Consider the following 41,290-nt stretch of genomic DNA (forward strand, 5'->3'; position numbering starts at 1 on the left):
GTTACTGTCTGGCATTACCACGGGCAGCACTTGCTTCGACACCAAGTTTGCGCCCAAAAGGCTTACGTCATCGTTGTACAAATCGATAAACGGCAATTGCTTAAACTGCTGGGCATCGGTTAGTTGATACAAGCGCACCACCACGGGATTGGTACTGTTGTTGACACTTGGGTTGATCGTCTTCTCGGCGCTCACCGCCAATTGATATTGCGTGACAACCGGTGTTGGGTCAGATGAACATCCCACCAAAGCGAAAGCGAGTAAACTAAGCCAAATCTTCATCAGCTTTCCTCGCTTTGCTTTTGCATGTTTTCCATAAACATCGCTTTAAATTGACGACGAAAATCACCGTTATCTTGTCGATGTTGGAAGTGCTTGCGGTAGATTTTCCAATACTTCTTGTCTTTGCTGCTGAACAGTCCGCCAGACACAAACTCGCTAAATTGATTCTCTAGTTGGTTCGGCGCGAATTCGTTGAGGAACTGATCGAGTGTTTTGTCCAACGCATCAAACAAAGCATCATGTGCAAGCGGTGGGTTGCGAAGGTATTGTTGATTCTTCTCGGTAATCGTAATCAGCTTTTCGATGGAGGCTTCCAGCTCTGATGTTGGATGATGATCGCCCGGAAGATACTCAATCTCCGTGGAACGCTCCATTGCTTGTTGCTGTTTCGACACTTCATCCACTTCAAAGTGATCCGCCAGTTCGTTATCGTCGATGTCTTCAAACGGGTCGGAAGAGAAGGGGTCATCGCTCATTACATTTTGGTGAGAGTAATGAACTTCCGATTTCACGGGTTCGACGATATCTCCTTCATCGAGAAAATCGACATTGTCTTCCAGTTGCAGGTCGAACTTAGTCGCAAAGAGGTCATCGGATTGCTCTTCGACAGGCGCTTTGCTCGACGTGAGTGTTGATACCAGCATCGAATAGCTTTCGATCTTTAAAATGTCGCCATCGTTGAGTGGGTAATCTTTATCTCTCACCATGGCTTTATCGTTGAGGCGAGCCAGGTTCTTGCCGGTACTCTTCACCAAATAACCTGTTTCAGTGAGACGAATTTGTCCGTGAATACGCGAGATGCGTTTTGATTGATCGGGCAATGCCACTTCACAAGAAGCAGAACGCCCAAACTGCCCGCCAGACTCGGGCAGATAGATGACTCTTGAAGTCACCACCTCTTCAGAGGGTACAGAAATCAAATGTATGCTGATCGCCACTTGTTATCCCTCGCATTTAGCCAACGCTGTGTTGAAAGCGGTTAAGAAACCAGAATATTTGTCCAAAAAGCGATTAGAGAAATACACGCCCATTGGTTTGGTTTCGAATACTTGAGAATAGAAGTAATCGCTTGGAAGAGAGGCTTGGCTGATTTCCGTGTGGAACACTCGTTCATCTTCCAGTGCGACGTCAATTTCTCTTTGTTTTAAAAGCCTTAGTAAAACCTTAGCATCTCGTGGCTGCTTAACGACGTTGTATCCATTACGTTTCAGCCAAAACCATGTGCTTGAGCCAAATTCTGCCGAGAACTTAAGGTTCAACTTTGACAAATCATCAAGCTTAGGCTCTACACCGGGACCAAAATACCAACGCAGTTTTTGCTCGGTAATGGGAGCAGACAACGTTGCGTAGCTGTCGTGTTCTCTGGTTTTCGGCGAGACGAAAAAGCCATGTTGTTGACCACTGTGCACGTGAAGCTGTGCGTCAGACCATTCCGTCATGGTCAGTTGGTAAGGTTGTCCCATTTCGCCAAGCGCGCATTTGACGCGATTAAGCGCAAACCCATCCATGTTTTGATTCTGGTGAGTTTGGTACGGTGCCCATTTGTGAGTCGCAAGCAGCAATCGGTCGGGACCAATCCAAACTTGCGCCCATACTTCGAACGAAAATAGGGCACCAAGCAAAATAAACAGCGATGAAACCAGCTTGGTTATTTTGCGGAAAAAGCTCACCCCACAGCTGACCGCCGCCTCTTGAACAAGAATCGAGGTGGTGACGAGATGGGGTGAATGTACGCTTCTAAACATCATGATTCGTTACTACTGAATATCCAGTTCAAAGCCCTGTGGCGTCGACGCTGCGGTCACCGTCACTTGGCTAATCGGTTGTTGTGCGCTCAGACGCGCGATGCATTCTTCTGCCAACTTCGGCATCAAAGAGCGGTTAATGATTTGCTCAACCGCGCGACCACCTGTCGTAGGGTCGGTGTTTTTGCTGACAACCAAATCCACAAAACCTGCATCCCACGTAAAGCTCGCTTGATACTGTTCTGCCAGTTTTTTACGAATGCGGTTTAGCGCGATTTCGGTGATCTTCGCCAACTCATCATCGTTGAGTGGGTAATAAGGCACGATGGTAGTACGTCCAAGGAATGCAGGTTTGAAGTAGCGTTGTAGATCGGGACGAATTGCTTCAAGCAGTTCATCGTTGCTGATGCGTTCGGCGTTTTCATCACACACATCGCAAATCGCTTGGTCAGCGGCGTTAGAAGTCATGATGATTAAGGTGTTTTTGAAATCGACCGTGCGACCTTCGCTGTCTTTGATGTGTCCTTTATCGAAGATTTGATAGAAGAGGTCATGAACGCCCGGATGCGCTTTTTCCATCTCATCCAAAAGCAAGACAGAGTAGGGATTGCGGCGAATAGCCTCGGTTAACACGCCACCTTCACCAAAGCCAACATAGCCAGCAGGCGAGCCAAGTAACATGGAGATTTTGTGTTCTTCTTTAAACTCGGTCATGTTGATAACCGTGAGATCGTTGCTGCCTCCGTAAAGTTGCTCAGCCAGCGCCATGGCGGTTTCCGTTTTACCGACACCACTTGGACCACACATTAAGAACACACCGATTGGCTTACGATTATCGGTTAAGCCTGCGCGCGAGATTCGAATCGCTTTTGCCAGTTCTTGCTTCGCCACGTTTTGTCCGATAACGCGCTTATCCAGCTCTGATTCTAGTGACAATAGGCGAGCGATTTCGTCACTCATCATGTTGCCAACGGGAATGCCTGTCCAACCGGAAATGACTTGAGCAATGGTCGCATCATCCACCATCGCATTAACTAACGGTTCTTCACCTTGAAGCGCGTGCAATTGATCGAGAAGGGCATTCAACTGGCTTTGCTGAGTTTCGTCCGGCGTTTCGCTTTCTGTGATGCTTTGTTGTAGCGCTTTAATCTCATCAACCAATGTAATCTCTTGCTCCCAACGCGTTTGGTAGTCAGCTAATAGAGATTGATTGGTGGTGATTTCTTGCTTCAATTCGGCGATCTCTTCTGCGCCTGTGCCAAACAAATCAAACTCTTTCTCTAAAGCAGACTGCTCGTTTTGTTGATAACGAATGGTTTGCTCCAACGCTTCAATCACTTCTGGTTTTGCACCTTGAGTTAATGCAATACGCGCACTAGCCGTGTCGAGCAAGCTGATCGCTTTATCTGGCAATTGGCGAGAAGGTAAGTAGCGAATAGATAGGTTAACCGCGGCATCAATGGCAGATTCTGTGATAAACGCGCCGTGGTGCTTTTGCAATGAAGCCGCAATGCCTCGTAGCATCTGTTTGGCATCTTCTGCATTTGGCTCTTCTACAGTCACGACTTGGAAACGGCGAGTCAAGGCAGGATCTTTCTCAAAGTACTTTTTGTATTCTGCCCATGTTGTTGCGGCAATGGTTTTGAACTCACCACGCGCAAGAGCGGGTTTCAATAGGTTGGCAGCATCGTTTTGTCCTGCTGCACCACCAGCCCCGATAAGCGTATGTGCTTCGTCAATAAATACAATGATTGGTACATCGCTGTTTTTCACTTCATTGATGACGTCTTTAAGGCGGTTTTCAAATTCGCCTTTTACGCTTGCTCCTGCTTGTAATAAACCTAAGTCAAGCGAATGGAGTTGAACGCCTTGCAACGCACTTGGCACTTCATCTGCTGCGATTCTCAGCGCTAAGCCTTCAACGACAGCGGTTTTACCCACGCCCGGCTCACCAACAAAAATAGGGTTGTTCTGGCGTTTACGACAAAGAATGTCGATGGCTTTTCTCACTTCAGAATTACGCCCAGAAATCGGGTCGATATTGCCTTCAATCGCTTGTTGAGTCAGGTTGATGGTGTACTTGCTTAATGCGTCGTTCTCGCTTGCTGTATTTGCGGCTGAACTTGCTCCACCTGTGCTTTGTTGTGTTGCTCGCTTAACCGGCGTTTTGTTGATTAAACCTTGCAGGGACTCGGTCGACACGTTCTGTAGTGATTCGAGATTGTTGCTCGATACGCCCATGACGTTCTGCTGCAACAGCGCTTGAACGAGATGCAGACTGATGATTTCACCATGTCCATAGTTAACGGAGGCAATCATCCAAGCATCTTTAAGCAGTTCTGTCAGTGCATGGCTAAGCGTTGGTTGGCTGTCTTGCACTTTTGGTAGGCGTTCGATGCGATTTGCTAGTTCACTGGCAAGTTGATCTTGGTTGATCTTCTGACTTTCAATCAGCGTTTTTAAGTGCGTGTCTTGCTGATTCAATAGCGTGAGCAGCCAATGTTCCGGCTCAATGGCAGCAACGCCTTGGTTCATAGCTGCACCCGCAGAAGCTTCCAATGCACGTTTTAATTCTGGCGATAACTTGGCGACTAAATTTGTCAGCGTTACTTGTGTCATAACCTTATCCTTGTCTTTTGCGCGATAACCTTCTTTGTCGTCGCGGTGTCTACCCAGCTATTTCAGAAGAATCCGAATCCGCTCTGTAGGTTTACGTTCTGGGGCGAGGCAATCCACTTCACCCAATTTCGCGGCTTGATCTGGTTGAGCAGACAGCCTTGGTTTTTCGAGATACGCACGCTTAACGTTGAGATAAATAGAAATCGGCGTGGCGTCTCGTAAATAATGTTGAATGAGCTGGCGCATGTGGCTCGCCAACTGAGTATCTCGATGAATTTGATGCAGTTCTTTGCGGTTGGCAGGCTGGATACTCACCACCAAATGTTGGTAGTAAGTCATGCACGTTTTGCCAATGAGGAAACCCTGTCCGATTCCGCTGTTATAGTCGTCTTTCTGTCCTAAACGGGTAAGAGAACTAGCGGGTAACTGGCGACGTTCATGGCTCTTAGTCGACACATCGATTTGGTAAGGGAAGTAGTCGTTAAGGATCTGCTCTAACGTTTCTAAGTTACGATGCCCTTGAGCGAACAACAGCGAATACTGGAACAGCGCGCCGTGTTCGTGTTTCAGGTTCGCCAGTTGTTTGAGTAGGTCGGTTTTTTCTTTTGCCAACTCTTTCTGCACCAAGAGGTGAGGAGCGAGTTCTAACTGCGCGGCAAGTTCAAAATGGCGTTGATTGAATACGTCTAAAAAGTCCTTGAGTGCGTGATCGTCGTTATGCAGTGCAAACAACAATTCCTCATAGATGTAGTTTGGGATAACCCCTTGTGCGCCAGATAGTGCTTGCTGTGCAATACGAACTTTGGCGCTATGGTCACTGAACGAAAAGTACTGAATATCGTCGGCATCACCATGAGGCATGGCTTCTGCTTTGAGCTCTAACTTCAGCTTGTGCCCAGAGCGTTTTGCCATTTGCATCAGCAATCGCATTGCTTGAGCAAAGTCGTACTCATGTGGGTTCGCTTTCAAATCGTTAATCAGTGACATCGACATCATCTATCTTCCACGCTACATCGAGCGCTGGCTCCCGTGGATTTTTGGATAACGCCTCGCAATGCCATCTTTGCCATAAAGACGAATTGTGAGCTGAATGTAGCGATCAAAACTACAGAACTGTTGGAAGAAGCGATTCAACACATCGGTGAAAGTCAGATAGTTGCCAGACGTATCGAGAGTGATTTCAATCTCTGTGCCCGGAGAGAAGACATTCTTGCCAAGAATACGCATTGATGAAACCTGCGAGCGCACTTTTACTGACTGAATCATCTGAATTTCATCGCTAACCAACTGGTTGCGGCTACACAATTGCAGCATTTGCTTAAGCTGCTGAGTAGGATCTTCGGAGTGCAAAAGTGACGAGAAGTTACTGTTCAGTAGTCCGATAAATTGCCAGTGCATATTGGCATCAGATTCGCGTTCTATCGGAGCCGACGGCGGGTAGAGAGAATGAAAATCGCCGGGTAAATCGATCGGCTCTAAACAAGTCATCTCACCGTTGATGGTGCATGCTTGTTTGCCATTGGTACAAAGAAGGCGAGTGCCATAGAGTTTATTGAATTCGAGCTCTTGGTTGGCGTTTAGGCTGATCGCCAATCGCAGTTCACCTGTGGAATCTTTTCGGCTTTGCCAGTAATCGCAATGTGGGTCGCTCTGGTAACTGTCTTTAAACAGTGGTGTCAGCAGTTTTTGACCGCTCGACGTAATCTCAAACACATCCAAAATGTCGACCACTTGAATCTCGTTATCGGTATGCGCATCGGCATTAACGGAGATTGTCAAGCTGCGTTGGTCATAACTGGTTGGTTCGCCCGTCTGCTCGAAGAGGTTAACCGCAGGCACGACATTGAGCTTAAACACTTGATTGTCGAAAAGACGGACAAACTCCATCGGCAAAGAGTGCATAAATAGGTTTAATACCACAGTGGCGCAATCATGTTGCTGACAGGCTTCACCAAAGCCTTTAAGACGGAAGAACTGACGTTTCTCTTTGAAGAAGAAAAATTCGTTCATCAAATGGTAGCCAGAAAATTGATTGCCTTTTTGTGGCAGAAATTGAAACTGCTTATCGCTGATTCGGCTCTTTAGCTGATTGGCAGCCAAGACGGCATGATTCTCACCATTGATGTCGGAAATCGATATTGCACGCGCTTCACTGAGCAGCAGTTCAACCAAGGAATCGGCATTGTTCTCGAAACCTTGAACGAAGAAGTCGAGATCTTCTAACGCTAATTGACTAAAGTGCACATCATCATCGCCAGTAGACAAAGTGAGCTGAATAACGGCGGTCGTTTGTTCACTTCCTTGAGGGCGATTGAAGTCAAAAGGCGCGCTGCTTGCCTTGGTGTCAATCAGTGAAAATGGTGTCGTTTTGAGTTCATCCGTTGTGGTGAACAAACATGTTTTTCCTTGCGATTCGGAAGAAAAGCGTGTGCCTTTGGGAAGCGTCGTGCTGTCTGTGGAAGGCGCGTCGCTGCTCATTTCTAGATACGCCACACTTGGTACCGTTTGAATGTAACTTGGGTAGAGTACGCCAAGTAATCCTTCGACAACTTCAGGGATTTGCTCAGATAAACGTTTTTCAACGTTGGCATTCAGTAGTGCCACGCCATCCAATAAGCGAGCCAAACTTGGATCTTCGATTTGTCCCTGATGAATATTGAGGCGTTGTGCGTGTTCTGGATGTTCAGAACCAAATTGACCGAGGGCTCGGCGAACAAAAGTCAGCTCTTGTTCGTAATAACGCAGTAGAGGATCACTCATACAAATCCTCCTTCATATCGGTGGTCATGTCGCTTAATGAAATCTTGGAATCAAAAATCAGCTCTTTTTCGCCCTGTGCTGTCTTGGCTTTGGCGACGATATTGAACGCGATGGTGTTTTCTCCCGCTTTGCGCTCAACCAGTTCAACCATGACTTGGCTTAGGCGTGGCTCGAAATGTCGAATGTAGTTTTCTAGTTTGAGGGCTAATTGCTGGTGGTCGAGACTCGCGCTCAATAGGTGCACATCCTCGATGCCAAAACGGTAGTTAGAGCGCTGCACTTCGGTTAATCGATCATCAATACTCATCAGTGACGCCTCCGAATCGAACAGACGAGTCAGGTGATATTTGATGTCCTCGATATCATCTCGACGAGTGGTAGGGGCTGTTTGCACAAAGGTACGCCAAAAACTCATTACGCCACCTCATCCAATTCTGTTGTCAGCACCACTTCGCCACTGAAATGGTCGTATTGATACTGCGGGACGATACGCAAAGTACAGACGAAATTACCCGGATGATGGTCAGAGTCGCACACGCTGATCTTTGCAAAACTCAATGGGTATTTTGATAGGGTTTCTTCGTTGGCGTACGCAACGTTACTAGAGAATTTTTCAACCCATTGGGAGAGGAACAACTCACACTCAGCAGCTGTTTTGAAGCTGCCAATCATCTCTCGCACTTGTACTTTGAGATAATGTGCAATACGGCAAGACATCAACGAGGTTTGGATTTGAGTAAGAACTTTCTCATTATCAGACTCGCTGTTGTGCCAAATCGAATTGTTACCATTGAAGTAAAACTTATCGCTCAAAGGACTCTTAGTTAGAGGGATAAAACCGCTGCGACTGTAGAAGGTCGACAGTTGCCCAAACAAAGTCACTTTGGTTTGAGGTTGAATCAGAAAATGGCTATCGCTTTGGCTTTGATTGACCACGGCACCTTGGTTGTTGTCGTTCCAGCGAGATTTCAAGAAGCCAAACCAACTCACGCGTTGATGCTCTCGCATAATGGTGGATACAAACGCAAAGCCCGCATTGCCCCAAAGTCCGTTTTGTTTCTCGTTGTAGATGAATCCTACTTTGGCATTTTGATAACGTGTACGCATACACATTTCTGGCATCACTAAACCGACAAAACGCGCAGAGGACTTACTGCGTAAAGACTGCCACGATTGGTAATCAGGGCTGGCAAGGATCTTCTCGATTCGGTTGATGTCAGAAAGCCAGTCTGCGCCGGATTCGACAAAGAAATCGCGATTAGGAGCAAATAGCATAGGACATAACGTCGCTTCACCCAATCGGCTCAATAGTTCTACGGTGAACAAATCATCGTAGTCAGATTCGAAATCCATATCTGCTGCTACAGGTTGTGTGAACAGCAAGCAACCGAATGGATGTCCGCCCAAGGTGTTTAACTCTTGGTTGCCGATCTTGTTGTACAGCTCAGACGTTTTGGTGCTGTAGGCTTGATTGACGTCGGAAGACACTTCTTCCCAACTCATATTGAGTAGCTTGAGTTGAGTACGTTGGTAATTAACGGGCAGGGTGGCTAAGCCTTGAAGCCCAAGCCAATTGGTTTGCAGTGCCTCAAATTCTGGATGATGCAATAGCTTATCCATTTGTTTCGAGAGTTTATTGTCAATCTCTGCAATCAAGCGCGAAACATGTGTGATAAGCGCATCTGAACTGTCTAGCGCGGAGCGAGACACTTGAGACAGTAAAGAGAGCGCCTCTTGTAAAAAGTCGCTGTCTTTATCGTCTAGCTGTGTAAATTGGGTCTGCCAACCTGAGTGATAAATCTTACTCATACTATCCTTGTGACCTAAATCGAATTGGCTTGGTCGAAGCATCCTACTTCGACCAAGCTTTATCGTGCTTAACCTGGGATCTTCGCTACCATGCGAACCGACGTAGTCAGCTCTTCAAGTTGTAGCCAAGGTCTTAGGTGAGCAACGGCTGAATACGCGCCCGGTTTACCCGGTTGTTCAACCACTTCAATGCGAGACTCCGCCAATGGCGTTTTTGCTCGTTGATCATTACCAATTGCACCTGCGTTGGTGTATTGATCTATCCATAGTTGAAGTTCACGTTGAATGTCTGGCGCTTCTAGGTTTGAACCTAACTTGTCGCGACCCATGACTTTCAAGTAGTGAGCGATGCGACCACTTGCCATGATGTAAGGAAGACGCGCTGAAATCGCTGCGTTTGCTGTTGCATCTGGATCTGTGTACGTCTTCGGTTGCTGTGTTGTTTGACCGCCAATGAACACGCCGTAGTTTGAGTTCTTGTAGTGAACCAGTGGCAAGAAGCCTAGGTCACTTAACTCTTTCTCGCGTTCGTCGGTTAGGTTCACTTCTGTCGGACATTGCTGAACCAAGTCGCCAGCTTCGGTCTTGTACGTTAGGTTTGGTAGGTTTTCTACTTTACCGCCGTTATCCAGACCGCGAATCGCTGTACACCAACCGTACGCAGTGAACGCTTGCGTCATTTTCAGACCTAACTCGTAAGCCGCATTTGACCAAACCAACTCATCATTGCTTGAAGGATTCGGGTTGCCATCTTGGTCAGTGTTTAATTCTTCGTAGCTAAACAGCTTGGTGCCAAGACCTTTCTCACCGTAAGGAAGGCGAGCCAGTGTGCGAGGTAGTGTTAGAGTTACGTAGCGCGCGTCGTCACTTTCACGGAACGAGTTCCAAGCAGCGTAAGCCGGAGAATCAAAACCAGCCGCGACAGGTTTGCCTTCTTCGAATGTAGTGAAGTCATTGAACTCAAACATTTCTGCGTTTGCTGCGGCAACGAACGGAGCGTGACACGCAGCGGCTACTTCACCCATGTAACGAAGCAGGGCGACGTCTTCATCTTTTGCGCTGAACTCGTAGTCACCGATGAAGGTACCGTATGGTTCACCGCCTGCTGTGCCGTATTCGCCTTGGTATACCGCGTTAAACAATGGGCTACGGTCGATGGCTGGTGCATCTTCAAATTGATCAAGCAGTTCGTCTTTGGTGTAGTCGACCATTTTGATTTTCAGTGAGCGTCCTAGATCGCTCTCTTTAACCAGTTTTTGCAGACCACGCCATGAACCTTCTAGCTTTTGGAAGTCATTTTCTTGCATGACTTTCGATAGCTGTTTAGAAAGCTTTTTGTCGATCTCTACGATGGCGTTTTCAATCGTTTTGGTGACGTTCTTGTCCCATGTAACTGTGCCGCTTAGCGCTTGCTCTGCCAACACTGAGAAAAGTTCTTTTGTTGTGTCCGCTGGCGTTTGTGTGGTCGCTTCGATCGCACGATCCAGAAAGCTCAACGAAGCTTCAGCCGCTTCTGCTTGTGGTTGGTTTTCAACTTCCGTCGTCATTATTCTGCTCCTTCTTTCTGGATGCCTAGCTCATCGGAAAGGGCGTTGATAGTGTCTGCGCTTTGCAGCACTTCCTTGAGTAGTTTCTCTAGATCACGAGAACGGTCCGCTTTTGAAAGCAGTACTTTGAGTTGGTTACGAGTTTCAACAAGCTTCTTGAGCGGTTCAACTTGCTCAACGATGGCTTCAGGCTCGAAATCTTTCATTGATGAGAATTTCAGACTCGCTTCGATTTGGCTATCGTCATCAACCAAAACGTTGTCCACTTTGAGTGATAACTCAGGGCCAACACGCTTCATGACAGTATCGAAGTTGTCTTTGTCGACGTTATAGAAGGTGCGATCTTCCACGTCTTCTTTGTCTTGCTTGTGACCCGAATAATCACCGACGACTCCCACCACAAAAGGGAGTTCTTTGGTTTCTACTGCGCCATTCGTCTCGACATCGTAAGTAATACTTACACGGTTTTTGCTAACTCGCTTGTGTTGGGAGTTCAGTGCCATAATGGTATCTCCTTATTCCATTAAGAAGCTGTCGAAGTAACTTTCGCTGTCGTCGCGTCAAAGCCCACTTCAGGACCTTTCTCGATTTTGCCGCCTTCGCCTTCGATGTAGTACGCTTTCGAAATCTCGGTGTATGTCAGGCTGAACGATTCATTTGGTAGGTGACCATCCGACGCGCCCATGTTGTAGCTCGACATACGTGCTGCGTTTAGTGTCAGGATTAGGTATGGATCCGCACCAGAACCTTCACGGTTTGGCTTAGTCATCACGATCTCGATGGTTTTACCTTCACCACCTGGCGCGTAAAGGAAAGTCGTTAAGTATGGCGTTGCACCATCACAGCCACGAGTGATGTTCACTTCACCTAGCGCGACCATGCCTTGGTCTGCGTTGTTCGCGTTACCGACGTCGATGCCAACGCCACGAACGGCACTCCAGTTCACTGTATCAATAGCAAAAAATCCATCCTTGCCACCGATCTTATCTACCGTTGCAGCACCTTTTGGTGTAGTGCCATCAATTCTCATGTAAATAGAAGCCATTTGGTTCTCCTTTGCTTATTAGCATTTTTTGCTTCACCACTCGAAATCGGTAATACCGCTCGACGATTGAGTAGTTTTTACTTCTGGTTGGTTGGTTGTATTAGGAGTGTCGCTTTGCTCTGACGTTGTAGGTTCAATTGACGTTGCACTTTGAGACTCCTCATTAGAGGTGTTTTGAACCTCAGGCGCAGAAACGGCTTGAATCGGCTCTGGCACTAATTGTGGTTCAGGAATTGTCTTCAGAATGGTTTGTTCTAAGTTGTCCATTCCGGTGAGTTGATTGATATGACTCAGAACTTGGCTGTTGCCGCCTGTCATTTCTTGGAGTAGTTCTGGCAAGCTTAGATAACCCCATCGAATCGCGCGCTCTAACAAGAACGGAACAGGGCTGTGTGGCTCGGTTTGTTTGAAGTAATCGGCGAGCTTTCTAAGTTCATGAAAAGCGTGGTCGCGATTTTGGATCTGACCTGCGATATTCATCGCAGTGGGTGCTGCTGGCTGGTGTGTTTCATTTGAAGGAGTCGGCTCTAGCAACGGCGTCGTCGTAATTTGTTCTGCTTCTGGCTCTGATGAGGTTGGTGCAACTTCTGCATTTTCAGTTGCCTGATAGGTTGTTTCAGGAGAGTTTGATACGACGGGGGGAGCCTGAGCTTCTTCGGCAATCAATCTAAATTGATCATCCAGCGGCCATTTAGAAAACTTGTCTTCAGTGAGATAACGGATCGCGTTAATCAGTTCCGCGATGTTTTCTTTTATGAATTTAAAACTTACAGGAGTTGCATTAACGGGCTGGCACTGTTGAGCGATGGCTTGTTCTATAGCATCAAGACTTTGATAGGTTTGCGCCAAATCCATTAAGTTGTCTTGCGTGTCAGCGTTGAATAGGTTTTGCGCTTTAGTTTTGATTTCGCCAAGCGAACCGTTGCGCTCTGCGCGTAGGTAATCGCCAAAGGTGACATCGTCAATCAAGCGGATTAACTGCAAAGGCATATACAGGGCAGTGGTATCGTGAGTTTCGCCGACAAGTTGTAGCAGAGGTTTCATCCGGAACTCGGCCCGTTCTCTAGCGATGCCAGACTCTTCTGCGCTTTTTAATTTGTCTTCAGGAAGGAACGGATTGAGCGAATCCCAAAACTGCTCCACGGTGCTTAGAAGCACTTGCGTTGCGTCGGCAAGATTTCGATAGGGAGCGTCGGTGAACAACTGACTGGTGATATACCAACCGAGCAGCTCCAAGTCTTTGCTCGACTGGGTGAGGGCGTGGTATGTCGCGGTACGCAACTGTGCCCAGTTGTCATCATTGCTTTCAAGCAGTGCTTGATCACTGGATGCATCAGGAGTTTCAACCAATTGGCGAAACGATGATTGCGCGGCATTGTAACTGTTTCTAAGTGCTCGATAGGCACTTCTATCAAGCTTCAGATAGACACCACTTGGCGAGCCATCTGTGATCGGAGCCAAAAGACTATCAATATTAACCATATTCAATCCATGAATTGTTATTTTATTAAGCCAGAAGTAAATCCGTTACTCTGGTTTCATAGTTTGTAAACTTCAGTCTAGTGAGAGTTTTCTGAAATAGCCGATAAAAATTAACTATTTAATAAAAACTAAGAGGTTGATCCAAAAAATTGGTCGGAGGAATGTATCTATCAATATAATGCCCTGATTTATAAAGAGGTTTTATCCCCCTATAAGGACTGTGGGCATGCCGGCGACAATACTGCCACCATGTGAAGTCGTGTCTCCCATTCGGGCTGCAGGCTTATTGCTTAATAGCACGGTCGTGCTTCCCATCGCGATAGAATCCGGGGTTCCAACGCAAACACAAACATCACTCACTGTGGCAGCAGGTAAGCTACCGATCAGTACGGTTGGAGCTCCAGGACCGGTGACCGGACCACCCACATGAGGAATTGGTGGAGTTGCTGGTGTCTGCATCGGGCATACATGCATGTCAGTGATACGAGCAGCAGGTAATGTCATCGTACTTCTCCTTGTACTGCAGTTTATGATTGGCTATCTGAAGTGCCTTGACCGCCCGCAGCAATATTCAGAGCCATCGCGATTGCGGCTTGATAGTAAGGTTTAGTTTTGTCCCATTCGGGAAGGGCGGCTGCGTGATTGATCGCTCCCGCAGTCGCTTTCGCGTACAAAAATGGATCAGGCATAACGGGTGGAATATCTGGTGCAACGATGCTGCCAGAACCATTCCAAAATACCGCTTGAGCAAGCCAAGATGGCCCACAATTCAGTTCCAATCGATGAGAGAGGTGTTCGGCTTTGCGGCGCAATTCTTCGGAGGGTGACCGCACCCAAGCCATGCAAGTTTCGACACTTTGTTTTTGAAGGGGTGACCATTCCTCATTGCGTTGATTTAAACACAACGCTCCCCACCAGATTGCCTCCCGGACGGGTAGAGCGTGCGTCAAAAACTGAACGAGATCGTTGTAGAGCTCTTTGTCTGTAAGTGATTGAATTGCATCGTTGATGCTGGTTTCTTCGTTGAGTAGCGCTTTAGCCTCGTCACTGGCTTTGAATCTCGGTAGTATTTGCTCTGCCGTTTGGTATGGAATCTTCTTATATTTCATTAGTTAACCTTTACAATTGCGCCTTTCACTTCACCCATTACGCCGCCATCGAATGTCGCTTTGAGGCCTGATTTAAACTCCGCACTCAAAGAGCCTTCAGCAGAGAGCGTTGTGTCCGCTTTGATGGAAATACTCAGGCCAGAAATGCTATTTGAACTGGTTGCTTCAAGCGCCGTTGTGGTGCCTGAAACCTTGTTGGCTGAAGTGGCTTTGCTGGTGACGTTGGTCCCTTCCAAATTCAGCGCGCTGCTGGCTTTGACGTCGATATTGGTTGCTTCAATGGCAATGGATGATGAGGACAGGGTTATTTTGCTTGAGCCAACTTTGAGCTCGATAGAATCGTCAGCTTCAATCGAAATCGACTTGGCTTTTTCGCTTAATGCTTTGGTTACGCTCAGCGAGTAGTTGTCTTCTGTCGACACTGATACCGCTTTGGTGACTGTTTGGCTCAATTCACCCTTGATGGTTTCGGTTTGGTTGTTTTCAACTTCTTGTGTCAGGTCTTTGGCTGCGTGAAGGTAAAGTAATTCATTGTCTTTTTTGTCATCGAAGTAGAGCTCATTGCTTTCACCGGAAAGCTGGGTTTTGATGCCAGACTTTGTTGTATTGGCTTCTGCGTATGGCGGTGCATTTTTGCTGTTGTAAACGCTGCCTGTGATGATTGGTCTATCTGGATCGCCGTCGATGAAAGAGACCAGAACTTCTTGCCCGGCACGCGGCACAAACTGAGCACCGTAACCACTTCCCGCAAGCATTTGAGCGACACGAACATAGCAACTGGTTTTGTCACCACTTGCGTCTGTATCCCATTGGAACTGAATACGCACACGACCTTGTTCGTCCTGATTAATATCACCCGCGGTTGAGCCAGCAACGACTGCACTCTGTAAACCCTGAACCACTTGTTTTGAGCGAGGTTGCGGGTAGTGAGGAGTATCTTTTGGAATCACTTTCAGTCTGGTGCTGCTCTGTGCATTTTCAGTGTATTCCACTTCCATACTGATGACAGAAAAGTCACCAAGTTGATCTTTGTCTAGATGGCTTGAGAGCGAGAAGTAAGTACCGAGCTCAAAGAGATCATGTTTTGCGCTGGCAATGACACTTTGGTAATCCTGCTCGACATACTCGATTCGACGTTTGGCAAGATTGCTTGAGAGATCCGTCATGTCACCACTGATACCCAAAGTCGGGTAACGCGTGTTGGCGAGTTTAGTGTTATTGGCAATGGTGTTACTGGAGGTTTTACTGCCGCTGGTGATGAGTTTCGTCTGCGAATAATCGTAGCTTGATAGCTCAACACTCGCGCCATGAAAGGCAACGGTAGGGCACCAATCTTCAAGCAAAGGAAGTGAGCCTGTCGGCGTTTCCTTCATATCAAATTTTGCAGTGCTGGCTTTATCAAATGGAGTTTGAGCATCTTGCAAAATCATAGTGTGTGAACCACTCGCATGCTCAAAATAATAATGAACGCCTTCCTCAGCGAGCAGACGAGAAACGAAGTCAAAATCCGATTCGTTATATTGCAAACAATATTCACGCTTGGTCGAAGGCATGCTGGATATTTTATAGTTTCCTTTGAAACCAGCGTTATCGAAAATATCACTGACAATTTCTTGTGTGGATTGATTTTGATAAACCCGGAAAGAATGTGTGTGTTTTAATAACCAAAACCAAGGTTTAAGCGTTATTTCGTATTGGTGGTTCTGCAAATTAGAATCCATTCCTAAATGTTGGATCAATGTCACAACTCCATTGTAGGAACGATTGAGTGTATTGCTGCCAGATTCGTTGAAATAACGGTTTATAGTAAGGAACTGACCTAGTTGATCTTGCATGTCAAAGCCACTGGATACCAGCATTGCTTTGATTTCAAAAGGCTCTGATAAGGCTTGCTTTATTGTTGCATTACTTATGATATGTTCTTGATTACTTGAGTCTTTTGCAGACATCAAACTAGCCGAACTGCTGTATTTATCAGCCATTGCATATCCTTATGCTTGAACTTTTCAATAATAAAAATTTGAAATATAAATACTATTATTAATCAAATTACTCAAAAAATAGCAGTATTAGATCTTATTCGCTATTCGATTTATTAAAAGAAAAGGAGTTCTTTATGGCGAGTCAAAATGCAAAAAAGATGGCGAAAGAATTTTTGCAAAATGTAGAAAAGGACAGTAAGTCATATCACAAAAGTTGGGCGAGGAAATTCGGTAACAAATACCAATCTGCAAAGAACTGGGTAAAACGTGACAAGAAAATGGTCGCGATGGATATTGCGCAAAAAGGGGTAAGGACTGGTATCGGGATGATTCCATTTCCCGGCTCGAAAGAGGGGGCTGCCCTTTTGGAAGTTGCAGGTGGTGCCGCGTTAAAAGCCGCTTCTCGCAAAGCGTGGGAAGAAGGCTCAAAGAAAGGGGTTAAATCTCTTCTTAACAAAAAAATTGAATCTGCTCGCAAGCAACTTAAAACTAACTCGGTAGGAAACGTCGATCACGAGTTCTTGGCGCTTTCTGCGCGTAAGCGTGATGAACACATTCATGCGATTCGTAAGCTAGTGAAGTACGAAGTTAAGTTACTGCCAAAGCGTTCTGATGAACTCAGTTTGCGGTTATTCAAGCTTAAAGAGGCGATCAATGAATCCCGAGTGAAACTTAACAAAACCACCATGTCTTCCACATCGGCTATCGATAACATGCAAGCTTGGACGGAGTTCTTTTCTGCCATCAAAGAGGTGGAGCACTACCAAGCGAAATTGCGTGAAAGCCTGATTCAAGTGCAAGAGATCACTAAAGATGTGGAGTGGTTCTTAGCGGCTTCTGAAGCGACTACCGACCAGATGAATGCACAAAACTTACCGCAACTGGAAGAAGCGTTTGACCAGATCCGCCGCAGTTACGGCAACATCAATTCTCTGAAACAACTGCAAGATATGATGCTAGAGAGAAACCTCGTTGAATCCGGTTTGTTGGATGAAAAAGACTTAACCTACAAACTGGTCAACTAGGCAAATCCGACCGTTCGTTAGCAAATTAAACCCAAGTAGGGAGCTGTTGTGCTCCCAAATTCTTTTTACTTGCTGAATTTATTGGGTTTTTATTGTCGACAATTTCAGCTTGCCCTTATCGAACTGAATGTTTTTCACTCACAAATCACTCAATAACACTATACCTTAGTCTAAATTGTCGACAATTTGCTTGATTGTCGACAATCTGATCGTCTATTTTATATTCAAGTTAACAAATTGTTGACACTTTGATTTCTAAATACGAGTGCCTTGAATATGAATACAGAATTGAAAACTCGTCATAAAGTGATTGTCTCTGAGAAGGAGCACACTAAATCTGAATCGCTGACCGAATCGTTAGTGGAAGCGATTGTGAGTGGTGAGATTGAACCGGGCAGTAAAATCTCAGAGCCTGAATTAGCCAAGAAATATCAAGTGAGTAGAGGTCCTCTACGTGAAGCCATGATGCGTCTTGAAGGACTTGGTTTGATTGAGCGCATTCCGCATGTCGGCGCTCGTGTTATCACTTTCTCTCCAGAAAAACTCATCGAATTGTATTCCGTCCGCGAAGCATTAGAGGGTATGGCTGCCAGACTCGCGGCTCGCTATATCACTCAAGAAGAATTACTGAGTTTGGAAATGCTATTGTCGACACATTCCAAACATATTGACGAAGTCGAAGGATCGTCTTACTTCCACCAGCATGGTGACTTCGACTTCCATTATCGAATCATTCAAGCGAGCCGAAACAGCAAGCTTATCTCTTTGCTTTGCGACGAGCTGTATCACTTACTGCGCATGTACCGTTACCAATCGCCACGTGCGCAATCTCGTCCTAATGAAGCACTCAACGAACACAAATTCATTCTGCAAGCGATTCGCAACCGTGATGAAGAGCTGGCAGAAATGCTGATGAGAAGGCACATCTCAGGCAGCCGAAAACTTATCGAATTACAGATTCTACATTCTGAAAGTAAAGATAGAGAACAAGACTAGAAGGAAATTGTCATGAGCTTATCTCCGGGGGCGAAGTTCAGACTCGCCATTGAGCAAAACAACCCACTGCAGATCGTCGGCACCATTAACCCATACTGCGCCATGATGGCGAAAAATTTGGGTCACCAAGCTATCTATTTGTCGGGTGGTGGCATCGCCAACGCATCTTACGGTTTGCCAGATCTTGGCATCACAACATTGAACGATGTTTTGGTGGACGTAGACCGCATCACCAACGCGTGTGATTTGCCGTTATTGGTTGATATCGATACGGGCTTTGGTGGTGCTTTTAACATTGCACGCACTATCAAAGCGATGGAAAAAGCGGGTGCGGCGGCAGTGCACATGGAAGACCAAGTGGCGCAGAAGCGTTGTGGTCATCGCCCAAACAAAGCGATTGTTAGCCAACAAGAAATGGTTGACCGAGTGAAAGCGGCGGTGGATGCACGTAATGACGAGAGTTTTGTCATTATGGCTCGTACTGATGCGTTGGCGGTGGAAGGCATGGATAGCGCGATTGAACGTGCGATTGCATGTGTGGAAGCGGGCGCAGATATGATCTTCCCAGAGGCAATGAATCAGCTAGACCAATATCAACAGTTCTCGGCAGCGCTTGAAGACGCGACAGGGAAGCACGTTCCAATTCTTGCCAACATTACGGAGTTTGGACAAACGCCGCTATACGGCTGTGAAGAGTTAGCCCAATCCAAAGTGGACATGGTTTTGTACCCATTGAGCGCATTCCGTGCGATGAACAAAGCTGCCGAGATGGTTTACAAACACTTGTTTGAAGTTGGCAACCAAGAAGCGCTGCTTGATTCAATGCAGACACGAAAAGAGCTGTATGAGCACCTTAATTACCACGACTACGAGAATAAGTTAGACAAGCTGTTTTCGGAGGGTAAATAAGGTAAACGAAGAAACAAACGGAAGCCCAAGAAAAGAATCTCTAATCCAATAACGTGAAAATTGTCTGATTCAAAAGAGCCCATTAAGAGAGCCAAGTCAGACAGAAAAGGAGTTCAACAATGCCTCATTCTGTAGAAAAGAAAGCTGAGATAGGTGGCGCAGGTCTACGCGGTCAAAGCGCTGGAAGCACAGCTTTATGTACTGTCGGTAAAACGGGGACAGGTCTAACGTATCGTGGTTACGATATTACGGACTTGGCAAATCATGCTCAATTTGAAGAAGTGGCGCATTTACTGTTACGCGGTCACTTACCTAATCAACAAGAGCTAGACGCCTACAAGACACATCTATTGAGCCTGCGTGGCTTACCAGGGGAGCTTAAACAGGCGTTAGAACTGATTCCGGCTGATGCTCACCCGATGGATGTCATGCGCACAGGTTGTTCTATGCTGGGTAACTTAGAGCAGGAAATGGACTTTGAGCAACAGCTTCATGCTACTGAGCGAATGCTGGCGCTTTTCCCTGCCATTATCTGTTACTGGTACCGCTTCAGCCACGATGGCGTACGAATCAAAACTCACGATAACAGCGAAGACTGCATTGGCGGCTACTTCCTAAAACTGCTTACTGATAAAGCACCAAGTGAAACGCACAAAAATGTGATGCACTGTTCTTTGATTCTTTATGCAGAGCATGAGTTTAATGCCTCAACATTTGCGGCGCGTGTGTGTGCTTCTACGCTTTCTGATCTTCATTCTTGTATTACGGCTGCTATCGGTACGTTACGTGGCCCACTTCATGGCGGTGCAAACGAAGCAGCGATGGAAATGATTCAAGATTGGCAAACGCCAGATGAAGCAGAAGCCAATATTCTGCAGATGCTAGAGAACAAAGACAAAATCATGGGCTTTGGTCATGCTATTTATCGCGAAAGTGACCCTCGTAATGCACTGATCAAGCGTTGGTCTGAAGCGTTATCGAAAGAGGTGGGTGACACACACCTTTACGCGGTTTCTGAGCGTGTGGAATCTGTCATGAAGCGTGAGAAAGGTCTGTTTTGTAACGCCGATTTCTTCCATGCTTCGGCTTACCACTTCATGGATATTCCAACCAAATTGTTTACACCAATCTTTGTGATGAGCCGACTGACAGGTTGGGCGGCGCACGTGTATGAACAACGTGCGAACAACCGAATCATTCGCCCAAGTGCGGATTATACCGGACCGGATCATCAAGATTGGGTGCCAATCGAACAACGCTAGCGCTTGACGCCTCTTTGTGAGTTTTGTCTCGACGGCATTCACAAGGGGCGTCTCTTTCACCGCGAATCCATTTCAAAAACAGTATCGCGGTGCGTTCAGGCACAAGATGTACACTAAAGCGGAAGCAAGCCCATGAGCATCACTACAAACATAAATACTCAATATCGTAAGCCGCTCCCGGGAACCCAACTCGATTATTTTGATACCCGAGAAGCAGTTAACGATATTTCTCCTGGAGCCTATGAAAAGCTCCCATACACCTCACGCGTTTTAGCTGAGCAGTTGGTTCGCCGCTGTGATCCAAATACGCTCACTGATAGCTTAAAACAGTTGATCGAACGCAAGCGTGACCTCGATTTCCCTTGGTATCCGGCGCGTGTGGTTTGTCATGACATCCTTGGACAAACCGCATTAGTCGACCTTGCTGGTTTGCGTGATGCGATTGCCGAACAAGGCGGTGACCCAGCGAAAGTAAACCCTGTGGTTGAAACGCAATTGATCGTTGACCATTCACTGGCAGTTGAACACGCAGGCTTTGACCCAGAGGCTTTTGAAAAAAACCGCGCGATAGAAGAGCGCAGAAACGAAGACCGATTCCACTTTATCGAGTGGTGTAAGACGGCGTTTGAGAACGTCAGTGTTATTCCTGCGGGTAATGGCATCATGCACCAAATCAATTTGGAGAAGATGTCTCCAGTGGTGCAAGCCAAGCAAGGCATTGCTTATCCCGATACCTGTGTCGGCACAGACAGTCACACACCTCACGTTGATTCTCTTGGCGTTATTGCGATTGGTGTCGGCGGTTTAGAGGCGGAGACGGTTATGCTTGGTCGCCCGTCGATGATGCGTCTACCAGACATTGTTGGCGTGAAGCTGACTGGTAAGCGTCAACCGGGTATTACCGCTACCGATATCGTGTTGGCAATTACCGAGTTCCTGCGACATGAACGCGTGGTTTCATCCTATCTCGAGTTCTTTGGTGAAGGGGCGCGAGACCTAACTATTGGCGACCGCGCGACCATCTCAAACATGACGCCAGAATACGGCGCAACCGCTGGGATGTTCTACATTGATGAGCAGACCATTAATTACCTCAAACTGACGGGGCGTGATGAACAGCAGGTCGACTTGGTCGAGAAGTACGCCAAGCAAACCGGACTGTGGGCAGATGATTTAGATACTGTCGTTTACGAACGCGTACTTGAGTTTGATTTGTCCCAAGTCGGCCGCAATTTGGCTGGACCATCAAATCCTCATCGTCGTTTACCTACTTCAGAGCTTGCTGAGCGCGGTGTTTCTGGAGAGTGGCAAGAGAAAGAAGGCGAACTTCCAGATGGCGCGGTGATCATTGCGGCGATTACTTCTTGTACCAACACGAGTAACCCAAGAAACGTTGTGGCAGCAGGTCTGGTTGCTAAGAAAGCGAATGAGCTTGGTTTGGTACGCAAACCTTGGGTGAAGTCTTCATTTGCTCCGGGCTCTAAAGTGGCTCGACTCTACCTTGAAGAATCGGGCTTACTCCCTGAATTGGAGAAGCTTGGTTTTGGTATCGTGGCTTATGCGTGTACAACCTGTAACGGTATGAGTGGTGCACTTGACCCGAAAATCCAACAAGAAATCATCGACCGAGATCTGTATTCAACGGCAGTACTTTCTGGGAACCGAAACTTTGATGGTCGAATTCATCCTTATGCAAAACAAGCATTTTTAGCATCGCCACCTTTGGTCGTTGCTTACGCGCTAGCCGGTACGATTCGCTTTGATATCGAACGTGACTCTTTAGGCACAGACAAAGACGGCAAGCCCGTTTATCTCAATGACTTGTGGCCAACGGATGAAGAAATTGATGCTGTGGTGGGTGAGTACGTTAAGCCAGAGCAATTTAATCAAGTCTACATTCAAATGTTTAAACTGAATGATGAGGCTCGTAACCCGAATCCGCTCTACGATTGGCGTCCGATGAGTACGTATATCCGTCGACCTCCCTACTGGCAAAAAGAGGGGGAAGGTGCACTGGCTGGTGAGCGAACTCTGTCTTCAATGCGTCCTCTTGCCGTTTTAGGCGATAACATTACGACCGACCATTTGTCGCCATCGAACGCGATTTTGGCAAGCAGCGCCGCAGGTGAGTACCTCGCGAAGATGGGCGTGCCAGAAGAAGACTTTAACTCATACGCGACTCACCGAGGGGATCACTTAACCGCGCAGCGCGCCACTTTCGCTAACCCGAAGTTGTTCAACGAAATGGTCAAGGAAAATGGCGAAGTCGTGCAAGGATCGCTGGCAAGAGTCGAACCTGAAGGCAAAGTGACACGCATGTGGGAAGCGATTGAGACTTACATGAATCGCAAGCAGCCGCTTATCGTGGTCGCAGGTGCGGATTATGGTCAAGGATCGTCGCGAGATTGGGCGGCGAAAGGCGTTCGCTTGGCGGGTGTAGAAGCGATTGTCGCGGAAGGTTTTGAGCGTATTCACCGTACCAATTTAGTTGGCATGGGCGTACTTCCTCTGCAATTTAAAGATAGCGTGAACCGAAATACGCTCGAATTAGATGGCACTGAGCTTTATGACGTTATCGGCGATATCACTCCTGGTGCTGATTTGGCGTTGGTGATTACTCGTGCTAATGGCGATAAGGTTGATGTGCCGGTGACTTGTCGACTCGATACCGAAGATGAAGTTCACGTATACAAAGCGGGCGGTGTGTTACAGCGCTTTGCTCAAGACTTCCTCTCGCAATAGATAGCGCAATAACGGAGCAAGATATGGATAGCAAGATGCAAAGCCAAATCAAAGTCCCGGCGACTTACATGCGCGGCGGTACGAGCAAAGGTGTGTTCTTCAACCTTGAAGATTTGCCACAGCCAGCTCAAGTCGCAGGCGAGGCAAGAGACAAACTGCTACTTCGTGTGATTGGTAGCCCTGACCCGTATGCCAAACAAATTGATGGCATGGGCGGCGCGACTTCCAGCACCAGTAAAACTGTGATTGTGTCGCGCAGTGAGCGAGCCGATCACGACGTTGATTACCTGTTCGGACAAGTATCGATAGATAAGCCATTTGTCGATTGGAGTGGTAACTGTGGCAACCTTTCTGCTGCAGTCGGACCTTTCGCCATTCATGCAGGGTTGATCGACGAAGATCGTATTCCTCAAAACGGCATCGTTACCGTTCGTGTATGGCAGGTAAATATTGGCAAAACCATATTGATTCATGTGCCAATCGTAAATGGTTTCGTTCAAGAAACAGGGGAGTTTGAGCTTGATGGAGTGACGTTCCCTGCTGCTGAAATCCAAGTTGATTTCCTCGACCCTGCTGATGGTGAAGGCAGCATGTTTCCAACCGGCAATCTAGTAGACGATTTGGTCGTGCCAGATGTTGGGACGTTCAACGCCACCTTCATTAACGCAGGCATACCGACGATCTTTATTGATGCAGAAGCGCCCGGTTACCAAGGCACTGAGCTTCAAGGTGACATCAATAACGATGAAGCAGCCCTTGCGAGGTTTGAGTCCATTCGTGCTCATGGGGCATTAAAAATGGGTCTTATTAATTCGCTCGAAGAGGCTCAAACACGTCAGCACACGCCTAAGATTGCGTTTGTTTCCCAGCCTAAATCCTACTTATCGTCGAGTGGTAAAACCGTAGAAGCAGGTAAGGTCGATATTCTCGTCCGAGCTTTATCTATGGGCAAACTTCACCATGCCATGATGGGAACCGCAGCGGTCGCTATTGCCTCGGCGGCATGCGTTCCGCGTACTCTAGTCAACTTGGCCGCTGGTGGCGGAGAGAAAGAGTCTGTGACGTTTGGGCATCCATCAGGAACGCTTAAGGTGGGGGCGAAAGCCAAACAAACAGAACAAGGTTGGGTGGTTGAGAAAGCCATAATGAGCCGCAGCGCGAGAATACTGATGGAGGGCTTTGTGCGTGTTCCCTCCAATGTCTTTGAATAACACAATTGCATGGTAGAAATACTTATACCAACCACATCAATTATTTGATGATTCTTGGTTGTTAAAACCGCTGATAACTTCGTTAAACCTATTTCTTAGTTAAAGAAGGTGTAGGTAGAGCAACTAGCTAGCTGCAATCTTTGCCTTGTTCTAAGCGGTTTTACCTACGCAATCTTCTGAACATCTAATTAATGCGATTGGTATTAAAAAGCAATGTCAGGACATACTGGAGGAAGCAATATGTCTGCATATCAAAAAGAATACCTTTGGGCACAAAATGAACCGGAAAACTTTTGGCGGGCTCAAGCTGAAAACATCGATTGGTTTGAAGCGCCAAACACCATCTTACGAGCTGACGAACATGGAATTGAACGTTGGTTTCCTGATGGGGTATTGAACACGTCGTGGCTCGCGTTGGATTATCATTGCGAGCAAGGAAAAGGCGATAAAACCGCACTGATTTATGATTCGCCAGTGACGGGTCAAAAACAAACTTACAGCTATCAAGCTTTGCGCGACCAAGTAGCAAAAATCGCGGGTATGCTTTCCAACCAAGGCGTAACCAAAGGCGATCGTGTGGTTATCTACATGCCGATGATCCCAGAAGCGGCAATGGCGATGCTGGCGTGTGCTCGATTGGGCGCGATTCATTCTGTGGTTTTTGGCGGTTTTGCCCCGAATGAGCTTGCCGTTCGAATTGAAGATGCGGAACCTAAAGTCATCATGACGGCGTCTTGTGGCATCGAAATCAATAAGATAATTCCATACAAACCCATGGTCGACAAAGCCATTATGGACAGCCGTTGGAAGCCAGAGAAAGTCTTTGTTCTTCAACGCCCACAGTGCGAAGCCGAACTTAATCTAGAACGTGATTTAGATTGGCAGCAAGAATACGCGCAAGCTTTGCCTCATGCGTGTGTCCCTGTGCTTGCGACAGATCCTCTTTATATTCTGTATACCTCTGGCACAACAGGTAAACCAAAAGGCGTGGTGCGTGATAATGGTGGTCATGCCGTGGCAATGAAATATTCGATGACGTCGATTTATAACATTCCTCAAGATGGTGTGTTCTGGGCTGCATCGGATGTAGGGTGGGTCGTAGGTCACTCTTATATTGTGTACGCGCCGCTGATTCATGGCTGTACCACTATTTTGTTTGAAGGCAAACCGGTAAGAACACCAGATCCGGGTGCATTCTGGCGTGTTTGTGATGAATATAAAGTGGACGTGCTTTTCTCCGCGCCAACCGCTTTCCGTGCAATTAAGAAAGAAGACCCAGAAGGCGAGTTCATTAAGCAATACGACTTGTCGAATCTTGATTCTATTTTCATGGCAGGTGAACGTCTTGACCCACCAACGCTAGAATGGGTCGAAAGCAAGGCAGATAAGCCGGTCATTGACCACTGGTGGCAAACCGAGACTGGATGGGCTATCGCGGGCAATCCGACCGGTATTGAGATGATGCCGGTAAAAGCAGGCTCCGCTACCAAGCCGATTCCTGGCTATCAGGTCGAGATTCTCAACGAAATGGGCATGCCAGTGGGCGCAAATCAGCAAGGTTTTGTAGCATTGAAACGCCCATTACCACCAAGCTGTTTACCGACTGTCTGGCGCAACCATGACCGCTTTGAAACAGGTTATCTAAGTCAATTTCCGGGTTACTACGTATCGGGAGATGGTGGTTACCTAGATGAAGATGGTTATCTGTTTATCATGGGGCGTATTGATGACGTAATTAACGTCGCAGGTCACCGTCTGTCTACCGGCGAGATGGAAGAAATCGTTGGTGGTCACCCCGCGATTGCAGAATGCGCGGTAGTTGGTATCCACGATGAGTTAAAGGGGCAGCTACCACTTGGTTTCGTGGTTCTTAAAGATGGCGTGAAGATTGATGATCTAACGCTAGAAGGTGAGTTGGTGGGTAAAGTGCGCAACGAGATTGGCGCAGTAGCGTGCTTTAAACATGCGCTGGTTGTTGACCGTTTGCCAAAGACTCGCTCAGGTAAAATTTTGCGAAGAACCATTCGTCAAATAGCCGATGGCGAGCAATACGTGGTGCCATCAACCATTGATGATCCATCCAGTCTTGGCGAAATCGAACGAGTGCTTAAACGTGACTAGTTAAGTACGATCTTAATTAAGTGGCCCTTAGGTTACCTAGGAGCAAGCACAAACACCGGAGCCTCTTGCTTTGTCGGCAAGAGGCTTTTGCATTCCTGCTTGCCTAAACTCGTGTTTAAACACACACTATATGGACTTCTGTTTTTGGTTTCTTTTCCTATGTCTACTTTTGTTATCAAACCAGCGCTTTTTGACGATCTTGAACAACTCAATGATTTGATGTTCGAGCTGCATGATGAGCACCATATTCAATCCCCAGAGCTGTTTAAAACCGCAGAAGAAATCGAACAAGAAAAGAGCATTGCTCGCTATCTCGATAATCCTGAATGTTTGGTGTATGTCGCTAGAGTAGAGGACGAGATCATCGGCTTTGTATCTGGACATTTCTGCGAGCTTATTTCTACGGTTAGTAAACCTGTCATGATGGGAAGCGTTGATGAGCTATACGTCTTACCCGAATATCGTAAGCAAGGTACCGCGAAGGCTTTGATTGAAAAGATAGAGGCGACATTCGTTGATTACGGAGTGAAACAGATGTTTGTTGAGGTTTGGGACTTTAACCAGACAGCGATTTCTCTCTATGAGAACCAAGGTTTTGGGCATCATATTCATTGGTTAAGAAAGTCGTTATCTGAACGTTAATTAATGCGTAGCTAAGACGGTAACTTAGTGACTTATGTAATCTGACGGTGCAAAAGTTGAGTCTACTAGTTAGTATTTGCTATTAGTTGCGTCGCAATGTGCGGCGACTCATTCTCATCCAAATTGGTGATGTTGTTTTTGTTTGCTTGTTTTGTAAGTGGCACATGAATAGTGCCTCATAAAACAAGAGGAAAATAACATTGAACCTATCAAAAACCTTACTTGCAACGGCGTTATTGCCAATGTTGGCAAGTGCAGATCAAGTCACGCAGACACAAAACAATGAAATTCAGCCGGATATCGTGGGTGGTATCACGGCAAACCCCAATGACTGGAAATTTTACACGCAGATAGTCAGCCGCAATGGTAATCGTTCTTTTTGCGGAGCGAGTTATATTGGGGATGGTTTCGTACTTACTGCTGCCCATTGTGTTGACGGTGACACACCAAATCAAATAGCAGTAAAAATTGGTGGTGTGATTTATAACGGTACTGATGGTGTACGTTCCAACGTCAGCCAGATCTATATTCATCCTTCTTATAATGCCTCTACGCTTTCTAACGACATCGCATTGCTTAAGCTCAGTTCAATTCCCTCTGGTGTTGCGAAAGTGGATATAGCCGCAGGCAGTGTCTCGCAATATGCAGGCGTCGGTGATTGGTTAACTGTCGCTGGACTAGGCCGAACTTCGGAGGGGGGCAGTTCACCAGCCGCTCTACAAGAAGTGGATGTGCCTCTGGTGTCTGATGCAATGTGCCGTCAAGCTGGTGGGAACTACACAACAGTTGGGGCTGTTTCGTTTTGTGCGGGAGTACCTCAAGGTGGCATTGATTCTTGTCAGGGAGACAGTGGTGGTCCCATCGTTGTGAATAATAACGGCGTTGTGACTCAACTTGGTATCGTAAGTTGGGGCATAGGTTGTGCCCGACCGGGTAAGTACGGTGTGTATAGCGACATTGCGGCGTTGCGCAGTTTTGTTGATGGCGTTGTAGGTACGACAATGCCTCCGACAGATAATGTTTCTGTTGGTTACACCGCAAATCAGACTTTGAGTTCTTTTAAAGTGGGCGAGCTGAAGCAACACAGTTTCAGTATTCAAAATATCGGTAATGTCGCGTTTACTGTAGAAAATGTGGGACTGCAAAGTTCTGGTGTCACAAAATCTGCGATGATCACCAGAGACCAATGTACACAATCGACACTCAATGCAGGCGGCTCGTGTCGTGTCGATGTGGAGTTTGGCGCTTCTCAAGTAGGTGAGGCGAGCGTCGCTTTGGCTTTTGGTATCGATAAAACGAGTACTACATACCAAGCAGTGGCTACAGCTTCCGCTACTAATACAACGACACCGCCTCCTGATAGTTGTGACAATGAATGGAAAGCGAGTGGCGTATACAACACGGGTGAAACCGTTATTTGGGTTGGTCAATTATGGCAAGCGCAATGGTGGACACAAGGTGATAACCCATCAGAATCTGGTCCATGGGGAGTATGGCAGTCAATTGGTAGCTCAGATTGTTCTGGGACTAATCCTCCTGTAGAGCCTCCAACAGAGCCTACACCACCAACTTCGGGTGATGCTTACCAAGCGGGTACGAATTATTCTGCAGGGGATGTGGTGACGAATAATGGTGCAAGTTATCAATGTAAGCCTTGGCCAAACAGTTTGTGGTGTGGCTCAACTCCAAGTGCATATGAGCCGGGCGTGGGCTCAGCTTGGACAGATGCATGGTTAAAGCTGTAAAAGTATAAATGAATCATAAAGAGAGTTTATTTGTTGTCGACAATAAGCTCTCTTTCTTGTTTCAATTCTGAGAAGGCGTAAAATCCACGTAAATTCCTCTGACGTTAACTTAATATAACTGGCAAAATCGCAGCCAATATTTCGAGTTATGTCTGATTTTTGTCAGAACTATTTTGAAGAGTGTCGCAAAGCGTTTTTTGACATGTGTGCTAAATGTACAACTGGTTACTTAATTTATGTCGAAAAATATTGGTAATCCTGCCATCATTGCGCGTGATTCTCTTCTTCATTAAAGGTTGTATTTTGTGCTGAGACAGTTGTTTTTTCTCATCCTGTATTCCATTTCATTGTTTGTTTCTCCTATATCTGCCGCGAATCCCCTTCCTGAAGACGTAAAAGGGGCGCTATGCGTTGTCCGAGCAGATAACAAACTTGTACTTATCCATGAAATATTGACGAATAAAATTTCGCTTCCAGGTGGCACCATTATAGAAGGTGAATCTCCTAAACTGGCCGCGCAAAGAGAAACGTGGGAAGAGACGGGGTTAGTTGTTACGGTTGGAGAGGAGCTCGGCAAAACAGATACGGCGATTTTTTACGATTGCGTCTCTGATTCTGAAGTCATCGCTTTTTCGATGGCTAATGCTATGGATGGGAACGAACTGCCTATATGGTTTGCTCCGCATTATGGCGTCGAAGTGGCGTCTGCAATGTTATTGAACCCAAGCGATATGGCTTCTTCTTTGTATCGCTATCCATCACAGTGGAAAGATGTGGCTGGCTTTTATTCAAAAGCGACCGATCAACCCGTTGTTTATGTAAACCAATTAATTGAGTCAGCACCTAAATTTCGCCAGTTAGAACTCTCTTGGATGGTAGATCTTCAAAGTTGGGTCAGCTCGTTTTCAATGACAAGTCGCGATACGGCATGTGAAATTGCGAAGCTCGTGACGAGTTTAAGTAATCCAACATTTTTGCTGTTTTTGTTCCCGTTCGTCATGATGAAGTTTGACAGTCGATTTGTATATCGATTGTTTTTTGCAATCACTGCGACGTCTTTGATGACGTTAGTTGCTCAACAAGGGTTCTCTTTACCTAGGCCACACGTCTATATGCCAATGGCGGAATTAACGCACAGTTTTGGCTTTAGCTTCCCAAGCTTGCCGATCGCTATTTGGTTTTGTGTCATGACATTTATGTTCCAAAGAACAAAAAGCTTTGGATTGAATCGCATCACTTTCTTAGTTGCAATGGTAACTTTGGCGGTTATGGTATGTAAGTTCTTCTTGGGTACTGCATTCATTCTCGACATGCTAATTGGTGCGTTAATGGGGGCACTTGTGGCGTGGCACATTTTGCGTTTGGAAAGCAACCCAGAAGTTAACGTGGACCACCTATTAAGCTCGAAGGGTATTTGGTTTGTAATGACAGCAATCACCGCAGCTATCGCGGTAATTTGGCCCCTCCCTGTATTTACAAGTTGGTTGGCTATTCTGATTACTGCTTCTGCTTTAGTACTGACGTTTAAAGAGTCTGAAATTCGATTTGAGCGCCAACAGATGCTGTTTGTGATTTTGGCATTACTTCTTGTGGACCAGTTGTATTTGTATTCTGAAACGGTTGTGTCATTCAGCGGCTTTTGGTCGTTAGTATTTAAAACCTTCCACTATCCGTTGTTGATGTTGATTTTTATAGTACTTGCGAGAAAGCTCACGACTCGAAGCAAAAACGCTTAAGCAACATTTAATAAAACAAAGCCTCGCTAAGTGCGAGGCTTTGTTGTTTGGGCAGCGTTATGTGTTAAGTACAAATTTCTCGATCGATTTTGCTACACCGTGGTCATCGTTGCTGACTGTGATGTAGTCTGCGATTTGTTTGGTTTCTTCCATTGCGTTCGCCATTGCGATACCAAGACCTGCGTATTCAAGCATGTGGTGGTCGTTCTCGGCATCGCCCATACAAATCACTTCTTCAGCTTTGATGCCTAAGTATTCTGCGATTGCCGAAACACCGACGCCTTTGTTGCTTGATGGATTCAAAAACTCCAAGAAGAAAGGCGCACTTTGCACAACTGTAAACTCTTGTTTTAGCTCTGCTGGTAGGGCTGAGATAACTTCAGTTAGTTTGCTTGGCTCTGCAACCATCATTGCTTTAATGATCGCGTGATCATCTTCTAGCGCGTCGAAGTTCATTTCGGTAATTTCAAGACCGTTAATTCTCGCTTCGATGTCTGTGTAAGGGTTGCTTTCTTCTGTGATTAGGCCGTGCTCTTGGCTGAATGCGTGAACATAAGCGCCAAGCTCTCGCGCTTTACGTGCGATCTTCTTTGCTGCTTTGCCATCAATGATCTGCTGGTGGATGATTTCTTCTGTACCAATGTTTTTTACCATTGAACCATTGTAGTAAAGCACGAAGTCTTTATCGGAATTGATGTTCAATTCGTCAAGTTTGTCTTGCATACCCTCAAGAGGGCGACCAGATGCCAATACGACAGTCACACCGGCTTCGCGAGCTTTGGCTATTGCCTGTTTGTTCTCATCTGAAATTACTTTGTCGCTGTTTAACAACGTACCGTCCATGTCGAGGGCGATCAGCTTGTACATCTTTACTTACCTTAAAATTGGGGAACCCGTGTATGAAACTACAAAAAGACCTATTTTAACAATTTATTTTTGGTTTAAATTGACCTGAGTGCGCCTCTCCATTAAGGTCTTCGCCTCGAAGTATTGTGAGTTGAGTGAGTTCTACGTTGTATAAGCTAAATGAGATGTTTGAAACCATCCAAGGGGAAGGGGTTTTCACCGGTGTGCCAGCGGTTTTCGTGCGTTTGCAAGTATGTCCGGTTGGGTGTTCTTGGTGCGATACGAAACAGACTTGGTACGCAGAAGAAGAAGACCAGCGCCAGATCGGTGATATCTTGGTGAAAACAGAAGATTCTCCAACGTGGTGTTTCGCATCTGCGGAAGACATCGTAGCTGAATACAAAAAGCAGAGCTTTAATGCGAAGCATATTGTGATCACTGGTGGCGAACCATGCATTTATGATTTACGTGCTTTGACGGCTGCATTTGAAGAAATGGGTTGCCAATGCCAAATCGAAACCAGCGGCACTTCAGAGGTCGTGACTTCAGAAAGTACATGGGTGACGGTGTCACCTAAAATTGCGATGAAGGGTAAGTTGCCAGTATTAAAGAGTGCTTTGGAGCGAGCGAATGAAATTAAGCATCCGGTTGGCACTCAAAAAGACATTGATCAGCTTGATGCATTGTTGGCGTCAGCAGAAATTGCAGAGAAGACTGTAATCGCACTTCAGCCTATCAGTCAGAAGCCTCGCGCTACACAACTGTGTATTGATACCTGTGTTGCTCGCAACTGGCGTTTGTCGGTTCAAACTCATAAATACCTTAGTATTGCTTAAGCTCGGAGAGAAAGATGAAAAAAGCAGTCGTTGTTTTCAGTGGTGGGCAGGACTCTACAACATGTCTGGTTCAAGCATTAAAAGAGTTTGACGAAGTACATGCCATCACATTTGATTACGGTCAGCGTCATAAGCTGGAGATTGAAGTGGCTGAAAAAGTTGCAAAAGATCTTGGCGTTGCTGCACACAAAGTGATGGATGTTGGCCTGCTGAATGAGCTGGCGATAAGCTCTCTGACACGTGATGACATTCCAGTTTCTCATGAACTGCAAGAAAACGGTTTGCCGAACTCATTCGTTCCTGGCCGCAATATTTTGTTCCTAACGCTTGCTGGCATCTACGCTTATCAAATTGGCGCAGAAACCGTCATCACGGGCGTTTGTGAAACAGATTTTAGTGGCTATCCAGATTGTCGTGATGACTTCGTAAAGGCGATGAACAGTGCTCTTGTAAAGGGCATGGATCGCCAGTTTGAAATCAAAACACCGCTAATGTGGCTGAACAAAGCAGAGACATGGGCGCTGGCAGATCAATATGATGCGTTGCAACTAGTCCGTGAAAACACGCTAACGTGTTACAACGGCATCATCGGTGATGGTTGTGGTGATTGCCCGTCATGCGACCTGCGCAAAGCGGGCTTAGATGACTATCTGAACAACAAAGACGCAGTTACGCAGTCGTTGATTCAAAAGCAGAAGACGGAAGGTCAATAGGCTCGTTGTAAGCATCAATCATAACGTTGTGCCCACTTTGCTTCGCTTGATATAAAGCTTGGTCTAGTATCGAATACAGTTCATCAAAGTTCGTTAATGGTTTTGATGTAGACAAATAGGCCAAGCTTGCTGTTACACTCAGTACCGTAGCATTTTCAGTTTTGATCTGCTTATCAGATATCGTTTTGTGTAGGCTTTGAACACGAAATGGCACGTCGATCTCATCGACATTCTTCAGAAGTAAAATAAACTCTTCACCGCCTAACCGCCCAAGATATTCCCCTCTATTCAACTTAGCTCTAATCGCTTTGCATACGTGCTTTAATACGATGTCGCCAGTAGGGTGGCCATATTGATCATTGATAGACTTGAAGTTATCGAGATCGATAAGCGCTAAAACATAACGCATGTCTTCGGGCGCGTTGATTGTTTGTGCTCTAATTTTCTCAATAATTGTACTTCGATTAAGTGAACCGGTAAGACGATCTAATTTCGATTTTATGTTCGTTTTTCGTTGAATAAATAGGGCGACGAATAGCAAAGTCAGTAAGCAGAAAATGACGAAGTTATATGCTCTTTTTTGTTCTGCAAGCTTTTCGACTTCGAGTAACTTTAAGTTGCGCTCATTATTTATTTTTGTTAGCTGCAACTCGTATTCATATTCATTCTTGGTTAAATCGAGTGCCTCTATTGCTTTGACATTGTTTGCATCACGGTTCGCAAGTTCTAGCGTGGCGTAATCTTGATAATGAGATAGGGCGGCAAGATGGTTGCCCTGTTCTCGATAGGTTTGCGAAAGCAAAAGTTGGGCCTTAGCTTGCAATGCTGAATTTGAGTTTTCTGTCGCAAGTTCAAGTGCGGCAATACCATGTTCTAGCGCTTTTGCGAGCATTGTGTTTTTTAAGTATGCAAACCCTGCCGCCAAATGACTTTCTGTCTCTAAGCGTTTGTTTTCATATCGTTTACCGAGCTCTAGTGCGTTCCTGATGTAAGGTACAGCACTTTGTAAGTTTCCTGATTCAACGTACGCAGAACCAAGACCAAGATAGGTCAAGCCCTTACCGTATGGGTAGTCCATGTTTTCTAAGATAGTTAGTGCATTTTTGTAGTGACTAATGGCCTTATCATAGTCTTTAGATTTGTTATACATAGCCGCAAGACTGTGTTCGACCTGAGCAACTTCAAGCGGGGAGGCTTCAAGCTGTCGAGCGAGGAGCGCTTGAATAAGGTACTGTTCTGCTTGTTCGTACTGCCCAAGTACACTCAACAAATTGCCTACATCATTGTAAACTCCTGAAGGATCGCTTTGCGTTGGCATTTTGGTTAACAAGCGACGATAAAGCTCTAGAGCTACATCGTATTCGCCGCGGTAATCGAAGTTATTAGCAATAACGCGCAGAGCTAGATCACTTGGGAAACTTTCTGGGTGGTCGATTGCTAAATGATTGTTCAAAGAAGAGCAGAAGAAATTGGCTTTGTGGTACTGACCTTGTTGATTCAAGGTGTAGCACAATTGATAGTTCATTAAGGCTTTGCTTTCTACATCCTGATGCTGCTTGGTGCTTTGTAGCAACGCGGTGAAAAGGTTGACAGAATCATCATAGTTGCCTTGTTTACGTTCTTTTAGCGCTAAAATGTATCGAGATTCTAGCTTCGCGAAACGGTTGTCTAAAATTTGGCTGCTGCCAAAGTAGGGCTGATCGATGTTGCCCATGTATTCATAGATGAGCCCGCTCACGTACAGCTTTTCACTGTCGGTATTTGCCGTGTGATAGCGATCTTGGAGCATACTCAAAGCCGATTCGACATTCGTCTTCAAAGTCGATTGATAGACAGCATGCCATTGGGTGATGCTTTGAGTGTCACTTGCGTTTGCTTGACTACCTAAAAATAGTGACGCAAGCAAAGAGAGCAGCGTACGCATAGTGATGTAACCTTATGTTCTTTCTAATATAGTTTGTTCGGTATGATATACCAATTGAGGTTGAGTCATTGTGACAAAACACGAAGGGTATAGATAATGAAATGAAGAAAACTATGCGCTCGGTCGAGCTTTATATCGAAAAGGTAAGTGAAAAGAGGAAGACCCCAGCTTGGTGCTGAGGTCTTAAAGAATTAGCTTAGGTATAGTTTAGCTAGGTCTTGAGGTTCAAGCTCTTTACCTTCTAGTTGTGCGTTCCAGTTAGCACCAACAAGAACACCATCTTCAGCAAGAGTTAAAAGCCAATCTTCAACAAAGATATCCAGAGGAATCTCTAATACTTCAAAATCTGCCCATTCTTCAACGTTGTGTGCTTCTGCATCTTCTTTAGCAGACCAAAAAGGCATGACTTCGCTGTTTTCGAATTCAGTTGAATCGCAAGATAACCAACCTTCTTCATTGCGTAGACCCCAAACTAGCTGGTTTTCTTTTGTTTCAGCAACAAAAAGATCAAGGTTTGCTTGGATATCTGTTGTAAGTTTGCTCATTTCAAAACTCTCATTGTTATGACGCGGCTAGATTACCATTAAAGTGTCGATTCCTAAAGCATAATACGGTTTTCGTACGCTTGAAAAAACAAAAGGAGCCGAAGCTCCTTTTATTAGGTTTTTGGAAGAGTAGTGAATATGGTCCACTCTTTCTTTATCTCACCTTTATAGCCGACAACGTAAGCCGTTACTCTTCTGTTCAGTGCGTGACTCACTTCGTCGGTACCCTCTGTCGCTAAATGGGTATCACCAAAACCGACGATGCGAACTCGATTAGTATCAATACCATAACGCAATAGCGCTTCGCGAACATTATTTGCGCGTCGTTTTGAAAGGCCTAAGTTATGGGAAGAACCACCCACTTTACTGGCGTAACCTTGCAGTTCAATTGAGGTAGAAGGGTACTCTTTCAGAAATTCTGAGAGTTCTCGAATTTGACGACGAAATACAGGGTTTATTTCGTCTGAATCATTGGCAAATAAAACGCGGACTTGCATCTTCTCGGATGCTTTAATGTATTCACCACACCCATCATTATCGATCTCTGACGTTACCGGAGTGCCAGGGCACAAGTCACGAGCATTGATCACGCCATCATTGTCATCATCTTGCAGATCGGCAATTTGCTGAGCATCTGGGGTTGGCATGTAATCATATTCATCATTCGTTGCTGCGAAGCTGGCAGAAGCAAAAATACTTAGAGTGAATAGAACCTTTGTTACTTTCATGGTTTAGTACTCCACCTTCTGATTCCACTCGGTCGGGACGTCAACACGTAATGCATTTAATAGCTGGCCAGTGGCGTTCATGACTCGATACTTTGCGTACTGTTCAGCGTATTTAGCATCTAAATAATCTTTTCGCGCTTCAAACAATTCATTTTCTGTATTAAGTAAGTCCAGCAAGGTACGTTTACCGATACGGTACTGTTTCTCATACGCGATGACGGTTTGTGAAGCAGAGTCAACGTGATCTGATAAGAATTCTTTTTGTTGTAACGTCAGATCGAGAGCACTCCATGAGAGTCTCAAGCCTTCTTCAACGTTTCTATAAGCGCGTTCACGTAAGTCTTTTGCTTTGTTTAGTTGGTAGGCAAAACTCTCTGCATTTGCTGCGTCACTGCCCCCATTGTAAAGGTTGTAGCGCATTCTCAACATCGCAGTTGTTTCGTCACCACGCCCTTCAATACCACCAGCATCGTCACGCCATGTCTGAGCTGCTTCAACCGAAAGGGTTGGGTAATAGTTACCTTTTGACTGCTTATATTGAAACTTAGCTGAATCAACATCTGCAGTAGAAATCTTAATGACCGGATGGGAATCAAATGCCAACTCTACAGCATCATCTACCGTATATGGGATAAAGTTTTGATCGGCACGCGGAAAGGTAAGCCCTTGTGGAGATTGGCCGACAATGCGAGTAAACATGGTATGGCTATCAAACAGGTTATTTTGCGCTGCCGCTAAATTGCCGTGGGCTTTTGCCAGTCTGGCCTCAACTTGAGTCAAGTCAGCTGTTGAACCAATACCAGAGTCGACGCGCTTTTTAATGTCTTGATAAATTTTCTTGTGAACTTTCAAATTATTTTCGGAGAGTGTCAGGATTTCATAAGCCTTCACTGCATCCAAATAAACTTTAGTCACTTCTAGCGCTGTATCTTGAGCATCAGCAAGTAATTGATAGCGTACTGATTCTGCATCAGCTGCGGTTCTATCAATATCATTCAATGTTGCCGAACCATCCCAAATAAGCTGGGTAAGCGTGACAGTTGCTTCTTTACGCGTTAAATCCGTTGATTCGCGGCCCGCTTCCGCAGGATCGATACCTTCGTATCCAATACCCGCGTCAAGGTCGACAGAGGGAAGGTAAGCGCCACTCGAGGCTTCATTCACATACTGCTTACTTACGAATTCATTAAACGCACTTTTTATGTCTGGGTTTGTTTTAAGCGTATTTTCAACCGCTTGCTCTAATGTTTGCCCTAAAGCAGGGCTAGCGGCGAGCACACCCAAGCAAAAGGCGTTGGCACGAGTCCACTTCACTGTGATTCTCCTAGATTGTGAATTGTCTGGGGTGAGAAATCGTTCTTATAGATAGCGACACCTCCATAGGCGTCAATAATTTAACGTACAAAGCTATTAACAATCAACTATGTAACTAGTTGCTATACTTATCGATGTGTAAGTAAATCTTCAGTTACCGCACGGAAGGCACTTTATATTCTGAATAAAGATCATAGTTTCAATACTTTGTTCAGCATGGGTGTCCATATATTAGTGACGGTAGTCTCTTTTTATCACATGACACATCCTTCTGAGTAATATGTGACTTAGAAGTTGTAATTTAGTGTTAATGCACTGTTATTGCGTTATATATTCGGGCAATATATAACGAATAAGTATCAATGGTCAAAATGTTGACAGTAATTTTAGGTCAGAGGTTTATATGGATCGTACAGCCTTAGTTTCACTTGGTGGGCAATTAGTCGTAATAGGTTTGGATGGGCAGTTAAGAGCGCTTGCCGAAAACGAACAACCGTCACCTGGTGAGTTGATTGTTTCTAAAACTGGAGCTGAACCAGACAAGCTTCAGGTTTTAGTTGCAAAACAAGAAGGGGTGCAAGACGTTTCTGACGATGTTGCTCAAATTATTGACGCTCTTCGAGAGGGGCAAGACCCAACGTTGCTAAACGAAGATTTTGCACCAGCTGCAGGTCAAAGTAACGGTTCTAGTTTGCAAACTAGCGGCACTGTTGAACGCACTGCTGCAGAATTATTAGCCGACACGGATTTTGAAACGACCGGGTTGGCAGCGCTAGGTTTTTCTGAAACTCAGAATTTGTCATTAGCTGAGCTCTACTTAAGTAATATCCGTTCTGACGAAACATCTCCGACAGTTACCCCTGTGGCGCCTGTTGCGGAAGATGACAATATTCAAACCGACGAAGATATACCTGTCACAATTGATGTTCTAGCTAATGATACCGATCAAGACAGTGAAAACTTATCTATCGAATCTGCCACCGTGCCTGATGAGCAAGGAACAGTAGAAATTGTTGATGGTGAGTTGATCTTTACTCCTGCTGAGGATTTCAATGGTGACGCAACGGTTACTTATGTAGTGACTGATGGAGAAATGACAGACGAAGCATCTGTGACAATCAGTGTGAATCCTGTTAACGATGCGCCAGTAGCAGTAGACGATATCGCTACTACTGATGAAGATACTCCGGTTACGATTGATGTTTTGCCAAATGATACTGATCTAGATAACGATACGTTAACCATCGTGAGTGCATCTGTTCCTATTGAACAAGGTATTGTTGAGATCGTAGATGGCAAACTTGTTTTCACTCCAGCGGAGAATTTCAACGGCGAAGCGACTATCAGCTACACCATATCAGACGGTGAGTTGGAAGATAGTGCCGAGGTTTCGGTAACAGTTAACTCAGTTAATGATGCGCCAATCGCAGAAAACACCCTTGCAGACCAAGTTCTCCCAGAGGACTTTACGCCTTATGCCATCGATTTAAATGATGCGTTCAGTGACGTTGATAACTCAGATAGCGAGCTAACGTTTACTGTTTCTGGTAACAGCAACATTCAAGTGTCAATTGTCGATGGTATCGCAACGATCACCCCAACAGCAGACTGGAATGGTTCTGAAGAGTTGACGTTTACCGCGACAGATCCAAGTGGTTTGGCTGTGAGTCAGACGGTTGGTTTCACAGTCAACGCCGTTGCCGATATCGTTTCGGATAGTGCGAATATTGTTGAAGACACACCAACCATTTTGGATGTGTTGGACAACGATAGCTTTGAAGGTCAATCACCAGTTGTATCCGTAGAAGCGGGCAATGGTCCAACTAACGGCAGTGTGGTTGTTAACAACGACGGTACCATTACCTACACACCAGACCAAGATTACAACGGTTCTGATGAGTTCACTTACACGGTCACCTCTGGCGGCGTCACTGAAACCACAACAGTTACGCTGAACGTTACTCCTGTAAACGATAAGCCAGTGGTGGAAAATACCATTGCTGACCAAGTTCTATCTGAGGACTTTACGCCTTATACCATCGATTTAAATGACGCGTTTAGCGATGTTGACGATGCAGACAGCGAACTAACGTTTACTGTTTCTGGTAACAGAAACATTCAAGTTTCGATTGTTGATGGTATTGCGACGATTACACCAACGGCAGACTGGAATGGTTCTGAGGAGTTGACGTTTACCGCGACAGATCCTGATGGTAAAAGCGTTAGCCAGACCGTTGATTTCACAGTCAATGCCGTTGCCGACATTGTTGCTGACAGCGCAGATATCGTTGAAGATACGCCGACTTTTTTGAATGTGTTGGGTAACGACACCTTCGAAGGCCAATCACCAGTTGTTACAGTCGAATCTGGTGATGCTCCAACGAACGGCAGTGTGGTTGTGAACAACGACGGCACGATCACTTACACGCCTAATCAAGATTACAACGGTGCTGACGAGTTTACTTACACAGTCACCTCTGGCGGTGTCACTGAGACTACGACGGTTACGCTAAACGTAACGCCAGTCAACGACAAACCAGTGGTAGAAAACACTATTGCTGTCCAAGTTCTACCGGAAGATTTTGCTGAATACACCATCAACTTGAATGACGCATTTAGCGATGTTGACGACGCAGACAGCGAACTGACGTTCAGCGTTTCTGGTAACAGCAATATCCAAGTGTCGATTGTCGATGGTATCGCAACCATTACACCAACCGCTGACTGGAATGGTTCTGAAGAGCTAACGTTTACCGCGACAGATCCAAGTGGTTTGGAAGTGAGTCAGACGGTTGATTTCACAGTCAACGCCGTTGCCGATATCGTTTCGGACAGCGCGAATATCGTTGAAGACACACCAACCATTTTGGATGTGCTGGATAACGACAGCTTCGAAGGCCAATCACCAGTTGTCACGGTTGAATCTGGAGATGGTCCGACTAACGGTAGTGTGGTTGTTAACAACGACGGAACAATCACCTACACACCAAACCAAGATTACAACGGTGCTGACGCGTTTACTTACACAGTCACCTCCGGTGGAGTCACTGAAACCACAACAGTTACGCTGAACGTTACGCCTGTTAACGATAAGCCAGTGGTAGAAAATACCATTTCAGACCAAGTTCTACCTGAGGACTTTGCTGCATACACAATCAACTTGAATGACGCGTTCAGTGACGTTGATAACGCGGATAGCGAATTGACGTTTAGCGTTTCTGGTAACAGCAATATCCAAGTTTCGATTGTCGATGGTATTGCGACGATCACACCAACCGCAGATTGGAATGGCTCAGAAGAGTTAACGTTTACCGCGACAGATCCTGATGGTGAAAGCGTTAGCCAGACTGTTGATTTCACGGTTAACGCCGTCGCAGATATCGTTTCGGACAGCGCGAATATCGTTGAAGACACACCAACGATTTTGGATGTGTTAGACAATGATAGTTTCGAAGGCCAATCACCAGTTGTATCCGTAAAAGCGGGCAATGGCCCTGCAAATGGCAGTGTGGTTGTGAACAACGACGGCACCATTACTTACACGCCAGACCAAGACTACAACGGTTCTGACGAGTTTATTTATACAGTCACCTCTGGTGGTGTTACTGAGACTAC

Annotated in this window: 33 protein-coding genes (1 of these 33 only partly in view); 13 read left to right on the plus strand and 20 right to left on the minus strand. The window is 45.9% G+C overall.

The annotated features are described in order from the left end of the window. From tssJ to tssI, 15 genes are all read right to left on the minus strand, one after another. On the minus strand, positions 1 to 282 hold the 5' portion of the coding sequence (gene tssJ / locus ATB76_RS16705; RefSeq protein ID WP_005451918.1) for a type VI secretion system lipoprotein TssJ. The gene continues 201 nt to the left of window position 1, outside the view; the window shows 282 of its 483 coding nt (coding positions 1-282); its start codon is at positions 280 to 282; its stop codon lies off the left edge, out of view. After that, positions 282 to 1,220 (minus strand): type VI secretion system-associated FHA domain protein, encoded by a 939-nt coding sequence (locus tag ATB76_RS16710; RefSeq protein ID WP_061035761.1) that lies wholly within the window; start codon positions 1,218 to 1,220, stop codon positions 282 to 284. Before ATB76_RS16710 ends, tssJ begins: the two co-directional genes overlap by 1 nt. Before the next feature lie 3 nt (positions 1,221 to 1,223). Beyond that, positions 1,224 to 2,027, minus strand: a complete 804-nt coding sequence (locus ATB76_RS16715; protein WP_240538044.1) for an ABC transporter substrate-binding protein — start codon at positions 2,025 to 2,027, stop codon at positions 1,224 to 1,226. A 12-nt stretch (positions 2,028 to 2,039) separates the two neighbouring features. Beyond that, entirely contained in the window at positions 2,040 to 4,646 is a 2,607-nt protein-coding gene (tssH, locus tag ATB76_RS16720; RefSeq protein ID WP_061035762.1) for a type VI secretion system ATPase TssH, read from the minus strand. 57 nt (positions 4,647 to 4,703) lie between these two features. After that, entirely contained in the window at positions 4,704 to 5,642 is a 939-nt protein-coding gene (locus ATB76_RS16725) for a type VI secretion system baseplate subunit TssG (protein ID WP_179946846.1), read from the minus strand. Between the two features lie 12 nt (positions 5,643 to 5,654). Beyond that, positions 5,655 to 7,406: a type VI secretion system baseplate subunit TssF gene (tssF, locus tag ATB76_RS16730; RefSeq protein ID WP_061035763.1), complete on the minus strand. Its 1,752-nt coding sequence runs from the start codon at positions 7,404 to 7,406 to the stop codon at positions 5,655 to 5,657. Further along, a complete protein-coding gene (tssE, locus tag ATB76_RS16735; protein ID WP_005451929.1) occupies positions 7,399 to 7,821 on the minus strand; it encodes a type VI secretion system baseplate subunit TssE in 423 nt (140 codons plus the stop codon). The genes tssF and tssE overlap by 8 nt, the downstream gene beginning before the upstream one ends. Next, positions 7,821 to 9,215: a type VI secretion system contractile sheath large subunit gene (locus tag ATB76_RS16740; RefSeq protein WP_061035764.1), complete on the minus strand. Its 1,395-nt coding sequence runs from the start codon at positions 9,213 to 9,215 to the stop codon at positions 7,821 to 7,823. The genes tssE and ATB76_RS16740 overlap by 1 nt, the downstream gene beginning before the upstream one ends. Before the next feature lie 68 nt (positions 9,216 to 9,283). Further along, complete coding sequence (gene tssC / locus ATB76_RS16745) at positions 9,284 to 10,762, minus strand: type VI secretion system contractile sheath large subunit (RefSeq protein WP_005451931.1); 1,479 nt, start codon at positions 10,760 to 10,762, stop codon at positions 9,284 to 9,286. Then, positions 10,762 to 11,265 carry a type VI secretion system contractile sheath small subunit gene (gene tssB / locus ATB76_RS16750; RefSeq protein WP_005443648.1) on the minus strand — a complete coding sequence of 168 codons (504 nt, stop codon included), beginning with the start codon at positions 11,263 to 11,265 and terminating at the stop codon, positions 10,762 to 10,764. The genes tssC and tssB overlap by 1 nt, the downstream gene beginning before the upstream one ends. 20 nt (positions 11,266 to 11,285) lie before the next feature. Continuing rightward, positions 11,286 to 11,807: a type VI secretion system tube protein Hcp gene (locus ATB76_RS16755; protein WP_061035765.1), complete on the minus strand. Its 522-nt coding sequence runs from the start codon at positions 11,805 to 11,807 to the stop codon at positions 11,286 to 11,288. 33 nt (positions 11,808 to 11,840) lie between these two features. Continuing rightward, positions 11,841 to 13,289 carry a type VI secretion system ImpA family N-terminal domain-containing protein gene (locus tag ATB76_RS16760; protein ID WP_061035766.1) on the minus strand — a complete coding sequence of 483 codons (1,449 nt, stop codon included), beginning with the start codon at positions 13,287 to 13,289 and terminating at the stop codon, positions 11,841 to 11,843. A gap of 201 nt (positions 13,290 to 13,490) precedes the next feature. Beyond that, positions 13,491 to 13,793, minus strand: coding sequence for a PAAR domain-containing protein (locus ATB76_RS16765; protein WP_005426629.1), 303 nt, complete (start codon positions 13,791 to 13,793; stop codon positions 13,491 to 13,493). A gap of 23 nt (positions 13,794 to 13,816) precedes the next feature. After that, a complete protein-coding gene (locus tag ATB76_RS16770) occupies positions 13,817 to 14,398 on the minus strand; it encodes a hypothetical protein (protein WP_038882040.1) in 582 nt (193 codons plus the stop codon). After that, on the minus strand, positions 14,398 to 16,380 hold the full coding sequence (gene tssI / locus ATB76_RS16775) for a type VI secretion system tip protein TssI/VgrG (protein WP_061035767.1): 1,983 nt from the start codon (positions 16,378 to 16,380) through the stop codon (positions 14,398 to 14,400). The genes ATB76_RS16770 and tssI overlap by 1 nt, the downstream gene beginning before the upstream one ends. Before the next feature lie 134 nt (positions 16,381 to 16,514). On the opposite strand from tssI, the gene ATB76_RS16780 reads away from it, so the two are divergent. The 10 genes from ATB76_RS16780 (at position 16,515) to ATB76_RS16825 (ending at position 30,769) form a co-directional block, all read left to right on the plus strand. After that, complete coding sequence (locus ATB76_RS16780) at positions 16,515 to 17,405, plus strand: hypothetical protein (protein WP_061035768.1); 891 nt, start codon at positions 16,515 to 16,517, stop codon at positions 17,403 to 17,405. Positions 17,406 to 17,681: 276 nt separating this feature from the next. Beyond that, complete coding sequence (locus ATB76_RS16785) at positions 17,682 to 18,401, plus strand: GntR family transcriptional regulator (protein WP_009696948.1); 720 nt, start codon at positions 17,682 to 17,684, stop codon at positions 18,399 to 18,401. Between the two features lie 12 nt (positions 18,402 to 18,413). Next, positions 18,414 to 19,310: a methylisocitrate lyase gene (gene prpB / locus ATB76_RS16790; RefSeq protein ID WP_061035769.1), complete on the plus strand. Its 897-nt coding sequence runs from the start codon at positions 18,414 to 18,416 to the stop codon at positions 19,308 to 19,310. A 119-nt stretch (positions 19,311 to 19,429) separates the two neighbouring features. Next, on the plus strand, positions 19,430 to 20,572 hold the full coding sequence (prpC, locus tag ATB76_RS16795) for a 2-methylcitrate synthase (RefSeq protein WP_045421158.1): 1,143 nt from the start codon (positions 19,430 to 19,432) through the stop codon (positions 20,570 to 20,572). Positions 20,573 to 20,704: 132 nt separating this feature from the next. Then, a complete protein-coding gene (acnD, locus tag ATB76_RS16800; protein WP_061035770.1) occupies positions 20,705 to 23,314 on the plus strand; it encodes a Fe/S-dependent 2-methylisocitrate dehydratase AcnD in 2,610 nt (869 codons plus the stop codon). A 23-nt stretch (positions 23,315 to 23,337) separates the two neighbouring features. Next, positions 23,338 to 24,525, plus strand: a complete 1,188-nt coding sequence (gene prpF / locus ATB76_RS16805; RefSeq protein WP_061035771.1) for a 2-methylaconitate cis-trans isomerase PrpF — start codon at positions 23,338 to 23,340, stop codon at positions 24,523 to 24,525. A gap of 240 nt (positions 24,526 to 24,765) precedes the next feature. Continuing rightward, the gene (locus tag ATB76_RS16810) at positions 24,766 to 26,646 is read left to right on the plus strand and encodes a propionyl-CoA synthetase (protein ID WP_061035772.1); all 1,881 of its coding nucleotides are present in this window, start codon (positions 24,766 to 24,768) and stop codon (positions 26,644 to 26,646) included. Between the two features lie 159 nt (positions 26,647 to 26,805). Continuing rightward, the gene (locus tag ATB76_RS16815) at positions 26,806 to 27,288 is read left to right on the plus strand and encodes a GNAT family N-acetyltransferase (RefSeq protein WP_005443631.1); all 483 of its coding nucleotides are present in this window, start codon (positions 26,806 to 26,808) and stop codon (positions 27,286 to 27,288) included. A 200-nt stretch (positions 27,289 to 27,488) separates the two neighbouring features. Continuing rightward, positions 27,489 to 29,033 carry a trypsin-like serine protease gene (locus ATB76_RS16820; protein WP_061035773.1) on the plus strand — a complete coding sequence of 515 codons (1,545 nt, stop codon included), beginning with the start codon at positions 27,489 to 27,491 and terminating at the stop codon, positions 29,031 to 29,033. A gap of 305 nt (positions 29,034 to 29,338) precedes the next feature. Further along, positions 29,339 to 30,769, plus strand: a complete 1,431-nt coding sequence (locus ATB76_RS16825) for a bifunctional NUDIX hydrolase/phosphatase PAP2 family protein (RefSeq protein ID WP_045406308.1) — start codon at positions 29,339 to 29,341, stop codon at positions 30,767 to 30,769. A 57-nt stretch (positions 30,770 to 30,826) separates the two neighbouring features. On the opposite strand, the gene ATB76_RS16830 is transcribed toward ATB76_RS16825, so the two are convergent. Beyond that, positions 30,827 to 31,636: a Cof-type HAD-IIB family hydrolase gene (locus ATB76_RS16830; RefSeq protein ID WP_038880884.1), complete on the minus strand. Its 810-nt coding sequence runs from the start codon at positions 31,634 to 31,636 to the stop codon at positions 30,827 to 30,829. Positions 31,637 to 31,800: 164 nt separating this feature from the next. Between ATB76_RS16830 and queE the strand changes: the two genes are divergently transcribed. Further along, positions 31,801 to 32,451 (plus strand): 7-carboxy-7-deazaguanine synthase QueE, encoded by a 651-nt coding sequence (queE, locus tag ATB76_RS16835; RefSeq protein ID WP_038867601.1) that lies wholly within the window; start codon positions 31,801 to 31,803, stop codon positions 32,449 to 32,451. A 14-nt stretch (positions 32,452 to 32,465) separates the two neighbouring features. Further along, complete coding sequence (queC, locus tag ATB76_RS16840) at positions 32,466 to 33,164, plus strand: 7-cyano-7-deazaguanine synthase QueC (protein ID WP_038867603.1); 699 nt, start codon at positions 32,466 to 32,468, stop codon at positions 33,162 to 33,164. Here the strand turns inward: queC and ATB76_RS16845 are convergent. The 4 genes from ATB76_RS16845 to ATB76_RS16860 form a co-directional block, all read right to left on the minus strand. Next, positions 33,121 to 35,088: a GGDEF domain-containing protein gene (locus ATB76_RS16845; RefSeq protein WP_061035774.1), complete on the minus strand. Its 1,968-nt coding sequence runs from the start codon at positions 35,086 to 35,088 to the stop codon at positions 33,121 to 33,123. The genes queC and ATB76_RS16845 overlap by 44 nt on opposite strands. A 191-nt stretch (positions 35,089 to 35,279) precedes the next feature. After that, the gene (locus ATB76_RS16850; RefSeq protein ID WP_038867608.1) at positions 35,280 to 35,633 is read right to left on the minus strand and encodes a DUF2750 domain-containing protein; all 354 of its coding nucleotides are present in this window, start codon (positions 35,631 to 35,633) and stop codon (positions 35,280 to 35,282) included. 113 nt (positions 35,634 to 35,746) lie between these two features. Then, positions 35,747 to 36,361, minus strand: a complete 615-nt coding sequence (locus ATB76_RS16855; RefSeq protein ID WP_061035775.1) for an OmpA family protein — start codon at positions 36,359 to 36,361, stop codon at positions 35,747 to 35,749. Positions 36,362 to 36,364: 3 nt separating this feature from the next. After that, positions 36,365 to 37,675, minus strand: a complete 1,311-nt coding sequence (locus ATB76_RS16860; protein ID WP_038867610.1) for a TolC family outer membrane protein — start codon at positions 37,673 to 37,675, stop codon at positions 36,365 to 36,367. 403 nt (positions 37,676 to 38,078) lie between these two features. Between ATB76_RS16860 and ATB76_RS16865 the strand changes: the two genes are divergently transcribed. Further along, on the plus strand, positions 38,079 to 41,290 hold a 3,212-nt coding region (locus ATB76_RS16865), incomplete at its 3' end, for a tandem-95 repeat protein (RefSeq protein ID WP_155647555.1).

This window comes from Vibrio sp. MOR3 (assembly GCF_001557775.1).
GTDB lineage: Bacteria > Pseudomonadota > Gammaproteobacteria > Enterobacterales > Vibrionaceae > Vibrio > Vibrio jasicida.

What these genes read in the sequence shown, in the direction of transcription:
- ATB76_RS16715 (WP_240538044.1), bottom strand. Translation starts at nt 2,027, where the DNA reads ATGTTTAGAAGCGTACATTCACCCCATCTCGTCACCACCTCGATTCTT.
- tssH (WP_061035762.1), bottom strand. Translation starts at nt 4,646, where the DNA reads ATGACACAAGTAACGCTGACAAATTTAGTCGCCAAGTTATCGCCAGAA.
- ATB76_RS16725 (WP_179946846.1), bottom strand. Translation starts at nt 5,642, where the DNA reads ATGATGTCGATGTCACTGATTAACGATTTGAAAGCGAACCCACATGAG.
- tssF (WP_061035763.1), bottom strand. Translation starts at nt 7,406, where the DNA reads ATGAGTGATCCTCTACTGCGTTATTACGAACAAGAGCTGACTTTTGTT.
- tssE (WP_005451929.1), bottom strand. Translation starts at nt 7,821, where the DNA reads ATGAGTTTTTGGCGTACCTTTGTGCAAACAGCCCCTACCACTCGTCGA.
- ATB76_RS16740 (WP_061035764.1), bottom strand. Translation starts at nt 9,215, where the DNA reads ATGAGTAAGATTTATCACTCAGGTTGGCAGACCCAATTTACACAGCTA.
- tssC (WP_005451931.1), bottom strand. Translation starts at nt 10,762, where the DNA reads ATGACGACGGAAGTTGAAAACCAACCACAAGCAGAAGCGGCTGAAGCT.
- tssB (WP_005443648.1), bottom strand. Translation starts at nt 11,265, where the DNA reads ATGGCACTGAACTCCCAACACAAGCGAGTTAGCAAAAACCGTGTAAGT.
- ATB76_RS16755 (WP_061035765.1), bottom strand. Translation starts at nt 11,807, where the DNA reads ATGGCTTCTATTTACATGAGAATTGATGGCACTACACCAAAAGGTGCT.
- ATB76_RS16760 (WP_061035766.1), bottom strand. Translation starts at nt 13,289, where the DNA reads ATGGTTAATATTGATAGTCTTTTGGCTCCGATCACAGATGGCTCGCCA.
- ATB76_RS16765 (WP_005426629.1), bottom strand. Translation starts at nt 13,793, where the DNA reads ATGACATTACCTGCTGCTCGTATCACTGACATGCATGTATGCCCGATG.
- ATB76_RS16770 (WP_038882040.1), bottom strand. Translation starts at nt 14,398, where the DNA reads ATGAAATATAAGAAGATTCCATACCAAACGGCAGAGCAAATACTACCG.
- tssI (WP_061035767.1), bottom strand. Translation starts at nt 16,380, where the DNA reads ATGGCTGATAAATACAGCAGTTCGGCTAGTTTGATGTCTGCAAAAGAC.
- ATB76_RS16780 (WP_061035768.1), top strand. Translation starts at nt 16,515, where the DNA reads ATGGCGAGTCAAAATGCAAAAAAGATGGCGAAAGAATTTTTGCAAAAT.
- ATB76_RS16785 (WP_009696948.1), top strand. Translation starts at nt 17,682, where the DNA reads ATGAATACAGAATTGAAAACTCGTCATAAAGTGATTGTCTCTGAGAAG.
- prpB (WP_061035769.1), top strand. Translation starts at nt 18,414, where the DNA reads ATGAGCTTATCTCCGGGGGCGAAGTTCAGACTCGCCATTGAGCAAAAC.
- prpC (WP_045421158.1), top strand. Translation starts at nt 19,430, where the DNA reads ATGCCTCATTCTGTAGAAAAGAAAGCTGAGATAGGTGGCGCAGGTCTA.
- acnD (WP_061035770.1), top strand. Translation starts at nt 20,705, where the DNA reads ATGAGCATCACTACAAACATAAATACTCAATATCGTAAGCCGCTCCCG.
- prpF (WP_061035771.1), top strand. Translation starts at nt 23,338, where the DNA reads ATGGATAGCAAGATGCAAAGCCAAATCAAAGTCCCGGCGACTTACATG.
- ATB76_RS16810 (WP_061035772.1), top strand. Translation starts at nt 24,766, where the DNA reads ATGTCTGCATATCAAAAAGAATACCTTTGGGCACAAAATGAACCGGAA.
- ATB76_RS16815 (WP_005443631.1), top strand. Translation starts at nt 26,806, where the DNA reads ATGTCTACTTTTGTTATCAAACCAGCGCTTTTTGACGATCTTGAACAA.
- ATB76_RS16830 (WP_038880884.1), bottom strand. Translation starts at nt 31,636, where the DNA reads ATGTACAAGCTGATCGCCCTCGACATGGACGGTACGTTGTTAAACAGC.
- queE (WP_038867601.1), top strand. Translation starts at nt 31,801, where the DNA reads ATGTTTGAAACCATCCAAGGGGAAGGGGTTTTCACCGGTGTGCCAGCG.
- queC (WP_038867603.1), top strand. Translation starts at nt 32,466, where the DNA reads ATGAAAAAAGCAGTCGTTGTTTTCAGTGGTGGGCAGGACTCTACAACA.
- ATB76_RS16845 (WP_061035774.1), bottom strand. Translation starts at nt 35,088, where the DNA reads ATGCGTACGCTGCTCTCTTTGCTTGCGTCACTATTTTTAGGTAGTCAA.
- ATB76_RS16850 (WP_038867608.1), bottom strand. Translation starts at nt 35,633, where the DNA reads ATGAGCAAACTTACAACAGATATCCAAGCAAACCTTGATCTTTTTGTT.
- ATB76_RS16855 (WP_061035775.1), bottom strand. Translation starts at nt 36,361, where the DNA reads ATGAAAGTAACAAAGGTTCTATTCACTCTAAGTATTTTTGCTTCTGCC.